The sequence below is a fragment of the Actinoplanes sp. TBRC 11911 genome (assembly GCF_012933445.1).
Lineage (GTDB): Bacteria > Actinomycetota > Actinomycetes > Mycobacteriales > Micromonosporaceae > Actinoplanes.
The window spans coordinates 1-56,140 of sequence record NZ_JABBNC010000049.1 but is presented as its reverse complement, the minus strand read 5'-3'; the positions used below and the strand labels follow the sequence as shown (position 1 = coordinate 56,140).

Here is a 56,140-nt window from a genome sequence, read left to right as displayed (position 1 = left end):
AGTTGTGGTCGCCCACGAGCTGGAAGGCCACCAGGGGCAGCTGCTCCTCCTTCTCCGAGCCGATGAGCTGGAAGTCGCCGATCGCCGCGATCCGCTGCGCCAGCTGGCGTGCGTTGGCCTGCATGGTCTCCATGATGTAGCGGTAACCGTCGTGGCCGAAGCGGACGAAGTTGTAGTACTGGGCCAGCACCATCGAGGCGCCGGTGGAGAAGTTCAGGGTGAAGGTGGCGTCCCGCTTGCCCAGATAGTTCTCGTAGAACACCAGGTCCTCGGCCAGGTCGCCGCGCTCGCGGAACACCAGCCAGCCGATCCCGGGGTACACCAGGCCGAACTTGTGGCCGGACACGTTGATCGACCGCACCTGCTCGAGGCGGAAGTCCCACTCCGAGTCGGGATACAGGAACGGCCAGACGAACCCGCCGCTGGCCGCGTCCACGTGGATGGGCACGTCCAGGCCACGTTGCTCCTTCAGGCGTACGAGCAAGCTGTTGATCCCGGCGATGTCGTCGGCGTGGCCGGTGAAGGTGGTGCCCAGGACCGCGGCGACGCCGATGGTGTTCTCGTCGACGTGCGGCTCCACGTCCTCGGGGCCGATCACGTACTTGTCGGGCTGCAACGGGATGATGCGTGGCTCGACGTCGAAGTAGCGGCAGAACTTCTCCCAGACCACGTGCACGTCGCCGCCGAACACCAGGTTCGGGCGGGTGGTGTCCTTGCCGGCCGCCTCTCGCCGGGCACGCCATTTCCACTTCAGCGACAGCGCACCGAGCATGATCGCCTCGGACGAGCCCTGGGTACGCGTCCCGGTCGTCTCGCCCGGGGCGTGGTAGAGGCTGGCGAGCATCCGGATGCAGCGCTGCTCGATCTCCGCGGTCTGCGGATACTCGGCGTGGTCGATGTAGTTGCGGTGCAGGTTCTCGGCGATGATGCGTTGCGCCTCCGGCTCCATCCAGGTGGTCACGAAGGTGGCCAGGTTCCGCATCGGGATGCCGTCGAGCACGAGCTCCTCACCGACCAGGCGCATCGCGTCGACGGCCCGCATGCCGTGGGCGGGCAGCCGATGGTCGGGGGCCGGCTCGAGGAGGAACCGGTTGCCGTACTCGCGGGCCAGGGCATCGAGATCGCTCAGTACCGGACTTCCGTGCTCTGCGGTTGACATGGGTCGGACCTCCCTGGAAGTGACCTTGCCGAGTTCACTTCGCCGACCGCCCCGGCACATCACCTCAACGGGATGAAATCACGACGCGGCCCTGATGAGCGGCGCGTCGCGGGAGAGCTCGCGGAACCCCAGGCTGTAGTACAGGCCGCGCGCCCTCGGATGCCCCGGCGCGCCCAGGCAGACGACCGTCGCGTGCGTGGCGCCGGCCGCGCGGGCCAGGTGCATCGCGTGCAGCATCATCGCGCTGGCCAGGCCGAGCCGGCGGTAGTCCGGGTGGGTGCCGACCGGCTCGAACTCGACGGTCTTGTTCGCCTCGTCCAGCCACATGATCGCCGAGCACGCCATCGTCCCGTCCGGCGCCTCGACCAGGACGTGCAGGTCGCCGCGATAGGCCGCGGTCTGCCGGACGCCCGCGTAGCTGTCGGCCGAGTACGTCGACGGGGCCCAGGCGGCCACGTGGGCCTGCACCGCGGCTTCCGGGCCGGCCTCGTCGGCGGTGCGGAACCGGAACCCGGGCGGCAGCCGCGGTTGCGCCACCTCGGTGAGGTCCCGCTGGTTGAGCTGGGTCCAGTCGCCGGTGTCGGCGAGCGCCCGCGGGTCGGACTCGTACCCGTGCGCCGCCCACCGGGAAAGGGCGAACTCCTCGGCCGTCGTCGGCAGCGCGGTGCGCTCGAGGCCGGCCGCCACCCCGTCGTACCACTCGATCACCTCGTCGACCAGGCCGAGGTGGCCGGGATCGATCTGATAGCTCAGCGCGGCCGGGGTGGCCGCCCGCGGCAGGAAGACCCAGCCCCACGCCACCAGGTCGCCGCCGGAGAACCACAGCCGGCGCCGCCATGTCGCGCCGTCGCGGGCGAACCCCTTTCCGAAGATCCAGGCCAATTCCCCGTACGAGGCTCCGGCGCTGATCAGATCCGGACGGATCGCGGTGACGCGCTGGGCGAGCCCCTGCATGAGCGGGATGTCCGCGGCGGTAACCATCATCGGGAACCTTCCTTGCGGTAGACCGACACGTGGGAGCGGGAATCCGCGGTGAACTCGGCGCCGGACCAGTCGGCGTGCCGCGACTCCAGCGCGAAACCGGCGAGCCGGCCCATCAGGTCGAGCTCGGCGGGCCAGATGTAGCGGTGCGGGCTGCGGGTGTGCCGGGCCTGCCGGCTGTCGTCGAAGGTGAAGTGGTGCGAGACGACCTGCTGATGCAGCGTGTCGTAGGTGTCCAGGCCGATGTATCCCGGCTCCGCGCTGAACACCGTCGCGGTCTGGCCGGGCGGGAGTTTGCGCAGCTCGGGCACCCACAGCTCGATGACGAAACGGCCGCCCGGGACGAGGTGACGGGCCGCGTTGCGGAAGCATTCCACCTGCTCGTCCTGGGTCAGCAGGTTCGAGATCGTGTTGAACACCAGATAGACGACGGAGAATTCGCCGTCCACCCGCGTGGTCGCCATGTCACCGAGCTCGACCGGTATCTGCGATTCGGTGGCCTTGGTGCGCAGGACGTCGACCATCGGGCGGGACAACTCGATCCCGGTCACCGGCACGCCCATTTCGCGAAGCGGGACGGCGACCCGCCCGGTGCCGATCGCGAATTCCAGCGCGGGTCCGCCCCCGGCCAGCGACGCCAGTGTCGTGACGGTCGGTTCCAGCACTTCCGGCGCGAACATCCCGGTGCCCGGCGAGTCGTAACGCGCGGCCGCGTCGGCGTCCCAGATCTCCTCCTGAAGCATCCCGCCAGGATTGCGGGGCGCACCGGTGCTGTCCATCGATTTCCGGGCGGCGCGGTAGCGTACCGGGAATGCGCCTTCATGTCGGATGCGCCCAGTGGACCCACAAAGCGTGGCCCTGGGATCGCCTGCAGACGTACGCGACGTGGTGCAACGCGGTCGAGGGAAACACGACGTTCTATGCCACGCCGAAGCGCGAGACCGTGGCGAACTGGGCGGCGCAGACCGGCGACGATTTCCGGTTCGTGCTCAAACTACCGCGCACGATCACGCATGAGCACCGGCTGCGGGACACCGCCGTTGCGCTGCGCGAATTCCTGCGGGCCGTCGAGCCGCTCGGCGCCCGTACCGAAACGCTCTGGATTCAATTGCCCGGCAGCTTCGGCCCCGCCGACCTGCCGGTCCTCGCGCGCTTCCTGCATGGCCTGCCCACCGATTTCCGGTACGCCGTGGAGGTGCGCGACGCCGCTTTCTTCACCGCCCCGCGCGAGTTGTCGGCGGTCCTGGAATCGGCGGGCGCCGAATGGATTCCGTTCGACACCACGGAATTCTTCGCGTCGCCGCCGACCAGTGCCGCCGAACGCGACGCGTGGACGAAGAAGCCGCGCATGCCGTTGCGGATGACCGCGCTGACCGACCACCCGATCGTGCGTTACCTGGGCCGCGACGACGATTCCCGGACCGTTGCGGGCTGGCAGCGGTGGGTGACTCAGGTGGCGGAATGGTTGCGGGAGGGCCGCTCCCCCACGGTCTTCATCCACACCCCGGACAACGTCGCGGCCCCGGAACTGGCCCGCCGCTTCCACGCCGCGGTCCGCGCTCTCGTGCCGTCGCTGCCCGCCCTGGGCGAGCCCGAGCAGTCCGGCCCGGCGACTCTCTTCTGAGACATCAATCGAATTATTTCCCTGGAGCAGTGGCGGCAGCCGGTCGTTTCATCGATGACCACCCGCACTTAAAGATCAGACGTTTGTTTCCTTCGCGTTAGCCCGCTCCTCATCGGAGAGTGCGGCTCCCGTTTGCGTGCCGCGCGAAGCGTTCCGGAAGTCCAGGAAAGAAAGGACTTCCGATGTCCGGATTGACCCGCCGTCGCCTCCTCGGCACGGCCGCGGCCGGCAGCGCGATCGGCGCCGCCGCCAGCATTCTTCCGAGCAACGTCCAGGCCGCGCTGGCGAACCCGCCCAAGCGCCGCGGCAGCATGCGCGACATCAAGCACGTCGTCATGCTGATGCAGGAGAACCGCAGCTTCGACCACTACTTCGGCACGCTCAGCGGGGTGCGCGGCTTCGGTGACCCGCACGCCGCCAAGCTGCCGAACGGCAAGAGCGTGTTCCACCAGCCCGACCCGGCCGGCGCCGGCGAGCTGCTGCCGTTCCACCTCGACACCCGCACCACGAACGCGCAGGCGCTGCCGTCCACCGACCACGGCTGGGTGCCGCAGCACAGCTCGTGGAACAACGGCAAGATGGACAACTGGCTGCCCGCGCACCGGCTCGCCGACGGCGACGACGTCGGGCCGTACGTGATGGGCTATCTGACCCGCGAGGACATCCCGTTCCAGTACGCCTTGGCGGACGCGTTCACGATCCTCGACGCGTACCACTGCTCGGTCCTCGGGCCCACCGGGCCGAACCGGCACATGTGGATGGCCGGCACGATCGACCCGAACGGCGTGGCCGGCGGTCCGTCGCTGACCACGAGCGCGCCGAACGGGCAGTACAGCTTCAAGACGTACCCGGAGCGCCTCACCGAGGCCGGCGTGAGCTGGCAGATCTACCACGAGGAGGGCGGCACCACCGGGCTGGCCGCGATCCAGCACATCAAGCAGTACAACGACGCCAAGCCGGGCGACGACCTGTACGAGAAGGCGATGAAGCCGCGTCCGGCCGGTCAGTTCGAGTACGACGTGATGACCGGCAACCTGCCCACGGTGAGCTGGATCCTGCCGCCGTCCAACATGGACGAGCACCCGGCGAACACGCCCGCGTCCGGCGCGGCGTACGTGGCCGGCAAGCTCGACGCGCTGGCGGCGAACCCGGAGATCTGGAACAGCACGGTCTTCATCCTGTCCTACGACGAGAACGACGGCCTGTTCGACCACGTCGTGCCGCCGACGCCGCCGCGCGGCACCAAGGACGAGTTCGTCACCAAGACCTCGGTGACCGGTGAGGTGGGCGGTGGCCTGCCGACCGGGCTGGGCTTCCGGGTGCCGTGCATCGTCGTGTCGCCGTGGACCGCGGGTGGCTGGGTGAGCTCGGAGATCTCCGACCACACCTCGCAGCTGCGCTTCCTGGAGCGTCTGACCGGCGTCAAGGAGCCGAACATCACCGACTGGCGCCGCCGCACGGTGGGCGACCTGACGTCGGCGTTCCGGTTCGACGACGGGATCGACGAGCCGCCGGTGCTGCCCGACACGCAGGGTCAGCTCAACCTGGCCAAGTACGAGGTGGCGCACCTGCCGGCACCCGCGGTGCCGACGACGAACCAGCATGTGCCGTCGCAGGAGAAGGGCCACCGCCCGCACGTCGACTGACACCCGGCCGGAGAGACCTGGCGGTTCTCCGACCCGTTTCACGAGGCCGTGGTCACCGTACGTCCGGTGGCCGCGGCCTCCTCGATGGCCAGCCCGACGGCGTGGTCGTGCGCGCCCTCCGCGAGTGGGTACGGCGGCGGCCCGGCACCGCGGACCCAGGCCGCCATGGCGTCCAGCATGCTCGCGGTGGCGATCTCGTCGTCGTTCAGACGCTTTCCCCGGTACGCGTTGCGGTAGACCACTTTTTCGCCGAATGCGACATCTCCCGCCGTCGTGCGGACCAGTGGCGTGGTCGCGATCGTGCGGGGCCCGGTGAGGCGTACGACCTCGTCGTCGCGCAGCTCGCCGTGGCTGCCGCGCACCAGGATCCGCCGGAACCGCAGCTGGTTGCGGGTCTGGTTGTCGGTGAAGTCGTACAGGCCGGACCGGCCGTTCCCGAAGTCGAGCATGGCGAGGGTGGTGGTGGCCGGCTTGGCGTCCGGGTCGTCGGTCCAGCCACCGCGCTTCAGCGGCTGCATCAGGGGCGCGACATGGGTGGTGGCCCGAACGGTGACCGGGCCGGGCGGCGCCTGCAGATATGCCCGCATCAGCGCGACCGCGTGGTGGAACTGCGTCGACGAGACCTGCGCCTGACCGGGCGTGCCGATCACCCCGCCGCGCACCGCCGCGAGCCGCGAGGCGTGTGTCGGCATCAGCGGGTACTGCTCGGCGACCTGGATGCGTTCGGCGTACGGCCACAAGGGATCCACGTCCTGGGCGGGCGGCGTCTCCGACAGCACCGGCAGGCCGCGCTCGACGGCCTCGATGACGACCGCCGCGTTCGCCGTCCGGGGCACCGCCGTGATGACGAAATCGGGTCGGTGCTCGGCGAGGCATGCGGCGAGCGAGCCGTAGGCGGGGACCGGCAGCGGACGGGCGCTGCGGACGACGGCGCCGACACATTCCATGTCGTCGAGCTCCTCGGCGAGACGCCAATACGCGGACGCCCGCCAGCCGCCGCCGACCAGCGCGAATGTCGTCATCGGGGAGCCTCCGGAGGCTGCGGGCGGCCGGTTCGTTCGATGTCGGCGGCCCATTGACGTACGAGGGAGTCGGCCGCCTTTTTGCCTTTGACCATGCGAAACATGCCGGGAATCTCGTTGCCGTCCTTGAGGTATGCGTAGACGGGCCATTTACCGGCGACCATCCGCCACGGCCAGACCACCGCGGTCAGCATCAGCGAACTGACCAGCCACACCAGCAGCGGTCCGAGCGCCAGCACCAGGATGACCATCCCGAGAGTGCCGTCCACGCTGTCGAACAGATTGAACCCCGATCCGATCATCCCGCCGGGAAGCCACACCAACCGCTGGCGACCTACCCGCCAATAAACCCATTTTCCGGATTCGAGCTGGGCCGGTATCTGCACAAGGCCATGATGATCGACCCGGTCAACGGTGCGCTGCCTCCGAAAAGCTTGTGGGGCGCGTCACGAGTGGCGCGGGTCATGCGTTTTCGCAGGTCACGCCGATAGGCTCGGGGTAAGCGACGCCGGCGACGAGGTGCGGACATGACCGAGCCCAGGCCCGAGGTAATTCAGAAGCTCACGCCCGTTCTTACCAGGCGCTGGCTGACAGCGGACGCGTACCGGATCGACGTCTATGAAAGGCTCGACGGCTACCGCGCCCTGCGCAAGGCCCTCGATGTGCACCCGGACGACCTGATCCAGCTGATCAAGGACTCGGGTCTGCGCGGCCGCGGCGGTGCGGGCTTTCCCACCGGTCTCAAATGGGGCTTCATCCCGCAGGGCGACGGGAAGCCGCACTACCTGGTGATCAACGCCGACGAGGGCGAGCCGGGCACCTGCAAGGACCTGCCGCTGATGACCTACGACCCGCACTCGCTCGTCGAAGGGGCGATCATCGCCGCCTACGCGGTGCGGGCGAGCCAGGCGTTCATCTACCTTCGCGGCGAGGCGGTGCACGCCGGCCGCCGCCTCCGTAACGCCGTCGACGAGGCGTACCGCAAGGGTTATCTGGGTCGAAATATTCTGGGGTCGGGCTTTGACCTGGACATGGTGGTGCACAGCGGCGCCGGCGCATACATCTGCGGCGAGGAGACGGCACTGCTGGACTCGCTGGAGGGCCTTCGTGGGCAGCCCCGGCTGCGGCCGCCGTTCCCCGCGGTCGCCGGCCTGTACGCGAGCCCGACCGTGGTCAACAACGTGGGCACCATCGCGAGCGTGCCGCCCATCGTGCTCGGCGGTTCGGACTGGTGGCGCAGCATGGGCACCGAGAAGTCGCCGGGCCCGATCATCTACTCGCTGTCCGGGCGCATCGCCAACCCCGGCCAGTACGAGTGCGGCCTCGGCACCACGCTGCGCGAGCTGCTCGAACTGGCCGGCGGCATGAAGCCCGGCCACACGCTGAAGTTCTGGACGCCGGGCGGGTCGTCGACCCCGCTGTTCACGCCGGAGCACCTGGACGTCCCGCTGGACTTCGAGGGCGTCGCCGCGGCCGGGTCGCTGCTCGGCACCACGGCGATGCAGATCTTCAGCGACCAGGACGACCCCGTGTACGCGACGTGGCGGTGGCTGGAGTTCTACCACCACGAGTCGTGCGGCAAGTGCACGCCGTGCCGCGAGGGCACCTACTGGATGGTCAACACCTACCGGCGGATCCTGTCGGGTGGCGGCACCCTGGAGGATCTCGACACGCTGCTGGACACCTCCGACAACATCAACGGCCGCTCGTTCTGCGCGCTCGGCGACAGCGCGGCCACCCCGGTCATCTCGACCATCAAATACTTCCGCCAGGAGTACCTCGACTACATCGAGGGACGGACCGCCCCGCGGCTGTCCGCCAAGGTCCTGACCGGATCGCACTGACCGGGGCTATTCGGCCGGCAGGTAGACCTCGAAGCGGCAGCCCTCGCCGACGTTGTGCACGCTGACCCGGCCGCGGTGCGCGCCGACCAGCCCGCGCACGATGGCCAGGCCCAGCCCGCCCCCGCCGCCGGTGCCACTGAAGTGCGGGGTGCGGGCCCGCTCGCCGCGGAACGCGATGTCGAAGACCCGGGGCAGGTCGCCGGTCGGGATGCCGCCGCACGAGTCGGTGACCGCGAACCAGACCTCGGTCGCCGACCGGCCGCCCTCGATCCGCACGGTCCCGCCCGGCGTCGTGTAGTTGACGGCGTTGACCAGCAGGTTCGTCACCACCCGGGACAGTTCGCGCTCGCCCGCCAGCACCGTCGGCCAGCCGCTCTCGCCCGCCTCCAGGTTGATGCCGCGGGAGAACGCCAGCGGCGCCACCACGGCGAGCGCGTCGGACACCAGCTCGCCGAGCGGGACCCGGGTCGCGGTGAGCGGCAGCGCGCCCGCGTTGATCCGGGACAGCTCGAACAGGTCGTCGACCAGCCGCGTCATCCGGTCGGTCTCCTCCCGGATCCGGCCGTGATACTCCTTCACCGCGGCCGGGTCGACGACGACACCGTCCTCCAGCGCCTCGGCCATCGCCCGCAAGCCCGCCAGCGGCGTACGCAAATCGTGCGAAACCCAGGCGACCAGCTCGCGCCGATCCGCCTCGATCTTGCGTTCGTGGGCGCGGGCGGTCTCCGCCCAGACCGCGGCGGTCGCCAGCCGGCGGCCGAAACCCGCACCCACCGCGAGGCTGACCACGGCGGACGCGGCGACGGTGACGAGCACCACGCGCAGGTCGTGTTCGGACAGGAACATGACGTGCGCCACCGTCACGATGCCGGCGACCACCGACAGCACGGTGACCACCAGCAGGATGACGACGTGCACCAGGATCGAGCTGGGCCGCAGCAGGCGCAGCACACCGGCGCCGACCGCGCCGACCGCGCCGCCGGCCACGAGCGAGAGGAGGATGAGCGACATCGGCGGCTCACACGTCCGGTTCGTAGCGGTAGCCGGCGCCCCACGCGGTGACGATGCGCTTCGGCTCGGCCGGGTTGTCCTCGATCTTCTCGCGTAAACGGCGGACGTGCACCGTGACGGTCGACTGATCGCCCAGCCGCCAGCCCCACACGCGTTCCAGCAGCTCGGCGCGTGACCACACCCGTCCGGGGTGACGGAGCAGAAACACCAGAAGATCGAATTCCCGTACGGTCAGGGCCAGCGCGACGCCGTCGATCTCGGCGACCCGGCGGGCGACGTCGACGCTGAGGTGGCCGTCGGCGAGCATCTCGGGTTCCGGCTCGGTCGTGCCGCTGCGGCGCAGGATCGAGCGCACCCGCAGCACCAGCTCCCGCGGCGAGAACGGCTTGGTCACGTAGTCGTCGGCGCCGACCTCCAGCCCGAGGACGCGGTCGGCCTCCTCGCCCAGCGCGGTGAGCATGATGATCGGCAGGTCGGGCAGTTCGAGGCGGACGCGACGGCACACCTCGAGGCCGTCGATGCCCGGCATCATCAGGTCGAGCACGACCAGGCCGGGCCGTTCCGCGGCGATCGCGGCGAGAGCTGTCGCGCCGTCCTCGGCCAGGCGGACGCGGTGGCCGGCCTGCTCCAGGTAGCGACGGACCACGTCACTGACCGTACGGTCGTCGTCTACTACCAGCACCGAGGAGTCCATCGCATCGCCCGCTTCCCTGATCGCTCTCCCCAGGAATGGTGCCACTGCGGCAGAAGTACTACCCGTGTCGATCTTTCCGCGTGCGCGAGGTTACGGTCGGTGCCGCTTTAACAAATCCGATTTTTCGGATTTGAGGGGGATGCATAACGTCCCGATTGTGCAACGCTGTGCGGGTGCGTCTCATCGACCACCACTGTCACGGCGCGGTGAACGGCGACCTGGACCGGGCCGGCTTCGAGGCGCTCGCGACGGAGTCGGACCGGCCGCCGCCGCCCGGGTGTTCGATGTTCGACTCGCAGCTGGGGTTCGCGATCCGGCGGTGGTGCGCGCCGGTGCTCGAGCTGAGCGCCGACGCGTCGCCCGAGGACTATCTGGCCCGCCGCCGGGAACTGGGATCGACCGAGGTGAACGCGCGGCTGTTACGGGCCGCGGACGTGGACGTGTTTCTCGTCGATTCCGGGTTCGGGCCGCGTCTGGCGGCGCCGGCCGATTCCCCGGTACGCGAGATCGTGCGCCTCGAATCGGTGGCGGACTCGTTGTCGGGGGTCACGGCGGCCGGGTTCGCCGAGGCGTACGGGAAAGCTCTGGAACTCGCCACGGTCGATGCGGCCGGGGTCAAGTCGATCGTCGCCTACCGATACGGTCTGGATTTCGAGGCCGCGCCGCCGTCCCGGCGTTCGGTGACGATGGCGGCCGGGCGGTGGCTGCGCGGCGGGCAGGGCCGGCTGGACGATCCGGTGCTGCTGCGCCATCTGATCTGGGCCGGGGTGGACCGCGGGCTGCCGCTGCAGTTCCACACCGGTTTCGGCGACCCGGACCTCGATCTGGCGCGCTGCGATCCGCTGCTGCTGACCGATTTCCTGCGCGCGACCCGGGACCGCGACATCAGTGTCATGCTGCTGCACTGTTATCCGTTCCACCGGCACGCGGGATACTTGGCACAGGCGTTCCCGCACGTCTATGTCGATGTCGGGCTGGCCGTCAATCACGTGGGTGCGCGCGCTGCCGCGGTGCTCGCCGAGTCGCTCGAACTGACGCCGTTCCACAAATTGCTGTACTCCTCCGACGCGTACGGGCTGGCCGAACTGCACCACCTCGGCGCCGTTCTGTTCCGCCGGGCCTTTACCGAGGTGACCGGGGAGTGGTGGTCCGCCGGCGACGTCACGCGGGTGGCCGAGATGGTGGGATCGGGGAACGCGCGGCGCGTCTACCGGCTATGAAAGGACGGTGGCCATGCAATTGCGGGAGCGCGGGGTCCGCGGCGTCATTCTTTCGTACGTGGACACGGCCGGGATAAACCGCGTCAAGGCGGTTCCGCTGTCCCGTCTCGACGACGCCGTGCGCTGGGGTGTCGGCATGTCACCGGTGTTCGACACGTTCCTGGCGAACGATTCCATCGCCACCACCGACCGGCTCGGCAGCCCGGACGGTGATCTGCGGCTGCGTCCCGACATGGACCGTGTCGTGGTGCTGGCCGCTCAGCCGGGCTGGGCGTGGACGCCGGCCGACCGGTTCACCGAGGACGGGTCGCCGTGGGTGGCCGACCAGCGCGGTTTCGCCCGGCGGATGGTGGCGCTGGCCGCGCCGCTCGAATTCCGGATGGCGATCGAGGTGGAGTGGGCCGTCGGTGCCGATTCCGCCGAGTTCGTGGCCGCCTGCCGCGGGCCCGCGTACGGGATGACCCGGCTGGTCGAGCTCAGCGACTACGTCCGCGACGTGCTGGCCGCCTGCGAGGATCAGGGGCTGCGGGTGGAGCAGATCCATCCCGAGTACGCCGACGGGCAGTTCGAGGTGTCGGTCGCGGCGGCCGATCCGGTCCGTGCGGCCGACGACAGTGTGCTGGTGCGGCAGACGATCCGGGCGGTCTCGCACCGCTACGGGTTGCGGCCCTCGTTCGCCCCGGCGGTGGTCGCCGGCCGGGTCGGCAACGGCGGCCATGTCCATCTGTCGGCGTGGCGGGACGGCGACAACCTGTTCGGCGAGTTCCCGGCCGGGGTGCCCGGGTCGGCGGCGGCCGGGATCCTCGCGCACCTACCGGCTCTGCTGGCGGTCGGGGCACCCACGCCGGCCAGCTATCTGCGGCTGGTGCCGTCGCGCTGGGCCGGGGCGTACGCGTGCTGGGGTGTGCAGACTCGCGAGACGGCGTTGCGGTTCGTGCCCGGGACGGCCGGTCTTCCCGGGGCGTCGAACCTCGAGGTCAAATGTGTGGACCTGGCCGCCAACCCGTACCTGCTGGTGGGTGCCCTGATCGCGGCCGCGCTGGACGGCGTCGAGCGCGGGCTGTCGCTGCCGGAGCCGGTCACCGGGGACCCGGCGCTGCTGCCCGGGGCGCCGCGCCTGCCGACGTCGCTGGACGAGGCGACCGACGCGTTCGCGGCCGACGGTGTGTTGCGGGCGGCGTTCGGGCAGGTGCTGTTCGACGCGATCGTGGCGGTGCGCCGGGCCGAGGCCGAGCGCTTCCGCGACACCAAGCCCGAGGACGTGGCGGCGGCGTTGCGCTGGGTCTATTAGTCGTCGAGCAGGGCGACCCGGCGCGGGCCGGCCGTACGGCGGTAGCTGGCGTCGAGGAGCTCGCCGATCTCGGCCCAGTCGGTGTCGTCGGTCAGGTCCATGCCGATCCAGCCGGACGGCCCCAGATAGGCCGGGATGAAGCATCTGTCCAGCAATGCCTCGCGTTCGCCGGGATCGACCAGCACCAGTACCGCATGGCCGTGCTGTTCGTGGTCGCCGTCAACCTTCACCGAGCCGCCGTAGTACGCGAAGACTTTCGTCGTGAAGAACGCGGGACGGCCATGGGAGACCTTTTCGCGAGCGTCGGGAAAGGACAGCGCGAGTTCCCGCACCCGCGCCAGCACCGGATCGGCCTCGTCGAACATTCGCGGATGAGCCACGCGGACCCCCATTCAGTGGTGTTCGGCCGTCCCCGTCCGGCCGGCACGGCGACATGTTAGAAGTGGTTCATGGCATATCCCCGTCGGCTGACCAGCATGTTACTGGCCGGCGTCGCGCTTTCGCCGTTTCCGGCCGCTACCGCGCCCGCCGTCGCGTCACCGACCCGATTCGGGGTCATCGCCGCGACCCAGGGTCCCGCCGAGCCCGACACGTGGCAGAATTTCGTTCGCCTGTACGAGGTGCAGCGCGCCCGATACGGCGCCCCGATCGGCATTCGGTTGTTCAGCCCCGGGAAACTGTCGCTGCCCGGCGAACCCGGCATGGTGGGCCGGCTGCTGGCGTGGGCCATCCGCGAGCATCCCGAAGAACTGATCACCATTTCGCACCGGGAACGCGACGACGCCCGGTTACGCCAGTTCCTCGACGTCGTCGACGCGAAAGGGCTGCGGGCATCGGTCATCTACTTCCATGAGGCGCAGCCCGAGTGGCACAACCCGCGAGCCGCACCGCCCGTCTATCGCGAGACCTACCGCGCGTACCGGCACATCATCGACCGGCATCCGGCGCATTCGCGGGTGACGCTGGAGAAGAATTTGATGTGGTATTGGCAGCGGTACAACAGCAGGCGAGCCGACTGGCACGAATACGTCGAACAGGACGACCCGGCCGACTTCCTGTCCTGGGACACGTATACGTTCCCGGGGGTCGCGCCGACCCAGACGCATTACTCCACGCCGGACGATTTCTTCAAGTACGCCCGGGACGCGTGGAACGAGTTCGGTCTGCCCTGGGCGATCGGCGAGATCGGCAGCGCGGTCCAGTCGCACTCCTGGGATCGCGACGGCAGGCACTTCGTCGCGTGGGTCCGCCAGGTGACGGCGGCCGCGGCGAACCCGGCTTCGATCGACGCCTCGTACGCCGGGATGCCGGCGGCCCGCTTCGTCAAATGGTGGTGCGCGCTGGACGGTGACGACCACGACCTGGGCCTGGATCAGAAGCCCGGCGCCGTCGACGCCTACCGCCCCCTGGTCAAGGCGTCGCCCCTGTGACCTTTCCGCGCCGCAACCGCCGCCTCGGGCGGGCGAGATCAACGGCAGTCGACCTCGGGGTTGTCGGTGGCGAGCTCGCCGCTGGGGTTGGTCTGGTAGAGCCACACGTGCAGGTCGTAGTGGATCGGCATGGGTGGCTGGCCGGGCGGCAGCGGGTGGCCGGCCATCGGCCCGTTGAAGGGCTGGCCGAACAGCGTGGGCCGGTCCTCGTCGGTCTTGAGGTTCTGGTCGGCGTCGGCTCGGAAGTATTCCAAGGCGGCCAGGCGCACCGTGCCGTATGCGGCCGGGGTGTAGACCAGCACCTCGGGCAGGGTCGGGTCGATGTTCGTGTCACCGGCCAGCACGGGTTTCGTGTAGTGGAAGCCCATGCCCGGCACGCAGTCCTTGGTGGGCAGGTAGCCGGCGTCGATCGCCTGCTTGACGTCGCGGAAGCGGCGGGTCGCGTCCAGGAGCACGTTGCGCTGCGGGCGGGTGAGGCGAGCGGAGTCCGGGGTTCGGGCGCGGGCGGCGTCGGGTGCGGCGCCGGCGGTTGCCAGGGCGCAGGCGACCGCCAGTGCCGCGCGGAGGTTCCGGGACCGGCGTACGCGCGCGATGACCATACGGGAGATCTTGCTGCGGGTGTCGAGGCCCCGGGCCGTAATCCGCCCTGCTCACCCGCTCGGGTGACGGGACCTCGACCGCCCGCCCCGTCAGCGCTTGGGCACCGGGATGGCCACCTGGAACGTCTCGATCCACCGGTGCTGGAACGTGTCCCGGCCGCGGATCAGCACCGCGTCGTCAAGGACGTCGACCACCAGCCCCTGCTTCCAGTCGGCCTGGAAGACCGTCGTCACAGTGCCGTTGGCGTTGCGCACCTTCTGATTGATGTACGTGGTCGCGGGCACCTGCGCACGCCAATACCCTTCCGCGTTGCCCAGCAGGGTCTGGTCCGGACCATCGTGGAACCAGTTCAGATCCTGGTGCAGGTGCCCGTAGAAGAAGACCACGTTGGGCGCGCCCGCCAGGATCCGTACGAGGCGGTCGTGCTGCGTGGAGATCTCCGGTGGCTGGTGCAGGAAGACCAACGTGGGCCGGTCGTGGCGGGCCACCGCGGCGAGCTCACGCTCGAACCAGTCCATCTGCGTGTCGCTGAGCAACGCCGTCACCGTGCCACCGCTGGTCTCCCCCGCCGGCACGCCCTCGGAGCCCAGGAAGATGAACGGGATGCCTGCCAGGCTGGTCGCGAAGTACACGCTGTCGCGCTTCACGTAGTCCAGGAAGCGCTGCCGCATCGTGTCGACCGGCTCGTTCGCGTGGTATTCATGGTTGCCGATCGCCAGGTAGTGCCGGGGCGGGTGCACGCTGGTCTTGAGCGTCAGGTCGAACAGCGGGTAGTCCTGCTGCTGCCCGAGCTCGGTCAGGTCACCGACGATGACGAGCGCGTCCGCGTCCGGGGCCGCGTCGTCGAGGTCGGCCAGCGAGTCCCGCATGTCCGACATGGTGACCGGATAGACGTCGCTGATGTGGACGTCGGAGAGCACGTGCAGGCGTAGCTTCCGGCGCGAGCGGGACGCGAGCGCCGGAGCGGACGGTCCGAACGCGGTGGCCGCGAGCGCGGCACCGCCGCCCGCGATGAGGGTGCGCCGACTGACTGGGGTCATGGGATGCGGGTCCTTCCGGGAACTCAAGCGCGGGTGATGCGGCTCAGGGCGGGCACGGCAAGCGGATTGCGCGTCGACAGATAGGCGGCCAGGTTGTCGAACAGCGGCCCCGGGTGCGCACCGCCGACCCCGGTGACGCCCTTGGTGATGAGCGGGGCGGCCGCGATGACCGGGTTGCCGCCCTTGTGCCCCGCCCGCAGCCCGTCACTAACCGCGATCACATAGCCGGCCGCCGGGTCGACCACCTTGCCGCCGATCGTGATGCTTGCCGGGTCGACGGTCTTGCCCGACCACGCGTAGGCCAGCTGGCTCGACACCTGCATCACGGTCCCGTGCTTCGCGAACTGCGCCTCCAGCGCCTGGTGCAGCTGATCCCCGGTAAGCCGGACGACGCTCGACCCCACCGCGAGCGGCAGCGCCTTCAACGCCTCCCCGACCGTCAGCTTCACCAGCGTCGCGCCGTGCTTGCCGTCCAGGTCGGCGCGCAGGTCGCTCGGGTCGACGAGCGCCGCCACGTTCAGGTCGAACGGCTTGGCCCCCGTCTGCAGCGCGTCAGCGACCACGTCCCCGAGCACCGACTCCCCGGCCCGGTTCGGCCGCCGCGTCAACGGCCCCGCCAGCACCCCGACAACCGTCTCCGTCACGGTCCGATCCAGATGAGCTACCGCCACGATGCCCCCTCTCAGGGCCAGACGCCGGGCTTCCCCCGACGCTCGCCCCCACCCCAGCAGCCCCCAGGAAATCCCCAAGATCACAAAGGAGAGCGCCCGATGAACACGCCGTGCCATACACATACGCGGCTAAACCCCATCAATCCCTCCGCCGTACGCCACCACCCCGCCCCCTGCCGCCCACGAGCGCAACGATCCCGCCCCGCACCACGCCCGGCACCCGCGCGGGAGCAACCAGGGCCCGGAACCGGCGCGGCGTCACAGACGTTCCGGAGTTTGCCGCAGCGGACCCCGACGCCGCGCCGGCCGGAGTTCGGCAGCCCGGGGCGAGCCCACGACCGGACCCCGACGCCGCACCGTCCGGAGCTCGGCAGCCCGGGGTGAGCCCACAACCGGATCCCGACGCCGCACCGTCCGGAGCTCGGCAGCCCGGGGCGAGCCCACAACCGGATCCCGACGCCGCACCGATCTAGCTCCGGCAGCCCGGTCGCGCATGGCCACAAGGTGGCGCCGACCTACCGGGGCCTCGCCGCCGAACACCAACACACCCATCACCGTCTGACGCGGCGGCAACCAGTCCCCGTTGGCCGTAGCGTCATCACGGATCCCACTATGTGGCGATCCCAACCACATCCTGGACTTTCCCGAGACCTTGGAGACCTACGCCCATATACGAGCCATAACTCTCCAAGGTCCACGAAATGCCGAGAAAAGCCAGTGGACAAAAGCCGCAAGCAACAACGAATGGAACTCTACAGTGGACATCAATCCCACATCGCGGACCTGCAGCCACGATGTGGACGCCAATCCCGCACAGCGGACCCACGTCCCACATTATGAGCAACGGACGGTGGCGGGCACCCGTTGATCAGGCCGGTATGGTGGCTGCTGGGAGCATGGCGCCTCCCCCACCCACTGCGATCGCGGCCGCCGCGCTGCGAACTCGAAGCCCACGCTACAAACCCGGCCCCCCGCCGCGATACCGGCCGACCCACTGCAAACTCGAAGCCCACGCTACAAACCCGGCCCCCCGCCGCGATCCCGGCCGACCCACTGCAAACTCGAAGCCCACGCTACAAACCCGGCCCCCCGCCGCGATCCCGGCGAGCACGCCGCGAACCCGAAACCACGCAACGAAACTGCAAGCCACGCCGCAATCTCGGCACGCAACGAACCCACAAGCCGCGCAGCGAGCCCAAGCCCGCGCAGCGAACGCGGCCCGGCGGATGCCCACTAACGACCGAGCCGTCACCTCGCGCCTGTGGACAACCAGGAAGAGTTGTCGTACCCGGCTGCTTAACTCGACCCCACCCAGTGACACGGGCGGGGGCTGGCGGCGGACCCCCATCGACAGAACAGCTGGCCTTGGGTCGAGCTCCGAACTGAGCGGCTGCCCGGCGATTCGGCCGCGCCCGGACGGCGCACGCGGCAACGCCGATCAGTCCCGGCTGCTGGAGGCGGCGCTGGTGGCCGGGGTCGACCACGGCCCGCACGCGCCGTCCATCGCGATCGCCCGGATGACGGCCACCTGCGGGGTCGGCCTCAACAACGCGATGGCCAGCGGGGTGAACTCGCACGGCGGCGCCGGGCAGCAGTGCGTCGAGCTGCTGGACGAGGTGGTGGCGGAGGGCAGCGCCGCGGAGGTGATCGCCTGGTGGCGGGCGCGCGGTGTCCGCTACCTGCCCGGCTTCGGGCATCGGTTCCACACGCTGGACCCGCGGCGCGACCCGTTGCTGGCGCTGGTGGACGAGGCGGTCGCGGCGGGCGTGGTGGCGGGCTGGCACGTGCGCGCGGCCCGCGAGGTCGAGGCCGCGCTGAACCGGGGCCGGTCCGTGCCGGTGCCGATGAACATCGACGGGGCGACGGCGGTCATCTACGCCGAGCTGGGGTTCGCGGCGCCGCTCGCCCGCGGGTTGTTCGTGCTCAGCCGCAGCGTCGGGATCCTCGCGCACGCCTGGGAGGAGATGGGCCAGGGCCGTCGCAACAAGTGCCCGATCCGCCCCACCTACCTCAGCCACGACGGCGGCTGATCACGGGTCTTGCCCTTCGCGGCGCCGGCGAGGCTGACCAGACCCGTCAGCAGGAACAACGCGCCGAGCGACAGGACGGCCGTCTCGCCGATCTGTTTGTCGTGCTCGGACTTAACCGCCGCGCCGACCACGGCGAGAATCAGGTATGCCGCGAAGGTGGCGCCGGCGACGGCGAACAGGACTCGCCGGTGCCGGCCCAGGACCGACCGGCTCGAAACGCCGAGCCGGTCGAATCGCGCGCGAGCCACCGGGCAGGCCAACGACAAGCCGATCATGACGGGCACCGAGATACCGACGATGCCGGCCGGCGGCACCGGCAACGTGGGCACCATCAGCCAGACCAGCGTGAGGTAGTCGGCGCCGAGCGCACCGATCACCAGAGCGGCAAGGAGATCGAACCCGCGCGACGGGATCGCGTGGCGGACCGAGATCATCGGCGGGTGCCGCACGTCAGGTCCAGAAATCGCGGTGTACGTCGGTGGCGCTGGCGAGGTCGGCCGGGCCGTCGAGGGTGACCGGGCGGCCGCCCCTGGCGAAGACCTCGCCGGAGGTCAGGCGCAGCGGGGGAATGCCGGACTCGTCGGGGACCATCGCGGCCAGGGCCTCGCCGGAGAGGGCGAAGACGACGCGGCCGATGCCGGACCAGTAGATGGCGCCGGCGCACATGGCGCACGGCTCGGTGCTGGTATAGAGGCTGCTGCCGGTCAGGGTCGCCAGGTCCAGGCGGCCCGCCAGCCGGACCAGATTGGTCTCCGCGTGGCCGGTCGGGTCGGCCTCGGTGAGCACGCTGTTGCGCGCCTCCAGGACCATGCCGTCCGCGGTGACGAGCAGCGCGCCGAACGGGTGGTCGCCGCGTTCGCGGGCCTCCCAGGCCAGGACGACGGCACGTTCCAGGTATCCCTCGTCGGCGGCATCGATCGGGCTCATGCGGTTGATCTTACGGCCGCGGTGTCAGGAGGTCAGCGTGGTGAGGTGGACCGTCGCGACGGCGACCAGGCCCGCGCCGAAGACGGTGACGCCGGCGGCGGCCAGGACCGGGGTCACGCGGGTGGCCAGACGGAGCGCGTTGCCGGTGCGGGTGCTGCGGGTGACCAGCGAGCTGCCGGCGACGGCGAGAAGGCCGACGGTGAACAGCACGGCGGCCATGCCCAGGCCGAACGTGATGACCAGCAGCAGCGCGAACGCGCCGCGGCCGAGGAACAGCCCGGTGGCGAGCACGAGGAACGCGGCCGGCGACGGCGTGAGACCGCCGGAGATGCCGAGCAGGAGCAGACCGGGCCGCCTCGACCGATCGTGCGAATGGTCGTGGCCGGACGCATGACCGCCGGTGTGGCCGTGGCTGTGCTCGTCCTCCTGCTCGTGCTCGTGGGAGTGGGAATGGGAATGGGAATGGGAATGGCTGTGTCCGTCCCCGCCGCGCAGGTGGCGGCGCAGCATCCAGGCGCCGGTCGCCACGACCAGCACGCCCGCGGCGATCTGCAGCCACGTGGTGAGCTGCTCCATCCGGACGAAATGGGAGAGCGAGAAGAACGTCCACGCGACACCGATCACCAGCACCGAGACGGTGTGCATCGCCGCGACCGAGCCGCCCAGCCACGCGGCGTCGCGCACCCGCCCTCGCGAGCCGGCCAGATACGCGGCGGCCAGCGTCTTTCCGTGGCCGGGGGCGACGGCGTGACCGGCGCCGGCCAGGAACGCGAACACGAAGGCCAGAGGCGGCACCCCGGGCGTGTGGATGAGGTCCTGCATCCGGTCCGCCATCGACGAAGCGGTGAGGGACAGCGCGTCAATCATTTCAGACCACCAGATGCCGGTACGACGAACGGCCCAGTCTCGCGGCCACAGGTGATCATCAAGGGTCGTGCATGTGAACGAGGCCGGAAGCGTATCGCGCTACGCCGGGAGCCATCCCTTGCCCAGGGCCGTCACCACGGCGGCCGTGCGGTTGGAGGCTCCCGTCTTCCGCATGATCGCGCCGACGTGCTTCTCCACCGTCTTGGTCGACAGCCCCATTTGTGACGCTATTTCCCGATAAGTCAGGCCCTGCCGTAACAACTCCAGCACCTCGGCCTCGCGCGGCGTGAACGGCGCCTCCTCGTACGGCAGGTCGGCACGCACGAGCATGCCCCACCCGCGTACGTGCTCGACGGAAAGCTCCCCACCCGCCAAGCGCGACAATTCCTCCCAGCTCTCCGCCCCCATGCCGAGCGGGTCCACACCTTCGAGCGGCCGCGAATTCTCGTCCTGCACCAGCAGCCGCAGACCCTCCCGCCGGTAGACGATCGCGACCCGCAACCCCGGGCGCGCGACCAGCCCCGCCGCCACCCGCGCGACCTGCGGCGACACCGGACGCGCCACGCCCGCCTCGGTGACCCGCGCTCCGGCGAACCGGAGCCGGCCGGCCAGCGACGGGCGGCTCGACCGGATGATGGCGGCCGCCGCCGACTGGCTCAGCGCCTCCAGGTCGTCGACGTCACGCGCGGCGAAACCGCCCGCGAACGCCACGTTGACCGCGATCACGTCGCCCCGCCACCAGATCGGGATCGCCGCCGCGGGACCCCGGCGGGCCGGATCGGTGGCCGCGAGATGACCGCCCGGCAGCCGCCCGTAGTCCGGGATGACGACCGGGCGCCGGCGGTCGAACGCGCGGCCGGTGGCACCCTCATCCAGCGGGAACGTCTGCCCGAGCCGGCAGGACGCGCCGAACTCCGCGGCCTTCATGTAGATGCCCTGCGACGCGTCGACGAGCGACACGCTGCCGGCGCTCGACCCGGTCAGCCGGCCGGTGTGCCGCAGCAGCCGCCGCAGGACGGGCGCGAGTCGCAGGTCGCCGTACACGTCGGCGACCGCTTCATCGAGCCGGAACTGGGGCGGCACCCCTCGAACCTAGGCCCCGGTCAACGCGTTCGTCCAGGTGAATGGGCTTACCGTTGATGGATGACGCCACCCGCCTGGCCCGTCGACGAGCTGGACCTGCCCGCGTACCTGGCCCGCATCGGATACGAGGGGCCGCTCGCGCCCGATCTCACCACCCTGACCGCGCTGTCCGCCGCACACCTCGCCGCGATCCCCTTCGAGAATCTCGACATTCTGCTCGGCCGTGGCATCTCGGTGGCGCTGTCCGACGTCCAGGACAAACTGGTCACCCAGCGGCGCGGCGGCTACTGCTACGAGCACAACACCCTGTTCGGCGCCGTGCTGCAAAAGATCGGCTTTTCCGTCGTACGCCTGCTCGCCCGCACCGGCGATCCGCTGGAGTCCCCGCGCCCCCGCTCGCACATGGTGCTGATCGTGAACGGCGAATTCCTGGCCGACGTCGGCTTCGGCAACGGCCTGCTGGCTCCGCTGCGGCTGCGTGCCGACGGCCCGCATCGGCAGGGCGCCTACCGGTACGAGCTGGTGACCGGCCCGGACGGCGCGTGGCGGCTGCGCGACCTCGACGCCGGCGTGATCCAGACGTTCACCGAGGAGCCGCAGTACCCGGTGGACATCGAGGTCGCCAACTTCCACACCGCGAAGTCCCCCAGGTCCCCGTTCACCCGCCGCATCATCGTGATGCACAAGGACGCCGAGCGGGTGCGCAGCCTGATCGGCCGGGTGTTCTCGGTCGAGCGGCCGGGCGAGCCCACCTCCCGCCGGCAGATCTCCGACGACGAGGTGGGCACCACGTTGCGCGACGAGTTCCGGTTGCGCCTGTCCGACCTGGAGCTGAAAACCTTGCTCCAGTACGCCCCGACGCCGCCGCGCGATGAGTCCTGAGCGTCAGTCGCGCCGCACCGGGTCGTAGTCGTCCGGCAGCTCGCCACCCAGCGCCCTGACCGGCTCGGCCTCCTGCAGGCGCCGCCGGATCTCGTCCGCGCCGGCCGGATGCGGGTCGGCCGCCCAGAAGTCCGGCCGGCCGCCGCCGAACGGGATGCCGTACGCGGGTGTGGCCGGCCGGAAGCGCCAGTCCTCGGCCAGCGGCCCGGCGTCCACCACGTCGTAGCCGATCCGGTGCAGGAAGTCGGTGACCTGCGCCTTCGCCTCGGCGTCGTCGCCGGCGATCGGCAGGGCGCTGCGACCCGGCGCGCCGGCCGGGCGACCCAGGCTCGCCAGGTGTGAGAACAGGATGCCGTTGAACGCCTTCACCACGTGCGACGCCGGTAAGTGCCCGGCCAGCAGCTTGCTCGCGCTGGTGGAGCCGTCCTCGATCGCCGGGAAGACCCCGTCGCGGGCCGGGTAGTAGTTGTTCGTGTCGATGACGGTCTTGCCGGCCAGCGGCTCGACCGGCACCGATTCGTACGCGACGAACGGGATCGACACGACGACCAGGTCGCCGGACTCGGCCGCGGACGCCGCGGAGGCCGCCGACGCGTGCGGGCCGAGCGCTTCGACGGTTTCGGTCAGCGTCTCCGGCCCGCGCGAGTTGCTCAGCACGACGTTGTATCCGGCGGTGACGGCCAGTTCGGCGAGCACCCCGCCGATATGCCCGGCGCCGATCAACCCGATTGTCTTGATGTCACTACTCACAGCACGCGGTCCTTTTTTCGCTAAAGCTCCCTATAACCCAACCCTTGCGCGCGCAATCAAAATCGGCCATGCCGGACGGGGGTGATTTGGCACGCCCAGGAATCGCACAGCCGGCGGCGTATGGGGAACTTCCCCCATACCGCCGGAGTGACCGGCACGACTTCACTGGGCCTACACCCGATGGAGGGAGGCCCCCGGTGCCTGTCGTGCCGATGAAGGACATCCTCGATCGCGCCCTGGCCGAGCGCTACGGAGTCGGCGCCTTCAACATCATCAACGACCTCACCATCGAGGCGGTGCTGGCGGCCGCGGTCGAGGAGAACGCGCCGGTCATCCTGCAGACGTCGGTGAAGACGGTGAAGCAGTACGGGCGGCGGCAGCTCTACGACATCTTCCGCACCCTGGTGGCGGACGTCCCGGTGCCGGTCACGCTGCATCTGGACCACTGCCCGGACCGTACGGTGATCTCGGACTGCCTGGCCGGCGGCTGGAATTCGGTGCTGTTCGACGCGCACGAGCTGGACGTGGCCGAGAACCTGCGGCAGACCGCCGAGGTCGTGGCCGAGGCGCGGATGACCGGCGCGCACGTCGAAGGCGAGATCGAGGGCATCCAGGGCGTCGAGGACGACATCGGCTCCGACGAAGCCTCCAAGATCCAGAGCCTGGAGATATCCATAGATTTCGTGAAAAATTCGGGCGTTGACTGCTTCGCGCCGGCGATCGGCAACGCTCACGGACAGTACAAGCAAGCCCCCGTCCTGGACGCGCAGCGCGTCTCCGACCTCGTCGAGGCGACCGGCATCCCGATGGCCCTGCACGGCGGCACCGGCCTGTCCGACGACCAGTTCCGCGACCTCATCGCCCGCGGCTGCGCCAAAGTCAACATCTCCACGGCGCTCAAAGAGGCGTACCTGAAACCCAGCCTCGAGTTCCTGCGGGAAACCGAACAGAAGAACAAATGGGACCCGCCGTCGCTGTTCCGGCATCAGCGAACCGCCATCATGGAAATGGCGCGGCAACACATTCGACTGTTCGGCGCATCGGGGCGAGCATGGTGACGAACCTGATTTTCGACTGCGACGGCGTGCTGGCCGACACCGAGCGCCACGGCCATCTGCCGGCCTTCAACGCCACCTTCGAGCAATTCGGACTCCCGGTACGCTGGAGCGAGTCCGAATACGCCGAAAAGCTCAAGATCGGCGGCGGCAAGGAGCGGATGGCGAGCCTGTTCGCCGACCCGGCGTTCGTGGCCGAGGCGAAGATACCGGCGAGCGACGAGGCCCGGATGGAGCTGCTGCTCACCTGGCACCGCGCCAAGACCGCCACCTTCAAACGGCTGGTCGCCGAGGGCCGGGTCCCGCCGCGGCCGGGCATCCGGCGGGTGATCACCGGCGCGCTCGACCGGGGCTGGAGCGTGGCGGTCGCCTCCACGTCGGCGGAGGAGTCGGTGCGCGCCGTGCTGGAGACCGCTGTGGGCACCGAAGCCGCGAAGAACGTGCCGGTCTTCGCCGGCGACGTGGTCCCGGCCAAGAAACCAGACCCGGCGATCTACCAGCTCACCGTCGACCGGCTGGGCCTGAGCAAGCCGGACACCCTGGTGGTCGAGGACTCCCGCAACGGCCTGCTGGCCGCCGCCGGGGCCGGTCTCGCCTGCCTGGTGACGGTCAACGGCTACACCGCGAACGAGGACTTCAGCGAGGCGATGCTCGTCGTCGACGAGCTGGGCGACCCGGACCGGCCGCCGATCCGCGTGCTCGCCAACCGCAGCGCGGCCCACCCCGTGAACAACGTCGAGCTCGACGACATGAGTGCCGCAAGGAAGCCAGAGACCCCGGAGGGCGAGCGATGAACGCGGTGGCACAGACGGAATTCGTGGTGCGGTCGATCGCGGACACGGCGATCGAGAACGAGAAATACTTCGGCGACCTGGACTCGGTCGTCGGGGACGGCGACTTCGGCTACTCGCTCGCCCGGGGTTTCGAGAAGCTGCTGGAGGGCTGGGACGGCATCGATCGCAGCGACGCCGGCACCTTCCTCAAGCGGTGCGGGATGGTGATCAGCTCCCGGATCGGCGGCACCTCGGGGCCGATCTGGGGGACGGCTTTCCTGCGGGCCGGGACCGCCTGCGGGGACGCCGCCGAGTTGTCCGGGGAACAGGTCGTCGCGATGTTGCGCGCGGCGATCGACGGGATCAAGGCGCGCGGGCAGTCCGACGTCGGCGACAAGACGCTGCTGGACGCGCTCGTGCCGATGACCGACCGGCTGGAGCAGGAGGTGAAGGCCGGCGCCGGTGCCGAGGACGCGATCAGGGCGATGGCGGGTGCGGCCCGGGAGGCGGCCGACGCGACCAGCTCGATGGTGGCCAAGCGCGGCCGCGCGGCGTACACGGGCGAACGCAGCCGTGGATCGGTCGACGCGGGCGCGATGGCGGTCGCGGTCATCACGGAACGGATCAGCGAGACCTGGCAGAAACAAGGAGCGGCGTCGTGAAGAAATTCGTGAACGATCCCAAGCAGTACGTACCGGAGATGCTCGAGGGAATCGCGCTGGCGAACCCGGACACCCTGAAGTACGTGCCCGCCTACAACCTCATCATGCGTGCCGACGCACCGAACCAGAACAAGGTGTCGATCGTGCAGGGCTCCGGCTCCGGGCACGAACCGGCGCACGTCATGGTGGTCGGCAAGGGCATGCTCGACGCGGCCTGCCCGGGCGACGTGTTCGCGGCGCCCCCGATGGACTACGTCTACGAGACCGCGAAGCTGCTGAAGTCCGACAAGGGCGTGCTGCTGCTGGTGAACAACTACACCGGCGACCGGATGGCGTTCGACATGGGCAAGGAGATGGCCGAGGCGGAGGGCATCCGGGCCGAGATCCTGACCGTGAACGACGACGTGGCCGTGCAGGACTCCACGTATACGGTGGGCCGCCGCGGGGTGGCCGGCAACTTCTTCGTCATCAAGGCCGTGGGCGCCGCCTCCGAGCAGGGCGCGGACATGGACGAGCTGCTGCGCATCGGCAACAAGGTCAACGACGTCACCCGGACGATGGGCGTGGCGCTGACCGCGTGCACGCCGCCGGCCAAGGGCTCGACGCTGTTCGAGCTGGGCGCCGACGAGATGGAGTTCGGCGTGGGCATCCACGGCGAGCCGGGCCGGGAGCGCCGCCAGTTGAAGGCGGCCGACGACATCGCCGACGACATGCTCGACGCCGTGGTGACCGACCTGCCGTACAACAGCGGCGACCGGGTCGCCTTGATGATCAACGGGCTGGGCGGCACGCCGGTCAGCGAGCTCTACATCCTCTACCGGCGCGCGCACCAGCGGCTGGCCGACCGCGGCATCACGGTGGGCCGCAGCTACGTCAACGAGTACTGCACGTCGCTCGACATGGCCGGCGCCTCGCTGACGCTGGTCCGGCTCGACGACGAGATCGAAGGCCTGCTGACCGCTCCCGCCGAGGCGGCGATCCGCGTCTTCTGAGGGCCGGCCCGGCCGGTAGCATCGCCCCTGCTTGGCGGAGTAGGGAGGGACGAGGTGCTACCGGTCGGGCTTCTTCGTGCCCTGCTGCCGGCGCCGGTCGCGGTGGCCGAGGCGTTCGGCGACGATCCGGACGAGCCGGTCTTCGCGGGCGAGGAGGACCTGGTGGCGACGGCGACCGTCGGGCGGCGGCGCGAGTTCGTCACGGCCCGGCGCTGTGCCCGCGAGGCCCTGGCCACGCTCGGGTTCGCGCCGGTCGCGATCCGCACCGGCCCGCGCCGGGAGCCGCTGTGGCCGGCGGGTGTGGTGGGCGCCATCACGCATTGCGAGGGCTATCGGGCGGCCGCGGTGGCGCGCGCGGACGCGATCCACGGTCTGGGCATCGACGCGGAACCCCATAAAACCCTTCCCCCGGGCGTACGGGACATGGTGGTTGCCGAGGGTGACGACGAACTGCTGGGTGAGCTCGCCGCACGGCGCCCGGAGGTGCACTGGGATCGCGTGCTGTTCAGCGCCAAGGAGTCGATCTACAAGGCGTGGTTCCCGCTGACCGGGCGGTGGCTGGGCTTCGAGGAGGCGAGCCTGTCCATCGATCCGGACGCCGGCACGTTCGGGGCGCATCTGCACGTGGAGTCCGAACTCGAAATCCACGGCAGGTTCGCGATAAAAGACGGCCTCATCGCAACCGTGGTCATCACATCGCGATAGGTAGCAACTGAACTTAGACGCTCATCTATTCAAGCCGCTACCGTACTTCGACAGATGTCAATCTGGAAGGAGTACGGAGTGCGTATCCGCCTCGTCGTCGCCTCCCTGGCGGCCGGCCTCGCAAGTGTCCTCGCGATCCCGGCCGCGGCCAACGCGGCATCCGGTCCCGACCCCATCATCGGCGGCAGCACGGTGTCGTCCGCGCCGTGGGCCGCCGCCGTGTTCAGCAACGGCAGCTTCACCTGTTCCGGCACCATCATCTCGGCCAGCTTCGTGCTCACCGCACGGCACTGCATCAGCGGCACGATGTCGGTGCGCGTCGGCAGCGTGAACCGCGCGTCCGGCGGCGTCACCCGCACGGTCACCAGCACCTCGGTGCGCAGCGACCTGGCGCTGATGCGGCTGAACAGCCCGGTCACCACGTCCTACATGCCGCTGTCCAGCGCGTATCCGCCGGTCAACTCGACGAACTCCATCTACGGCTGGGGCATGACCTGCTACAGCGGCTGCGGCGCGTCCACCACGCTCAAGACCGCCACGGTCCGGGTCACGTCCACCAACCAGACCGACGCGTACGGGGGCCGGGCGATCGGCAGCACCGCGGTCAACGGCAACGCCTGGCGGGGCGACTCGGGCGGCCCGCAGGTCTACAACGGCGCCCAGGTGGGTGTCGCCTCGACCGCGGACGGCACCAGCCGCCAGTACTACGGAAGCGTCGCCTACAACCGGGCCTGGATCACCTCGGTCGCGGGCGTCTGACGAGCGTGGGGCGCGGTGGTGCGACCGCCGCGCCCCGTGCCGTCAGTTGTTGCCGCAGGTCTTGTCGACGCTCGTGGCGAGCTTCTGGAAGTCGCCGGACAGGAACGACCCCGGCTTGCTGGACTTGGCGCCGGCCGCGATCTTCTTGGCCGCCGCGGTCATCTCGGCCTTGAGCTTCGGGTCGGTGGCCTTGGCCGCCTCCGCGGAGACCTTCTTCGCCATCGTGTCGAACCGCTTACGCATGTTCTTGTTCTGTGTGGACAGTCCCCAGCCCTCTTCGATGGCCTTGTTCGAGTCGTCGGTGATGCCCTTGCTGCCGTCGATGAAGGCCTTCGTGTACGCCGCGCAGGACTCCTCGAAGGTCGGCCCCGCGGGCGTCGTGGGTGCCGGCGAGGTCGGCGCGGCCGTGGTCGGGGCCGCCGAAGCGGTCGTCGGGGCCGGTGCGGCGAGACCCTTTTCCGTGATTGCCGGGTCGCAGGCGGCGAGCGCCGTCACGGCGAGCACGGCGAGCGCCGCCGTCGTTCGCAAGCGGTACTTCATCTGATATTCCTCCCCGTTGATCATTGCGGCGCCGAGCATAGGGGACCCACCGGGAGCTTTGTGCACCCTTACGATCGGATCGGTATACCGCTGACCTGGGCAAACGCGGTTTCCTTGAGTCATGCCACTTGACCATTTCGTAACACTCGGCCGCTCCGGACTTCGTGTCAGCCCGTTCGCGCTCGGCGCGATGACCTTCGGCGAGGACCCGCCCGGCGCCGGCAGCCCGGTCGCCGAGTCGCAGGAGATCCTGCGCACCTATCTGGAGCTCGGCGGCAACTTCATCGACACCGCGAACTTCTACACCAACGGGCATTCCGAGAAGATCCTCGGCGACTGGTTCGCGGCGCACCCGCACCGGCGCGAGCGTGTCGTGCTGTCGTCCAAGTTCTTCTTCAACATGTATCCGGGCGACCCCAACGGCGGCGGCGCCGGGCGGGGTGCCATCACCGCGCAACTGCACGAGACACTGCGCCGGATGCGCACCGACTACCTGGACGTCTACTGGCTGCACAACTGGGACCGGAACACGCCGCTGGACGAGACCATGCGGACGCTGGACGATCTCGTACGGGCCGGGAAGATCCGTTATTTAGGGTTTTCGAACACGCCGGCCTGGGTGATCGCGCGGGCGCAGACCATGGCCGAGCTGCGCGGCTGGACCCCGCTGATCGCCGTGCAGGTCGAGTATTCGCTGCTGGCCCGCACGGTGGAGGCCGAGGTCACCCCGCTGGCACGCGCGTTGGGGCTGGCGATCACGCCGTGGAGCCCGCTGCGCAACGGTTTCCTGTCCGGCAAGTACCGTCGCGGCACCACCACGGCCGACACGGTCCGCGGCGCGATCGTGGGTGAGCCGACCGAACGCGAATGGCGGGTGATCGAGGCGGTCGCCACCGTCGCCGACGAGATCGGCACGTCCTCCGCGGCCGTGGCCCTGGCCTGGCTGCGCGCCCGCGACGGCCAGGTCGTGCCGTTGGTCGGCGCCCGGCGGGTTGAGCACCTCAAGGACAACCTGGCCGCCCTCGAGGTGACCCTGTCCCCCGAGCAGCTCGCCACGCTCGACGCGGTGTCGGTGCCGGCGCTCGGCTACCCGTCGGACATGAACGGCCCGCTGCGGGCGACGCTGCAGTTCGCCGGCACCACCGTGGACGGTGAGTCGTCCACGGTCTACCCGCCGCTGCTGGCGAGCGCGGTCCGCTACTGAGAACGGGCAGGTGGCCCGGACGGTGGGCCACCTGCCCAGCTCATCTCAGGAGTTGTACGCCTCCGCGGTCACCGTCAGACCCTTGGGGTTACCCAGGCGTTCCGGCCACGACACGTGCACCTTGCGGCTCTCCCCGGGCAGCAGCCAGAAGTAGTTGTCGCTGTACTCGGCGGGCAGCACCCGGTTACCGTGGCCGTCCCTTACGGCCACCCGGACCAACGCGGCCACGGTCTTGCCCCGGTTGGTCACCGTGCCGTCGTCGACCGTCAGCCTGGTCTTCGGCAGCTCGGACAGAATACGCATATCGGAAGGCTGGGCGTACCGCCAGTAGGTGTTCTCGGAGATCAGCTTGCCCTGCTTGTCGCGCCACTCCAGGCGTACGAGATGGAAGTCGTTGATCGAAGGCAACGTGAACGCCGGCGTGGTCGACGAGGAAGCGACCGACACCGTCTGCGTCTGCGTCGTGCCGATCTGACGGCCGGACAGGTCGTACGCCTTCGCGGTCAGCACGCCGGTCACCGGGTCCGGCGTGTGGTTGACCGCCCGGACCGTCCAGGAGCCCGGATCGGCCTGCACGTGCCGCGGCTCGCAGCTCTTGCGCGCGCCGTAGTACGCTCCGTTGACGTCGAGGTCGTAGTCGTAGGTCTGCCACACCGTGCTGTACCAGGCCGGATGCGACATCCACAGGAGCAGCCCGGACGCGTTCTGGAACAGCGACGCGTTCCACGCCTCGAACATCGCCCGGTGGTTCTCGTAGTTGACGAACTGGGCCCGGCTGGTGAACTGGTCCAGGTTGTCCGCGACGCCGAGCCGGTCCTCGATCGCCTTCTGGTAGTAGTCGACGTGCTGGTTCCCGTTGGTCGCCCAGTCGTGGTAGCCCCAGACCTGGCTGATCGGCCACTCCGGCTCGTCGCCGACCAGGTTGCGCATCGTCTCGGCGTGCGGGATCACCGGCATGCCGATCTCGGTGTGGAAGCCCAGCACGCCGGCCTTGTACTGGTTCGGGTCGGCGTACGTGTCCGGGTCGATCCAGTTCCACGGCCCGGAGCCGCTGACGATGCCGGCGTTCGACGAAGGGACGTAGATGATCTCCGGGTCCAGGTCGGCGACCGCCTTGCGCAGGCCCGCGTCGATGCCGCCGGGCGGGAACTGCTCGTTGGCGCCGCACCAGACCGCGATGCTCGGGTGATGCCGGTACCGGCTGATCGTGTCGGCGACGATCGCGTCGTAGGTCGGCGAGCTGTCGATGAACGCGCCCGCCTCCCAGAAGTCGTTCCACACCAGAATGCCGTACTCGTCGCAGGCCGCGTACAGCTCCTCGCGGTTGCTGCTGCCGATCCAGTTGCGGATCATCGTGAAGTTCATGTCGCGGTGCATCTTCACGGTTTCCCGCGTGCGGTAGGGCTCGGTGCGGCGCAGCAGCTCGTCCCAGCCCCAGTTGCCGCCGCGCGCGAACACCGGCACGCCGTTGACGCTGATCTTGAGCTCGATCGCGGCGTTGTCGACGGCCTTCACGTCGGTCCACGCCCGGCCGTCCTGCGAAACCTGGATCACGAACGTGCGGGCGTACGCGCTCTCCCAGTCGATCTCCACCTGGCTGAAGGTTTGCGGTGCGCCAAGATCGACCTGGATCCACTGGTCATCTTGAGCTTGAGAGGCCCATCTCGTACGCGGGTTGCCGTCCACGGCGTTCGACGGCGGGTTGGAGTCCTCGGCGCTCGATGCCGTGGCGGTCTTGCCCTTGGCCAGGTCCGCGCCGTTGTTCAGCACGGCCAGGGTCCACATCGAGAAGCCCCAGTCGGTGGCTCGCTTGTGACCTTGGATCCGGACAAATTGGGCAGTCTGCGCGGGGAAGTCGACGACCTGCTTACCGGTGTTGCCGATCGGGGTCTCGTTGCTGACCGTCTTGAGGTCGGTGAACGCGCCGCCGTCGTCGGAGACCTGCACGCGGAACGTCATCGCGTACGCCGACTCCCACAGGATGGTCACCCGGTCGAAGTCGGCCGCCGCGCCCAGGTCCACCTGGATCCACTGGTCGTCGGCGTACTCGGAGGTCCATCGGGTGTTCGGGTCACCGTCGGTCACGGCGGCGGCGGTGGTGCCGTCGGCCTCGGTCTTCGCCGTGGCGGTGTGGTGGAGCGCCTGGTCGGGGCCGGTGCCGCCGTCGTGCACTTCGAGGGACCACATCGAGACGCCCCAGCCGGTGGCGCGCTGGTCGGCCTGGATGCGAACGTAGCGTTTGTGCTGGCGGTCGAAGGTCACCGTCTGGGTGGCCTTACCGTTGTCGAAAGTGAGCGGCGGGACCGCGGGGGGTGAGATGACGACGGGCTGGTCCCAGTCGTACGAGAATTCGCGGATGCCGAACTTGGTGGTGCGGGTGTCGCTGGTTTCCTTGCCGATCGTGGCGGTTACCTTGAGGTCGTTCAGAATCGGGTCGCCGTAGCCGTTGGGCCACCACAGTTTCGGGTTCTTGACGCTGAGCGGCGCCAGCACCACTTCGAACATTTCGGATTTATCTAGGGTGACCGTTTTTTCCAGATTTTTGCCGAGAAGGCTGGCGCGCACCGTGACGGTGACCGCTTCCGCGGCGACATTTCGCACCGGCACGGTCACGGTCAATGTCGCCGTACGCCGATCTGCCAGTTTCGTGGTCACGTGGGCGTCGCCGATGACGACGTCGCCCGTGCCGCGCAGCCGGACGTGGTTCCAGATGCCCGAGACGCGGTCGCGTACCGCCGGCATCCAGTCCCAGCCGGACACCGCGAGGTAGGTCGGCGAGTCCAGATAGAGCGATCCACCGCCCAGGAACGTCCAGCTCGTCAGCGACTTGTCCCCGGGCGTACCGGGATGCGGCATGGGGGTGATCTTGACGGCGATGGTGTGCTCGTCGTGCCCCTTCAGCGCCTCGGTGACGTCCAGGACGCCGCGCGCGAACGGATGCGTGACGGTGCCGACGCTGACCCCGTTCACCCAGGTGGTGGCCTCGTGGTTGATGCCGTCGTACTCGAGCCAGACCCGCTTGCCGCGCAGTGCTCGCGGGAGTTTGAACTCGCGCCGGTACCACCAGGCGTGCCGGGACAGCGCCTCCGGGATCCGCAGGTTCTCGAAGCCGCCGACCGGGTCGGGCAGATGGCCCTGCTCGACGAGCGTGGCCAGCACGGTGCCCGGGACGGTCGCCGGGAGCCAGTCCTTGACGTCCTGGTGGCCCGTCGAGAGGGCGACGCCGTCGTTCGTGGTCAGATCGTCCATGGTGAGCGACCAGCCGCTCTCCAGCGCGACGGTGCCGTCCCTACCGACGGTGAGCGTGGGCGCGGGCTTGGTGTTACGGCCCGCCCAGTCGGTCCAGCCGCTTGCCTCCGTACGCCTCGGCGCCGTCCCGTACACCTGGAAGCCGTTGAGGCCCAGCGGGTTGGTGTTGTGGCGCTTCGTGGCGGTCATCCGCACGTGGCGCGCCTGCACCGGCGTACTCAGGGTGATCGCGTTGACGCCGCCCTGGCCGCTGTCGGTCTCGTACACCGAGGTCCAGGCCTTGCCGTCGATGGAGGTCTCGATCCGGTACGCGACGGCGGCGCTGGACAGGATCTCGTCACCGTCCGCGTTGTTGTAGTTGCCGTCGAACGGTGGATCGGTGAGCTTGGCCTCGAAGGTGAGGGTGATCGCGTCCACCCGGCAGACGGCCTGGAGGTCCACCGAGATCCACTGGGGGTCACCCTGGGTGGCGCGCCAGCCGGAGCCCTTCACGCCCAGTTGCGGGAGGCCGTCCACGGCGAAGTTCGCCTGGGTGGGGGCGTAGTCCGTTGAGGAGGCTTGGACCGGGCGGTAGAGGGCTAGGTCGGTGGCGCTCTGGCCCGCTGTGGCGCCTTGTCCGGCTGCTGCGTTTAGCCCTGCCGGCTGCCCGTTTTGTGCCGCTTGGGCGGCTTCGGGCAGTAAGGCGCCCACGCCGATGGAGGCCAGCAGGCCACCACCGGCGGTGAGGAAGGCGCGACGAGAGACGGGTGGTACGTCGACCATGACGACTCCAGGAGGGACGGCGGCTTTGACAACGTTGTCATTTACCGCGCTCTCCGTCCTGTGTGTCAAGACCAACTTTGCGTTTTTGTTAAGCCCAGTTTCGCCAAGCTGAGTTTGCTGCCCGCGTTCCCTGCCCACGCGTGATCAGGTCGCGGACCGAGCCCGGCCGTTCCCCTGCGCGCGTGATCAGGTCGCGGACCGGGCCCGGCCGTTCCCCTGCGCGCGTGATCAGGTCGCGGACCGGGCCCGGCCGTTCCCCAGCGCGCGTGATCAGGTCGCGGACCGAGCCCGGCCGTTCCCCAGCGCGCGTGATCAGGTCGCGGACCGAGCCCGGCCGTTCCCCTGCGCGCGTGATCAGGTCGCGGACCAGATTCGGCTCAGGTGCCTGCGCGGGCCCTGATCAGGTCGTGGACCGGCCTCGGCCCAGTTTTCCGCGCACGCCTGATCAGGCCGTGGGGCTTCGGCTCAGTTTCCCTGCGCGCGCGTGATCAGGTCGTGGACCGGCTTCGTGCCGCTACCCACGATCAGGCCGGTGATCAGGGCGTCCGCCCACACCGGAATGCCGTTCCAATTCGCGCCCGCGATGCTGTGCAGCAGGTAGAACCCGGAGACCGCCGACGCCACCGTAGCGACCGCCGTGGCGAGCCCCCAGATCAGGACGGTCCGGTTCGCGACGTGGTCCTTGGCTCGGCCGACCCAGCGCGTGAACGGTTCGATGAGACGCTCGACACCCGCCGCCAGCACCACCGTCACGGCGAACACGGTGGTGGTGTCCTCCGGGTGGATCACCGACGTGGTGGCCTTGTTACGCCACAGCAGGTAGTCGATACCCAGCCCGATCCCGACGAACACGAACGCACCGATGATAGCCGGAATGCTGGCCGGCTCCTTGCCCGCCGGGTCCTCCTCCGGCTGATTCTCCTGCTGCGGTCCCTGTCCTTGTCCCTGCTGCACGGTCGCGGTTCCGACGGTCACGGGTGCCCCCTTTGGCGTTCACTGCCGGTTTCCTTCCCTTGTCAACGTTCAGGGCACCGGGTTGTTCATGAGATCTCTACAGTGGAGCCCATGCTGGGCGTCTTCTCGGTGGCGTACTGGGTGTTCATCGTGCTCACCTGCCCCGTCTTCTTTGCTGGGGCGGTCTTGGTCCGCTTGGTCACACTCCCCTTCGACCGACGGCGCGTGGCCTTGCACCTTTACTCATCGGCGTGGGGTGTCTTCTATGTCTACGTCAACCCACTGTGGCGCCTGCGCATCACCGGCCGTGACATCCTGCCGTCCCACGGCCCCGCGGTCCTGGTCGCCAACCACGCGTCACTGATCGACATCCTGGTCCTGTTCGGCCTGTTCAAACCATTCAAGTGGGTGTCCAAGCAGGAGATGTTCCGGGTCCCGGTGATCGGCTGGAACATGCGCCTCAACGACTACGTACCGTTGGTCCGCGGCAACGCCGAATCGATCCGCCGCATGATGGCACACTGCGACCGCCTGCTGTCCACCGGCTCCCCCGTCATGATCTTCCCCGAGGGCCACCGCACCTCCGACGGCCACCTGAAGCCGTTCAAGATGGGCGCCTTCGACCTGGCCGCACGCCACGGCGTCCCGGTGATCCCCGTCGCGGTCCAGGGCACCGGCAGGGCTCTCCCCCGCCACGGCCTGATCCTGCGCGACCATGTACGCGCAAGCGTGCAGGTGCTGCCGCCACTGGACCCGGCCACGTTCGACTCCCCAGAGGCCCTGCGAGACGCGGCCCACACCGCAATAGCGCAGGCACTGGCATGACCACAGCACCGCCGACTCAACCCCGACGGCTCCGCCCGCCCGCGACGACCGGACGCGACAGAGACGCCTGGGGCACAACGACGGCACCTCGGGCACGATTACGGCGGCCGCGACATGAACGCGATTGCTGGACCACGACGCGGAACACGGACGCACAAGGACCGCGGCTCAAGCACGACGACGGCCGCCGCGACATGAACGCGGTGGTTGCGGCATGAACGCGGTGGTTGCGGCATGAACGCAGTGGTTGCGGCACGACCGTGGCGGCTAGACCGCGACCGTGATCGCTGCGGCATGAGGATCGCGGTTCCGGCATGAGGATCGCCCACTTCTGCGACAGCCACGAGGGCCGCCCCGACGGCGTCTCCCGCTCGGCGGCCTTGACGGTGGCGCTCCTGCGAGACGCCGGCCACGAGGTGATCTACATACGCCCAGGCCCGCTGTTCTCCTGGCCATTCTGGCCGTTCACCCCAAGCGCCCTGCAGCCCGACCCTCAGCTATGCCCAACCGCATCTCCGACAGCACCCCGGCCACCGTCAGCCGTCTCGTCGTCGCGACAAGGCGCGCCTCGCTCCCCGTCACCGTCACCGTCACCGTCACTGTCGTCGCTTCTTGTTCCGCTGCCTCAGCCCCCGCGTGACGGTCGGTTGCGATCGGTGCCGGTGCCGTTTCGCGACGTGCGAATCGGCCTCCCACATCGCACGACACTTCCGTTCAAGCCCGACCTCATCCACGTCCACACCACGGGTCCCATCGGCATGGCAGGATTCCGCCTGGCCGCCGAGCTGGACGTTCCGCTGGTGATGACCTGGCACACCGATCTCCTCGCATACGCCGACGTGTTCCCCGAGATCCCGATAGGCGCAGCATGGTGCGCCATAGCGCTGGGCCTGAGTTGGTCCCCACGCGACTTCCTAGAGCTGACCCGCCCGGGCTCCGTCCGTCATAACCGCCTGCTGATCCTGGGCCGCGCCATGTTCGCGCGCATGTCCGCCGCGATAGCCCCATCTCCTAAGACAGCCACTAGCTTCGCCGGTTTCAGCCCACTACCCGAGGTCCACGTCCTCCCCACACCGGTATTCCCTCCTGCGCCTGCACACTCGAGACTGACGCGATCGCACTCGCCCGGCTGGCGACGAGGCGGCCCGGTATTGCTGTCGGTCGGCCGCGTGTCGGCCGAGAAGGACCCCTCTCTGTTGTTGCACGCGTTCGCCGCCGTGGTGGCCGCGAAGCCCAACGCCGAACTGGTCCTGGTAGGCGTACGGCTCCACCGGCACAGGCTGCACCGATTAGTGACCAGCCTCGGCCTCACCGCCCGGGTCACCGTCATCCCGCCGGTGCCTCACGAGGAGCTGGTCGCCTACTACCTCGCCGCAGACGTCCTCGCGTTCTCCTCCACGACGGACACCCAAAGCCTGGTGTTGTCCGAGGCGGAGGCCGCCGGCTTACCCGTTGTCGTGGCCGACCCTCATCTGTCCGTCCGCCCCGACGGCTCGCACCGGATAACGTCGTCCCCGACACCGTCTTCTTTCGCGAACGCATTGTTGCGATTACTCGACGATCGCGCCTTACACGCCCAAACCGCAGAGGCAGGCTTATTCGCAACCTCCACCTACCAACCGTCGACCTATCTGGCGCGATTAACCGGGCTGTACGAGCGATGCCTCCTTTCGAAGAAGCCATAGTATCGCCGCATCAATACTGCCGCCAAATCTCAGCCGCGACCGATTTTCACTTGGCGCCACACGTTGTCGACTTTGGCCACGAACACACTTGACAAGACGCGGTTCGACATCTTGGCAGAGGGCGGTTCGGGCCATCAGAAACCAACATCGAGGACCGCCGCAAGAGCGGAGACCTGCAGGAGGGCCGATGTTTGCCACTCCATGGCTTCAGTGCCGTGCGCTCCGACGGCGTCGAGCAGCCAGCACTGGCTGACGCATCGCACGTCGCGAGGCCGAACAGCCGTTCCCTCTGCTCGGCGATCGTCGACCCGCTCGACGCGACGAATCTCTCATATCACGAATCGCGGACCGACACGCGGATGGAAACCATGAGATTCGGCTTTCTATTGCCACACCCGTTGTCCATTATCAACTCGGCTCGAATATCGTTTTGTTTGGCATGATCAATAGCGGGCCGGATAAGGCGATCAAGCTGCGGTCGTGAGAGAATCAATTCATGCGGCAGCTACAGTTATTCACCACAGTAGAGTTGGCCGCGATGCGTGACCGAACAAGATCGCGTAATTACTCTCCCGAGAGCGAGCAATTCCGCCGCGACCACGAACGTCACCGCGCGTGGGGCTTGGCCCAACGCCACGCGCGAAAGTTACGCCGCATTCACGGCACCCCGCCCAATCCCCCGCCGTCTACGAACGCAGCCGTGCAGGCGACGCCTCCAGCACCGTCCACCAACGCAACCGCGCAGGCGACGCCTCCAGCACCATCAACCAACGCAACCGCGCAGGCGACGCCTCCAGCACCATCAACCAACGCAACCGCGCAGGCGACGCCTCCAGCACCATCAACCAACGCAACTGTGCACGCCAAGCCCTCCGCACCATCCACCAACGCAACCGTGCAGCAGCCGCACTCTGCGAACGGAGGGGCGCAGCAGTCACCCTCGGCGCCTTCCACGAGCGCAAGGGTCCAGCAGCAGCCGCCGCGGCCGCCATCGTCTCAGCCCCGCGGTTACCCTCAGGATCGTTCTCATTCCCGGCGACAGCGGCCGCCCGAGCGCCTCCACGCCGCAAAGCCGACGTCGACCTCGACGTCAGCCAACCGTCAGCCGCAGCCCGACAGCCGACGCGCCGCCGATCAAGCCGACTCCATCGGGCCGGCGTCGACCAGCCGTCACGCACCGCCGACTTCCGCTGGGCGCGTGGCATGCGGGACGCCACCTGGGTACCACGTCCAGGCCTCATCGTCGCCGCCCTTGCCCTCGCTGGATGCCAGGAACGCTGCTGGCTACTCCGATCGCGGCTTCTCGCCGAAGAAGAGAACAGGGAAAGGCAGCAGGGCAACCAAGACCGCTGCCCTGGCGAATGACGATCCGATCGACCGTCCGGTCCTTGCACGCAAGCACGGCGTCGCCCGTGTCGCCAGCCATCCGACCACGCCCGCTGTCAGCAAAGGCGGCGCCGCGACAAGTGCGCATCTCGGCACCGACGTTGGCCCGCTACCAGGTTACGCAGCCTCCGACCGGGACAGCACCGCCGCCAAGGCCCACCGGGACCCGGCTAGAGCCGCCGCGAAAGGCCACACCAGCAAAACCGGCCCACCGCGAAAAGCCACCCGAACCCGACCGGCCCCACCGCGAAAAGCCACACCGACCGGACCAACGCCGCCACGAAAGGCCACCCGGACTCGACCGGCGCCGCGAAACGCCATGCCGGACGGACCGGCGCCACCACGAACGCCACGCCGAGCAGACCAGCGCCACCACGAACGCCACGCCGAGCAGACCAGCGCCGCCGTGACAGGCCATGTCGACTCCGACGTAATCCCTCGGCGGAGCAAGTGACGCCAACCATCAAGCCGGCGACGGCGCGCAGCGTCGGTGCCTGGCCAATTGCGGCAGTCACCGGGCCGGGCGCAGCAGAGGCCGTGGCTCGGGCCTTGGACTGGTTGACCGACGTGAGCACTCGCGTCAGCCGCGTTCTGGCCGGAAATCAGCGGCGGACTCGGGGCCGGAATGAACGAGCACGGACCAGAGCCACCCGGTCTGGTTCCGCGCCGCCTCATACGTTCTCATCCGAGCCGTGCTGCCTCGCCTCTCCATGAACGTGGCAGGGTGCGGTGCGGGAGATGCCGAGCGCGGAGCCTCAGCCAGCACGAGGCCCGCCTGAACGCCTCGGCACAAACGCGCTGACCTCGGCCCGCCGCCAACCGCCAACCGCCACGGCGCTGACTGCCGCAGGTCACCCCGGTTCCAGCGGTGGCCAGTGCTGGGCGACTCAAAGGGATGCTTCCGGGCCGCCACAACCTGCGCACAATGCCACCAATGCCAGACGTGTACATGAAATCGCGGCTCGATCACCCACCGCCGGCAGGTGATCGAGCCGCTCGACCTCGGAAAACTAGAGGTACGGGTCGAAGGGGATCCCGGCCGGCTTCGCGGCGTTCAGCAGATACTCGAACGAGCCGTCCTTAATCTTGATGGTCGCGGCGCCGAAGTCCGCGGCCATCAGTTTGTCGCGCAGTGCCACCGTCGGCCAGCCGTTCCAGTCCACCAGCGGCGGGTAGCGCCAGTCGTGATAGTAGTTCTCCGGCGGCTCGTCGTTCGAGTTCGCCAGCCGGAAGAAGTGCGTCGACAACCCGTCCTTGTGGTAGACGACCTTCGGGTGGGACCCGTCGAAGCGTACCTGGGAACGGTTGTAGGTCACCTGTCCACTGTGCTGAGTCGTAGTAACGTAGGCGACCTGGTTCGCCGCCTGGTCGACCCACGAGATGACGTGCTCCCAGTCGTGCCGGTGGCCGCCGAGCCCACTCCCGGCCACCGCCTGGTCCTTCTCGAAGTAGCTGGCGTACACGATCGCGCACCAGCCGTTGTTGCACTTGGAACGGGCGTACGTCTGGGAATTGTCCAGATCGGACCGGTCGTGGCAGCTGCCGTTGACCGCTCCGGTGGTGTTCAGCCCTCCGTTGAGGGTGCCGTCGGGGCCGATGGCGGAGACCGCGTAGCAGCCGTCGCCGTCGTAGTCGTAGGCGGGCGAGAAGCTCTGCTCGTAGCCGCCCGCGTTCTGCGGCAGGTTGTGCGGCGGGTCGGCGAGGGCGGGTGTGGCGGGTAAGACGATCAGGAGGGCGGCGACGCCGGCGATGAACGCGGCGGCACGGGGACGGACACGGCGCATGGGTGGGGGCCCTTCGTCGTTTCGTTGGGTGCTGGAATCGTCACCGCCGTAATAGAACTGCGTCAATGAGGGTGAGCGAACAAACCAGAAAGTCGCGGTGAAAACACGTACGGTCAAGCCGATTGACTATCCGAACGTGAACAGATAAATCTTTTGCGCCCCCGGAACAGCTTGGGCCGGGCCCACCGCGTGAAGGAGTCGACGCATGCCGGCAAAAGACCAGGTCGGACAAGACCTGGCCAGGAAGGCCCGCCGCAAGAGGAAGGTCCCGCTGTGGGCCAAGCTCGTCACCTCGTTCGGCGCGGTGCTCGCGCTGCTCGGCGGAACCGGCATCGTCGGCGTGAAGTATTTCTTCGGAAAGCTGACCGGCAACATCCAGACGACGTCGTCGGTGCTGGACGACACCTCGGTCGGCAGCACCGAGACCCAGCAGGGCAAGCTACCCAAGGGCGCGATGAACCTGCTGATGCTCGGCCTGGACACGCGGGCCGGGTGGGAGGCGAAGGGTCAGCTGTCCCGATCGGACACGATCCTGATCCTGCACATCACCGCGGCGCACGATCAGGCGTTCCTGATGTCGATCCCGCGCGACACGATCGCGCACATCCCGGCCGACTCGTCGATGAACTTCAAGGGCAGCACCGAGAAGATCAACGGAGCGTACGCCTGGGGATCTAACGGCGGGCGGGGCTGGCAGGGCGGCGCGAAGCTCGCCACCAAGACGGTCACCGAGCTGACCGGCATCAAGTTCGACGGCGTCATGGTCATCAACTTCGACGGCTTCAAGGGCATCCTGGAAGCCATGGGCGGCGTGCACATGTGCGTCGACAAGCGGATGTGGTCGAGCCACTACATCGTGGTGAACGGCAAGGTGAAGTACGCGGAGGGTGCCGACCCGCAATCGCCGCCGAAGAACGCGCTGTGGTTCGAACCTGGCTGCCGCAACATGCAGCCGTGGGAGGCGCTGGAGTTCTCCCGGCTGCGGCACTCCAGCAACGGCGACTACGACCGGCAGCGCCACCAGCAGCAGTTGCTGCGCGCGATGGCCAAGAAGGCGTCCAGCGCCGGCATCATCACGAACCCGTCGAAGGTCGCGAAAATCCTCTCGGCGGCCGGCTCGTCGCTGAAGATGGACACGCACGGCGTACAGGTCGACGACTTCCTGTTCGGCCTCAAGGGCCTGGCCGCCGCCGACCTCATCCCGATCAAGACGAACAGCGGCACGTTCAACGAGAACGCGGAGCAGACCGGCGAGCAGGTCTCGCCGACCACGAAGCAGTTGTTCGCGGCGACCGCCAACGACAAGCTGGCGTCGTTCCTGGCATTCCACCCGGAGAACCTGATTTCGGACGGTGACACTCCGGCGTCCTGACGGCTGCGCAGCGCGACCGGTTAGCATCGGGAGCTTACGGTGGGGTGATCATGCCCACGCCAGAGGCCGTTTCCGGTTGCGTAGGATTTTCGCCACGCAAGGCCGCAACGATGGGAACCGAGGAGCAAGATGCCGCTCACGCCAGCTGATATCCACAACGTGGCATTCAAGAAGCCGCCGATCGGCAAGCGTGGCTACGACGAGGAAGAGGTGGACGCCTTCCTCGACGAGGTGGAGCAGGAGCTGATCCGCCTCGTCGAGGAGAACGTCGCGCTGCGTGACCAGATGGAGCGCGGTGGCGGCGGTGGCGGCGGCCCGGCCTCGACGATGGTCCTGAGCAACGAGTTCGCCGACCTGACCCGCCAGCTCGAGCGGCTGCAGGAGGCCCGCGCCCGCGCCGAGCAGAACGCCCGCAGTGTGCAGGCCCAGCTCGAGCGGGCGCGCAGCCAGATGCCGTCCGGCGCGCTGCCCTCGATCGGCGACGACGACCGCAACTCGCGGGTGCTGCAGATGGCCCAGCGTACGGCCGACGACCACATGCGCGACGCGCAGCGCGAGTCGGACTCGCTGCTGTCGACCGCCCAGTCGAAGGCCGACCAGATCTCCGCGGACGCGGAGATCAAGGCGGGCACCATCGAGTCGGACGCCCGGCGCAACCACGCGGAGGCGCTGGACAGCATCGGGGCGAAGCGGTCCGCGCTGCTCGACGAGATCGACCGGCTCGGGCAGCTCGCGCAGAGCTACCACGCCGCCCTGCAGAACCACGTCACGCAGCAGCTGCAGGAACTGAACAGCGCGCCGGACGCGCCGCCGGTCCGCGAGCTCGGCTGAGCGTCACCCGATGGTCACCACCCGTGCCCACGAGGGCGGCGGCGAGTAATCCCGGCGGACCGGCCGCGGGAACAGGCCGACCACCGTGCGGCACGGCGAAGCATCCGGCCAGGGCGTCTGACCATCGGTCAGCACCACGATCACGTCCGGGCGGGGGTGGGCGGACGATGCCCGCGCGAACCCCGCCCGCAGGTCGGTTCCGCCGCCGCCGATCAGCGGGATCCCCTCGGCCCGGCACAACGGATGAGCGATCCCCGCGGCCGCGTCGCAGGAGATCACACTGACCTGCCCCCGGCCGCCGCCCACGGCCCGGCCGATCGCGGTCACCTCCAGCAGCGCGGTGCCCAGTTCGGCGTCGCTCACCGATCCCGACGTGTCGATGACGACGCTGACCCGTGGCGGGTTGCGCCGCAGCGCGGGCAGCACCACCTCGGGCAGCGCGGCCGAACGACGAGCCGGCCGCCCGTACGTGTAATCCCCGCCCCCACCCGCACCGGACGCCGCCCGCACCGCCGCACCCAGCAGCTCGCGCCACGGCTGCGGCGGATGGAACGCCTTGTCGGCCCAGCGCTGCCACCCCTCCGGCACGTCGCCGGGACTGCCGGTGATGCCCTGCGCCACCCAGAACCGCACCGCGTCGCGCTCCTGCGGACTCAGCCCGTGCGCGCCGTCCGCCCCCAGGTCCCATTCGCGGTCGAGGCCGTCGGCGCCGCTGCCACAGTCCAGCCACGCCGCGTCCATACCAAGCCCGGCCAGGGAGAACCGCTCCAGATAGTCCTCCATCAACATGTTTGCCGGTAGACCGAACATCCCCGGGTGAATTCCGACAGCCGTCAACCCTTCCCCGTACGCGTCGTCGTTGATCTCGAAATCACCGGCGATGTTCATCCGGAGCCGTTCCGCGCGACCGCTCAGCCCGTGCTTGTCCGCGTACCGGCCGGATCGCCCGTGATGGTCGCGCAGCAGGTGGGACACCTCGTGCACCCAGACCCCGGCGAGCTCGTCCATCGCCGTCCTCGCGACGAATCCCGGCGAGACGTAGCAGCGCCAATGGCGGTCGACGCCCATCGTCGGCACCCGCTCGGACGGCACGATCCGGAGGGCGAACAGGGCCGACGCGAGATACGGCCGGGCCCGGACGGCGTGCAGCCGCGCGGCGTACAGCTTCTCCTCGTCCAGGATCATCGGCCGGCCACCAGCAGATCGGCGCGGCGCGACACGGCGACCGCCCCGGACAGCCGCTCGATCTCGGCCGGCAGCGGCCAGTCGTCGCGGCGCAACGCGGCCAGCGTGGCGGCCGGAACCACCACGATGTCCGGCGCGCCCGTTTCCAAGGCCCGCACCAGGAGGCGCCAGGCCGCGTCCCAGCGCGACCGGTCCGGCCGGTTGCGGACCGCCGCCACCACCGCGTCCAGCACCGCCTGCCGCTGATCGCCACGTTCGGGCAGCGCCGCGCCGGCCGGGTCGGCGAGCAACTCCTCCGGATCGGGCAGGTCCATGCGGTCCAGCCAGGCCAGCAGTTCCAGCCCCGGTCCGTCGCCGACCACGCCGCGTACCAGCGCCGACAGCACGTCACGAGAGGTCCCGGCCGCGGTCCCGAACGCGATGAGCCGCACCGCCATGTCCCAGGTCCGCGGCGACGGCCAGGCCGACCCGCGCCGGGTCTCGGACTTCGGCAGCTGATGGATCAGCGCGGGACGAGCGGTGAGCAGGCCGGTGACGGCCTGGCGTGCGTACGCGACGGCAGCGCGCAACGACCTGGGATCCAATGTGGGCAGTTGCGCCCGCGGCCACGTTCCGCCCAGACCGCGCACCACCACGTCCTGGTCGTATGTCCACTGCAGATGGACGAACCGGTTCGCGAGCGGGGCGCTCAGATCCCAGCCGTCGGCGGCGGACGCCCGCGGATTGGCGGCGGCCACGATGCGTACGCCCGCGGGCAGCACCAGGGTCCCGACCCGGCGCTCCAGCACGAGCCGCAGCAGCGCGGCCTGCACGGCGGGCGGCGCGGTCGAGAGCTCGTCGAGGAACAGCAGGCCGCGGCCTTCGCGAACGAGCCGCACCGCCCAGTCCGGCGGCGCCATCGGCACGCCCTCGGTGGCCGGGTCGGCCCCGATCACCGGCAGCCCGGAGAAGTCGGTCGGTTCGTGCACGCTCGCGATCACCGTGGTCAGCGGCAGCCCCAGCGTTCGCGCGAGCTGGTGCAACGCCGCGGTCTTGCCGATTCCGGGTTCGCCCCACAGCAGCACCGGCAGGTCCGCCGCGACCGCGAGGGTGAGGGCGGCGAGCTGGTCGTCGTCACGGGTTTCGGTGGCGGTGTCGGCGAGCAGGCCGAGCAGATCGGCGGCGACGTCGAGTGTTTCCGGCATTATTGGCATCACCTTGGGTTCTCTTGAGGGGGCCGCGGCCGGCGAGTCCGGCGCGGTACAGCCCGTACGTGACGCGGCGCGCGGCCGCGGATTCCAGTTCGTCGCGGAGGGGACCCTCGCGAAGTACGGCGTCGGCGCCGAGCAGCCGTTCAACGGCCGCGACGGCGCCGGCGGTGTCGCCGTGGTCGAGCAGTCCGCGGATGTCCGCGAGGCCGGCCGGATTGCGGTGAGCTTCGTCGATGGCCCGCAGGCACGGGAGCGGTGGGCCGCCCAAGGCGACCAGTAGCTCTTCGCGCCGCAGCTCGCCGGGATCGTGGTCGAGCGCGCTGAGCAAGCCGTCCACGAGCGCGATCCGGTGCTCGGCGCCGCGGCACTGGACCAGCCGCGCCCCGTCACGGCCGCGCACCGGCTGCGCACGCGGTTCCACTCCCGCCTGGCCGGGCCCGAGCGCGGCGGCGACCAGCGGATGCAGGTCGCACAGGTTGATGAGGCCGGCGCGCAACAATTCCAAGTCCGGGAGCACCCAGGTCGCCGTGTCCGGGAGGATGGGCCACCGGGGATCCGGCCGGGCCACCTCCCGGGGGTGGGTGCCGCCGGGGTCCAGCGCGAAGCGCTGTCGCGCGCCGACGCGTACGGCAACCGGGTCGAAAGCCCGGCCATCCGCCCGGCGCAGGATGTCGGCCTCGGCCTGCCATCGGGAAACCGCGAGGCCGTCCGGCCCCGGCGCGACGCGCTCCCGCAGCTCGGCCGTGCGGCGCGCGTCCCACAGGTGGCGGTGCAGGTCGAGGCGGAAACGACGGTCCGGATGCCGGCCGTCGCGGATCCCGGACCACAGCACGAGACTGATCCGCTGCCCGGCCTCCGCCCAGGCCGGCGCGGTGCGGGCGACCAGGTGCAGACCACGCCGATACCGGGCCAGCGAGAGGGTCACGCCGGGCCGCAGCAGGAAATCCGGGGCAGCCCGCGGCATGTGCCAGCGCAGCAGGTCCGGCGCGAGATGGCGAAGGTCGAGACGGATCCGGCGGGCGACCTCGTGCCCGTGGGCACCGGCGATCGCCCGCAGATCCAGGTCGACGTCGACGCGGGCGGCGGCACACGCGCCACCCCAGTCCCCCACGAGCCGGCGGGCCGCGGCGGTTTCGATCATGGTGGGCGGCACGGCGAACTCACGCGCGCGCCGCCAGGCGAGAAGACGGGGGTCACCGTCCACGATGGAGTGCATCAGCACTCACTTCGGGTGGACGGGGCCTCCCCTCTGGCTGAGAAGGTCATCGCCGCGAACGGTACCCCGTCGGCAGCTCTTGGTAAAGCGGATAAGTTTTTGCTGCTCAGGGTGCATGTGACGGCGCCGTGGGCGATACTCGACGAGTATGAGGGACATCCTGCTCAGCCGCCGCAAGCTCCTCGTCGCCGCCGGGTCCGGAGTGCTCGGCGTGGCCGTCCTGAACACGTTGACCGCATGCTCCTCCGACGAGGGCGCGGGAGGAAACGCCCCGACAGCCCCGCCATCGGCCGATCTCGGCGGGTGGGACCGTGTCGAGATGTCGAACGTCGCGGCCTATCTGCTGGTCCGCGGCAAGGAGGCGGCCGTCGTCGACCTCGGCCTGGCGAACTCCAGCAAGGCGATCGAGGAGGGCCTCAAGGCGGCCGACAGCGGCTGGGATCAGGTGCGGCACATCATCCTCACGCACCACCACCCCGACCACGCGGGCGGTCTGACCGGCCTGTCCGCCGACGCGAAGGGGACGTTCTACGCGGGCGAGGGCGACGTCGCGAGCATCGTCACCGACCGCACGCTGAAGCCGGTCAAGGACGGCGACGAGGTGTTCGGCCTGCGGATCGTCGGGACCCCGGGGCACACCCCCGGGCACATCGCGGTCTTCGATCCGGCCCTCGGCGTGCTGGTGGCCGGCGACGCCTTGAACACGCAGAACGGGCTCGCCGGCTCCAATCCGCAGTTCACCGCGGACGCGAAGCAGGCCGCCGAGTCGGTCCGCAAGATGGCGGCCCTTCAGGTGAAGGCCATCCTGCCGGGCCACGGCGACCCGCTGATCACGAACGCCGCCGAGGAGTTGCGCAAGCTGGCCGCCACCGTCTGACGAGGGTCTCGAATCGGCAAGGTTTTCGCCGTGATGGGAGCGTGCCCACGTATCGGCGGTGATAATTGCGCACCATGAGGGACTACTTGCTCACACGCCGCAAGCTCCTCGTCGCGGCCGGGTCCGGAGTGCTCGGCGTGGCTCTCGTCAACACGGTGACAGCGTGTTCGTCCGACTCCCCCGAGACGCCGTCCGCGGCGCCGGCCAGCCAGCCCGAGGCCGATCTCGGCGGCTGGACCCGCGTCAACATGTCGTTCGTCTCCGCCTACCTGCTGATCCGGGGCGACGAGGCCGCCGTGGTCGACCTCGGCGTGGCCAACTCCAGCGACCAGATCGCCGAGGGCCTCAAGGCCGCCGGCAGCGGCTGGAACAAGGTGAAGCACGTCGTCATCACCCATCTGCACCCCGACCACGCGGGCGGTCTTGAGGGCCTGACCGCCGACGCGAAGCCCACCTTCTACGCTGGGGAGGGGGACGCGGCAAGCATCATCAGCGACCGCGAGATCACGCCGGTCAAGGACGGCACCGACATCTTCGGCCTGCGGGTGGTGAACACCCCGGGGCACACGCTCGGGCACATCTCGATTTTCGACTCGTCGCTCGGCGTGCTGGTCGCGGGGGACGCGCTGCGCACGACGGGCGGCGGCCTCAACGGTTCCGACCCGGCGAACACGGCGGATCTGGCGCAGGCGGCGGAATCGGTGCGCAAGCTGGCCACTCTGGACGTGAAGGCGATCCTGCCCGGCCACGGCGCGCCGCTCACCTCCGGCGCCGCCGACGCCCTGCACAAGCTGGCGTCGACCATCAGCTGACCGTCGCCTCAGTCGTCCGCCGGGCGGAAACTGCCGAAAACCAGCCGCAGATCCTTCTCGGCGCTCTGCCATCCGGCGTCCGGGCATTGCCAATAGATCCCGTACGCCTGTGTGGGTGACGTGATGAAGCCACGGTTGTTGACGTGCTGGCGGACGCCGGACCGGGTGAAGGTGAACTCCCAGTCGGCGGCCTTGCGGAAGTACTTCACCGCGCGGATGTGGACCTCGTGGTAGGCGGGGAAATCGCCGCGCGCGACGCGATAGCCGGCCTTGCCGCGCCAGTCCGCGACCGGGTCCGGCTGTGGCTTGTCGGTCTGGTCGATGCCGAGGACGCGGCCGGCGCCGCGGAAGTACACGATGGACCCTTCCTTGCTGCGGGTCCAGCCGCGGGGCACGTAGAGCGAGAAGCCGGTCGGGTCCCGATATCGCGTCCAACCCGCGGGGAGCACGGGCGCGGCGGAGGCTTGACCGGATGGCCTCACCGGCGCGGAGGAGGGCGCCGACGACGAACGGGCCGGCGAGGCGGATGCGCTGGTGGTGGGCCGCGGCGCCGCGGTTACGTCCGGCTTGTCGGCGGGTCGTGACGCCAGCCAGCCGCCTACACCGCCGGCGACCACCACCACCGCGGTGACCGCCGCGGCGATGAACGCCGAACGCCGCCTCCTGCCGACGACCGGCGCCGAACCCCGCCGACTGATGGCCGGCACGGGCGCCCGCGCTGGCTGCGTTGCCACCGCCGCCCGCAACAGTCGCTCGGTCTCGGCGGCGCCGATCCGCTCCGCCGGATCCTTGCGCAGCAACCCGTCCAGGGCCTGGTCCAGAGCACCGGCCCTCGTCGGCCGCTCCGGCTCCTCGCTGGCCACCGCGGTCACCGTCTCCATGACCGAGCGCCGGGCGTACGGCGAATGCCCTTCCACGGAGGCGAACAGCGTCGCGCCGAGCGACCACAGGTCGGCCGCCGGGGTCGCCGCCCCGGAGCGGACTCGTTCCGGGGCCATGTACTGCGGCGAGCCGAGGATCAGCCCGGAACTCGTGGCCAGGCTGTCCCCGTCGACGGCGGCCACCCCGAAGTCGGTGAGCACCACCCGGCCGTCGTCGGCGAGCAGCACGTTGGCCGGTTTGACGTCGCGGTGGCGTACGCCGGAAGCATGCGCGGCCGCAAGCGCCGCAAGCACCGCGAGTCCGATCTCGGCCGCGCGTTCCGGCGGCAGCGGGCCGTCGGTGTCCAGAACCGCCTGCAGCGAGCGCGACGGCACGTACTCCATGACAATCCAGGACCGCCCGTCGTCGGAGAACGTGTCGTAGACCTGTGCCACCCCGGGATGGCTGATGCGGGCGGCCGCCCGCGCCTCCCGCAGCGGCGCCTCCTCGTTGACCGGCAGCATGATTTCCTTGAGCGCCACGTCGCGTCGCAGCATCTCGTCGCGGGCCAGCCAGACCCGGCCCATGCCGCCGGCGCCGAGGACCCGGCGCAGGCGGTAGCGCTCGTGTACGGCAGTCACGTCCGACGATGTACCCGCCCGCGTGCGGGCTCAATCGGCGCTCAGGCCGTCGAGCCGCGCCAGCACCTGCAGCATGACCTCGTCGGCGCCGGCCCCGATCGAGGTCAGGCGGGTGTCGCGCAGCATCCGCGAAGTCCAGGAATCCTCGAGATATCCCATGCCGCCGTGGAACTGCAGGCACCAGTCGGCAACCTCGCGGATCAGGCGGCCCGCCTTCAGTTTCGCCACCGTGGCCATCCGCGTGATGTCCTCGCCGGCCGCCAGCGCCTCGCAGGTCACCAGGTTGTGGCTGCGCAGCAGGTCCACCTCGGACTGCAGCTCGGCGAGGCGGAACGCCACGTACTGCCGGTCGGCGAGCGGACGGCCGAACACTGTGCGGTCGTGCGCGAACGCCCGGGTGCGCTCCAGCGCGTACTGGCAGGAACCGACGGTGGAGTACGCCGCGAACATGCGCTCGGTGACGAACTGCTGCATCTGCTGCTGGAAGCCGCGGCCGACGGTGCCGATCGTGTTGGCCACCGGCACGCGGACCTCGTCGAGGGACAGTTCCGCGGTGTCCGAGCAGCGGTTGCCCAGCTTTTCGAAGGTGCGCACCACCTCGAAACCGGGAAGGTCGGTGGGCACCACGATCTGCGACATGCCGCGGTAGCCGCCCTCGTCGGAGGTGCGCGCCAGCAGGCAGATCCAGTCGGCCTGGGCGCCGTTGGTGATGAAGACCTTCCGCCCGGTGATCACCCAGTCGTCGCCGTCGCGGACCGCGCGGGTGCGCAGCCGGGCCACGTCGGAGCCGGTGTCCGGCTCGGTGACCGCGATCGAGGTGACCGCGGTGCCGGCGATGGCGGGCTTGAGGTAGCGCTCCTTGAGCTCGTCCGTCCCGTACTGGTGCAGCGAGGGCGTGGCCATCATGGCCTGGACGCCGATCGCCATGCCGATCCCGCCGGCGTGCATCCGGCCGTATTCTTCCGCGGCGACGAGCTGGAAGCTCGGGTCGGCCTCTTCACCACCCCACCGCGACGCATATTCCAAGCCGAGCAGGCCCAGCGCCGCGGCCTTGGGGAACAGGTCGTGCAGCGGCGCGCGGCCGGCCCGCTCCCACTCGTCGACGTACGGGTTGACCTCCGTGTCGACGAACCGGCGGACGCTGTCCCGGAAGGCTGCGTGGTCCTCGTTGAGCCGCATCCGCCGACCGTATCGAGACCTCCCCCGCGGAAACAAGCACGCTTGCTTGTTTTTCGCCGCTGTGCCAATCTCACGGAATGCTCCGCATCGGCAACTGCTCGGGCTTCTACGGGGATCGGCTCGCGGCCATGCGGGAGATGCTCGAGGGCGGCCGGCTGGACGTGCTGACCGGCGACTACCTGGCCGAGCTCACCATGCTGATCCTGGCGCGCGACGCCGACGGGTACGCGAAGACGTTCCTCGCCCAGCTCAACGACTGCCTGCGGCTTGCGCTGGACCGCCGGGTGCGGATCGTCGCGAACGCCGGCGGCGTCAACCCGTCCGGCCTGGCCGACGCGATCCGCGCGCTCGCCGCCGCACAGGGGCTCGCCCCCCGGATCGCCGTGGTCCGCGGCGACACGCACGCCTATCTCGGGGCGTTCGGGATCGCGCGGGCTCTGACCGCCGGCGCCGACATCGTGGTCACCGGCCGGGTCACCGACGCGTCGCTGGTCATCGGCCCGGCGATCGCCCGCTACGGATGGTGGCGCACCGACTTCGACGCGCTGGCCGGCGCGACGGTGGCCGGCCACGTCCTGGAGTGCGGCACCCAGGCGACCGGCGGCAACTACGCGTTCTTCGACGAGATCGAGGACCTCACGCGCCCCGGTTTCCCGATCGCCGAGATCGAGCCCGACGGATCCAGCGTGATCACCAAGCATCCCGGCACCGGCGGCGCGGTCACGGTCGGCACGGTGACCGCCCAACTGGTCTACGAGATCCAGGACTGCCGGTACGCCGGCCCGGACGTGACCACCCGCCTGGACTCGATCCGGTTGCGCCAGATCGGCCAAGATCAAGTGCAAATTTCCGGCGTACGCGGTGAAGCACCGCCCCCCACGATCAAGGTGGGCCGCAGCCGGATCGCGGGTTTCCGCAACGCGATGACGGTGGTCCTGACCGGCCTGGACATCGAGGCGAAGGCGGCATTGTTCCGGCGCCAGTTCGAGGCTTCCGTGAGCACCCGGCCCGCGGAGGTGACCTGGACGCTGGCCCGCCTGGACCGTCCGGACGCGCCCACCGAGCAGCAGGCCTCCGCGCTGCTGACGGTGGTCGCCCGCGACCCCGACGAGCAGACGGCGGGGCGGGCGTTCAGCAACGCGGCGGTGGAGCTGGCGCTCGCGTCCTACCCGGGCTTCTTCGGCACAGCACCCCCGGGCCGGGCCCAGCCGTACGGCGTTTTCACCGCCGAGTTCGTGCCCCAGGAGGCGGTGGCGCACGAGGTGGTACTGGACGACGGCGCGGTGGAGAAGGTCGCCCCGCCGGAGGAGACGCGCCCACTCGAGCGGCTGGCCGGCGCACCTACCCCTGCGCCCGCACCCGCCGCTTTTATAGCGCTAAATGCTGAAATTTCCGGAGGGTCGGACACCGAGCAACCCGCTCACGGAACCGGGCACGACGGGCCGACGCGGCGGCTTCCGCTGGGGACGCTTGCCGGCGCGCGCTCCGGGGACAAGGGCGGCGACGCCAACATCGGCCTGTGGGTGCGCGATCCGGAGGCGTACCCCTGGCTCTGTGATGTCGTCTCGGAAAGCGCCCTCCGCACCCTCCTGCCCGAGCTCGCCGACCTGCCGATCCGGATCGCCTATCTGCCGGACATCCGCGCCGTCAACGTCGTGATCGACGGGCTGCTCGGGCAGGGCGTGGCCTACAACGCCCGCTTCGACCCGCAGGCGAAAGGCCTCGCCGAGTGGCTGCGCTCGCGGCACGTGGACATTCCGGTACGCCTGCTGGAGGAGCGGTGACGATTCTCAAGTCCACACTGGACGCGCCGACGGCCAACCGGGAAGCCATGCTCCGCGCCCTCGACGAGATCGCGGCCGAGACCGCGAAGGCGGTGGCCGGTGGCGGCGCCGACCGGCATCACGCGCGCGGCAAGCTGACCGCCCGGGAGCGGATCGAGCTGCTGCTCGACCGGGACGCCCCCTTCCTCGAACTGGCCGCACTCGCCGGCTACGGCTCGGACTTCCTGGTCGGCGGCAGCGTCATCGCCGGGATCGGCACGGTCAGCGGCGTCGAGTGCCTGCTCATCGCGAACGACCCGACGGTCAAGGGCGGTGCGAGCAACCCGTGGTCGCTGCGCAAGACGCTGCGGATGCACGAGATCGCCCTGCAGAACCGGCTTCCGGTCGTCTCCCTTGTGGAGTCCGGCGGCGCGGACCTGACGACGCAGAAGGAGGTCTTCATCCCGGGCGGCGCGGTGTTCCGCAATCTCACCCGCTTGTCCGCCGACGGCATCCCGACGATCGCGCTGGTGTTCGGCAACTCCACGGCGGGCGGGGCGTACCTGCCGGGCATGAGCGACCACGTCGTGATGATCGAGAAAAGGTCGAAGGTGTTTCTCGCCGGGCCGCCGCTGGTCAAGGCCGCGACCGGCGAGGAGTCCGACGACGAGTCGCTGGGCGGGGCCGAGATGCACGCGCGCGTCTCCGGTCTGGCCGACCATTACGCGCTCGACGAACCCGACGCGATCCGGATCGGGCGGCGCATCGTCGCGCGGCTCAACTGGCGCAAGGCTTCCGGCCCGTCCGCGGCACCGATCAGCCCGCGCTTCCCCGCCGAGGACCTGCTCGACATCGTGCCGCCCGACCTCAAGGCGCCGTTCGATCCGCGGGACATCATCGCCCGGATCGTCGACGACAGCGACTTCGACGAGGTCAAACCGTTGTACGGGACGTCGCTGGTCACCGGATGGGCGCGGCTGCACGGGTTTCCGGTCGGCATCCTGGCGAACAGCCGCGGGGTCCTGTTCAGCGAGGAGGCGCAGAAGGCGGCCCAGTTCATCCAGCTCGCCAACCGCTCCGACACGCCACTTCTGTTCCTGCACAACACGACCGGCTACATGGTCGGCCGCGAGTACGAACAGGGTGGCATCATCAAGCACGGCGCCCTGATGATCAACGCGGTGTCGAACTCCACGGTCCCGCACATCTCGCTGCTCATCGGCAATTCGTACGGCGCGGGCCACTACGGGATGTGCGGACGGGCGTACGACCCGAGGTTCGTCTTCGCCTGGCCCAGCGCGCGATCCGCAGTGATGGGCGCGCAGCAGCTCGCCGACGTGACGTACATGGTGTCGAAGGCCTCGGCGCTCTCCCGTGGCCGGCCGTTCGATGAGGACGGTGCGCAGGTCGTGCGGCACATGATCGAGCAGCAGATCAGCGCCGAGGCGATGCCGATGGTCCTGTCCGGCATGGTCTACGACGACGGCATCATCGACCCGCGCGACACCCGCGACGTGCTCGGCATCGCCCTGTCCGCGATCCACACCGCGCCGGTCCGGGGCACCGGCACCTTCGGCGTCTTCCGGATGTGAGGCCGTGATGTCCATCAGCACCGTGCTGGTAGCCAACCGGGGCGAGATAGCCCGCCGCGTCTTCACCACCTGCCGCCGCCTGGGCCTGTCCACAGTGGCCATATTTTCCGACGCGGACGCCGGGAGCCCCCACGTCAAAGAGGCAGATTCCGCCGTACGCCTCCCCGGCGCCACACCCGCCGAAACGTACCTGCGCGCCGACCTCATCGTGGCCGCCGCACTACGGTCGGGCGCCGACGCGGTCCACCCCGGCTACGGCTTCCTCTCCGAGAACGCCGGCTTCGCCCAGGCCGTACGCGACGCCGGCCTGACGTGGATCGGCCCGCCCCCGCCCGCGATGGCGTCGATGGCGTCGAAAATCGAGGCGAAGCGCTTGATGGCGGCCGCCGGCGTCCCCGTGCTGGACCGCCTGGACCCGGCCACCCTGACCGACACGGACCTGCCGGTGCTCGTGAAAGCCTCGGCGGGCGGCGGCGGCCGCGGCATGCGCATCGTCGAAACCCTCGACAACTTGCCCGGCGCGGTAGAAGCCGCGGCCCGCGAGGCACAGGCGGCGTTCGGCGATCCGACGGTCTTCTGCGAGCGCTACCTGCCGGCCGCCCACCACGTCGAGGTCCAGATCCTGGCCGACACCCACGGCACCATCTGGGCGCTGGGCGAGCGCGAGTGCTCCCTGCAGCGCCGCCACCAGAAGGTCATCGAGGAGGCCCCCTCCCCCCTCGTCGAACGCGTGGGCGGCGACCTGCGCAAGCGCTTGCTCGTGGCGGGCCGGGACGCGGCCGCCGCGGTCGGCTACGTGGGCGCCGGCACCGTCGAGTTCCTGGCCGACGACACCGGCGAGTTCTGGTTCCTCGAGATGAACACCCGCCTGCAGGTCGAACATCCGGTCACCGAGGCGGTCACCGGCACCGACCTGGTCGCCCTGCAGATCGAGGTCGCCGACGGCCACGCGCTGACCGGCCCGGAACCCACGATGACCGGGCACGCCATCGAGGCCCGCCTGTACGCGGAAAGCCCCGCCGACGACTGGCGCCCGGAAACCGGGACGCTCGCCACGTTCACGTTCCCCGACGACGTCCGGGTCGACGCCGGTTTCGAGGCCGGCAGCGTGGTCGGAACGCACTACGACGCGTTGCTGGCCAAGGTGATCGCGGCCGCGCCAACTCGCTCGGCGGCGACCCGGAGGCTGGCGTCGGCGCTGCGCCGCGCGCGGATCCACGGCGTACGGACCAATCGGGATCTGCTGGTAGGCAGCCTGCTGCACCCGGACTTCCTGGCCGGCGCGACAACCACCGCCTTCTACGAGACGCATCCCCCGGCCTCCCTGATCACCGAAGCCGATCCCGGCCTGGCCGCGGTCATCGCCGCGATATCCGACGCCGCGCACGAGCGCGGACCCCTGCTTCCCGCCGTCACCAGCGGTTTCCGCAACATCCCGGTCGGTTTCCGCAGCCGCACGTACGCCCTCGGCCCACGCGAGTTCGAAGTGCGGTACCGCTTCACCCGCGACCGCCTCGAAGTCGACAACCACCCCGGCATCACGCTCGTCGAGGGCGACGCGAACCACGTGGTCCTGGACGTCGACGGCCTGCGGCGGCGGTGGACCATCGGCCGTTTCGCCGACCGCGTGGTCGTCGACGGCACCCAGGGCTCGGTCGAACTGCGCCAGGTCCCCCGCTTCACCGACCCGTCCGCACGCGTCCCGCCGGGCGCCCTCGCAGCCCCGATGCCCGGAACGGTGGTCCGCGTCGGGGTAACGGTGGGCGAAACGGTGACGGCCGGTCAGCCGTTGGTCTGGCTGGAGGCGATGAAAATGGAACACGCCGTACACGCACCCGCGGCCGGCCTGGTAACGGCGCTGCCGGTCGAGGTCGGCCAACAGGTCACCCAGGACGCACCGCTGGCAGTGGTAGACAGTGACTGAGGCAAAACAGGACCGCAGCCGCGCAACCCGGCAGCGCCTGCTGGAGGCGGCCATCCGATGCCTGGCAACGCAGGGCTTCCAGACCTCCACGGTCGGTGTCATCGCCGCCGAGGCGGGCATCAGCCGAGGCGCGGTCCAGCACCATTTCCGAACACGCGAGGACCTCATCCTGGGCGCGTTGGAGCACATGTTCGCCGAGCGGGTGGCGTTGCTGGACGCGCTGCCAGATCGCGACGGCCCGGACCGCATCCACGCCGTGGTGGCCGACATGGTCGAGGCAATCGGCGGCGAGCTGTTCCGAGCGGCTCTTCAGGTCTGGAACGCGGCAGCTGCTGACCCCGACCTGCGTGCGGCCGTGCTGCCGTTGGAACGCCACTTCGCCCGCGAGGTCCACGCCCGAGCGGTCCGGTTGTTGGGTGTAGACGACTCTGACCCGGATACGCGCGCCCTGGTGCAGGCAACCCTTGACATGGCGCGTGGTTTGGCCTTGGCCGACGTCCTGACCGACGATTCCCGGCGTCGCGCCCGGGTCGTGCGTGCCTGGTCTTCCCAGCTGGCCGTTGCCTGGTCTGGGTAGTGGCTTTCCTACG

The 56,140-nt window shown here is 69.7% G+C and carries 51 protein-coding genes (1 of these 51 cut by a window edge); 25 read left to right on the top strand and 26 right to left on the bottom strand.

The features are described from left to right. From HH310_RS40080 to HH310_RS40070, 3 genes are all read right to left on the bottom strand, one after another. Positions 1-1,159 carry the 5' portion of a glutamate decarboxylase gene (locus HH310_RS40080; protein ID WP_169180992.1) on the bottom strand. Its footprint begins 242 nt before the window's first position, so 1,159 of the gene's 1,401 nt are visible here — the first part of the coding sequence; it begins with the start codon at positions 1,157-1,159; the stop codon falls past the left edge of the window. A gap of 78 nt (positions 1,160-1,237) precedes the next feature. After that, positions 1,238-2,143 (bottom strand): GNAT family N-acetyltransferase, encoded by a 906-nt coding sequence (locus tag HH310_RS40075; protein ID WP_169180991.1) that lies wholly within the window; start codon positions 2,141-2,143, stop codon positions 1,238-1,240. Continuing rightward, on the bottom strand, positions 2,140-2,883 hold the full coding sequence (locus HH310_RS40070; RefSeq protein ID WP_169180990.1) for a class I SAM-dependent methyltransferase: 744 nt from the start codon (positions 2,881-2,883) through the stop codon (positions 2,140-2,142). The genes HH310_RS40075 and HH310_RS40070 overlap by 4 nt, the downstream gene beginning before the upstream one ends. A gap of 68 nt (positions 2,884-2,951) precedes the next feature. On the opposite strand from HH310_RS40070, the gene HH310_RS40065 reads away from it, so the two are divergent. After that, positions 2,952-3,764 carry a DUF72 domain-containing protein gene (locus tag HH310_RS40065; RefSeq protein ID WP_169180989.1) on the top strand — a complete coding sequence of 271 codons (813 nt, stop codon included), beginning with the start codon at positions 2,952-2,954 and terminating at the stop codon, positions 3,762-3,764. 182 nt (positions 3,765-3,946) lie between these two features. Next, complete coding sequence (locus HH310_RS40060) at positions 3,947-5,410, top strand: alkaline phosphatase family protein (RefSeq protein ID WP_169180988.1); 1,464 nt, start codon at positions 3,947-3,949, stop codon at positions 5,408-5,410. Positions 5,411-5,448: 38 nt separating this feature from the next. Here HH310_RS40060 and HH310_RS40055 read toward each other — a convergent pair whose 3' ends face one another. Together HH310_RS40055 and HH310_RS40050 are read right to left on the bottom strand one after the other, a co-directional pair. After that, positions 5,449-6,432, bottom strand: coding sequence for a Gfo/Idh/MocA family protein (locus HH310_RS40055; RefSeq protein ID WP_169180987.1), 984 nt, complete (start codon positions 6,430-6,432; stop codon positions 5,449-5,451). Beyond that, positions 6,429-6,818 (bottom strand): hypothetical protein, encoded by a 390-nt coding sequence (locus HH310_RS40050; RefSeq protein ID WP_169180986.1) that lies wholly within the window; start codon positions 6,816-6,818, stop codon positions 6,429-6,431. The genes HH310_RS40055 and HH310_RS40050 overlap by 4 nt, the downstream gene beginning before the upstream one ends. Before the next feature lie 141 nt (positions 6,819-6,959). Here HH310_RS40050 and nuoF point away from each other — a divergent pair, with 141 nt between their 5' ends. Beyond that, positions 6,960-8,276, top strand: coding sequence for an NADH-quinone oxidoreductase subunit NuoF (gene nuoF / locus HH310_RS40045; protein WP_169180985.1), 1,317 nt, complete (start codon positions 6,960-6,962; stop codon positions 8,274-8,276). A gap of 6 nt (positions 8,277-8,282) precedes the next feature. Here the strand turns inward: nuoF and HH310_RS40040 are convergent, their stop codons facing one another. Both HH310_RS40040 and HH310_RS40035 read right to left on the bottom strand, forming a co-directional pair. Continuing rightward, positions 8,283-9,287: a cell wall metabolism sensor histidine kinase WalK gene (locus HH310_RS40040; protein ID WP_169180984.1), complete on the bottom strand. Its 1,005-nt coding sequence runs from the start codon at positions 9,285-9,287 to the stop codon at positions 8,283-8,285. A gap of 7 nt (positions 9,288-9,294) precedes the next feature. Further along, positions 9,295-9,981, bottom strand: a complete 687-nt coding sequence (locus HH310_RS40035) for a response regulator transcription factor (RefSeq protein WP_169180983.1) — start codon at positions 9,979-9,981, stop codon at positions 9,295-9,297. Between the two features lie 173 nt (positions 9,982-10,154). Here HH310_RS40035 and HH310_RS40030 point away from each other — a divergent pair, with 173 nt between their 5' ends. Both HH310_RS40030 and HH310_RS40025 read left to right on the top strand, forming a co-directional pair. Next, positions 10,155-11,201: an amidohydrolase family protein gene (locus tag HH310_RS40030; protein ID WP_169180982.1), complete on the top strand. Its 1,047-nt coding sequence runs from the start codon at positions 10,155-10,157 to the stop codon at positions 11,199-11,201. 13 nt (positions 11,202-11,214) lie between these two features. After that, positions 11,215-12,492 (top strand): glutamine synthetase family protein, encoded by a 1,278-nt coding sequence (locus HH310_RS40025; RefSeq protein WP_169180981.1) that lies wholly within the window; start codon positions 11,215-11,217, stop codon positions 12,490-12,492. Here the strand turns inward: HH310_RS40025 and HH310_RS40020 are convergent. Then, positions 12,489-12,872 carry an MmcQ/YjbR family DNA-binding protein gene (locus HH310_RS40020; protein ID WP_312034639.1) on the bottom strand — a complete coding sequence of 128 codons (384 nt, stop codon included), beginning with the start codon at positions 12,870-12,872 and terminating at the stop codon, positions 12,489-12,491. The two genes, HH310_RS40025 and HH310_RS40020, sit on opposite strands and share 4 nt — an antisense overlap. Before the next feature lie 69 nt (positions 12,873-12,941). Here HH310_RS40020 and HH310_RS40015 point away from each other — a divergent pair, with 69 nt between their 5' ends. After that, on the top strand, positions 12,942-13,922 hold the full coding sequence (locus HH310_RS40015; protein WP_169180980.1) for a hypothetical protein: 981 nt from the start codon (positions 12,942-12,944) through the stop codon (positions 13,920-13,922). 38 nt (positions 13,923-13,960) lie between these two features. Here the strand turns inward: HH310_RS40015 and HH310_RS40010 are convergent, their stop codons facing one another. From HH310_RS40010 to HH310_RS40000, 3 genes are all read right to left on the bottom strand, one after another. Further along, complete coding sequence (locus HH310_RS40010; protein WP_211193236.1) at positions 13,961-14,521, bottom strand: hypothetical protein; 561 nt, start codon at positions 14,519-14,521, stop codon at positions 13,961-13,963. A gap of 90 nt (positions 14,522-14,611) precedes the next feature. Continuing rightward, positions 14,612-15,562, bottom strand: a complete 951-nt coding sequence (locus HH310_RS40005) for a metallophosphoesterase (RefSeq protein WP_169180979.1) — start codon at positions 15,560-15,562, stop codon at positions 14,612-14,614. Between the two features lie 23 nt (positions 15,563-15,585). Then, positions 15,586-16,206, bottom strand: coding sequence for a 5'-nucleotidase C-terminal domain-containing protein (locus tag HH310_RS40000; protein ID WP_169180978.1), 621 nt, complete (start codon positions 16,204-16,206; stop codon positions 15,586-15,588). A 728-nt stretch (positions 16,207-16,934) separates the two neighbouring features. Between HH310_RS40000 and HH310_RS45660 the strand changes: the two genes are divergently transcribed. Continuing rightward, complete coding sequence (locus HH310_RS45660) at positions 16,935-18,263, top strand: citryl-CoA lyase (RefSeq protein WP_312034636.1); 1,329 nt, start codon at positions 16,935-16,937, stop codon at positions 18,261-18,263. Here HH310_RS45660 and HH310_RS39990 read toward each other — a convergent pair. The 4 genes from HH310_RS39990 to HH310_RS45105 form a co-directional block, all read right to left on the bottom strand. Then, complete coding sequence (locus HH310_RS39990) at positions 18,239-18,697, bottom strand: hypothetical protein (protein ID WP_169180977.1); 459 nt, start codon at positions 18,695-18,697, stop codon at positions 18,239-18,241. The genes HH310_RS45660 and HH310_RS39990 overlap by 25 nt on opposite strands. Positions 18,698-18,713: 16 nt before the next feature. After that, positions 18,714-19,190: a nucleoside deaminase gene (locus HH310_RS39985; protein WP_169180976.1), complete on the bottom strand. Its 477-nt coding sequence runs from the start codon at positions 19,188-19,190 to the stop codon at positions 18,714-18,716. A gap of 24 nt (positions 19,191-19,214) precedes the next feature. Further along, complete coding sequence (locus HH310_RS39980) at positions 19,215-20,057, bottom strand: nickel/cobalt transporter (protein WP_169180975.1); 843 nt, start codon at positions 20,055-20,057, stop codon at positions 19,215-19,217. Positions 20,058-20,156: 99 nt separating this feature from the next. After that, entirely contained in the window at positions 20,157-21,140 is a 984-nt protein-coding gene (locus HH310_RS45105) for a LuxR C-terminal-related transcriptional regulator (protein WP_169180974.1), read from the bottom strand. Between the two features lie 60 nt (positions 21,141-21,200). Between HH310_RS45105 and HH310_RS39970 the strand changes: the two genes are divergently transcribed. Next, positions 21,201-22,022 (top strand): arylamine N-acetyltransferase, encoded by an 822-nt coding sequence (locus HH310_RS39970; RefSeq protein WP_169180973.1) that lies wholly within the window; start codon positions 21,201-21,203, stop codon positions 22,020-22,022. Positions 22,023-22,025: 3 nt separating this feature from the next. Here the strand turns inward: HH310_RS39970 and HH310_RS39965 are convergent, their stop codons facing one another. Next, complete coding sequence (locus tag HH310_RS39965; RefSeq protein WP_312034635.1) at positions 22,026-22,772, bottom strand: NAD(P)-binding domain-containing protein; 747 nt, start codon at positions 22,770-22,772, stop codon at positions 22,026-22,028. Between the two features lie 197 nt (positions 22,773-22,969). Here HH310_RS39965 and HH310_RS39960 point away from each other — a divergent pair, with 197 nt between their 5' ends. The 6 genes from HH310_RS39960 to HH310_RS39935 all read left to right on the top strand — a co-directional run bounded on the left by HH310_RS39960 (position 22,970) and on the right by HH310_RS39935 (position 27,718). Then, a complete protein-coding gene (locus HH310_RS39960) occupies positions 22,970-23,830 on the top strand; it encodes a class II fructose-bisphosphate aldolase (RefSeq protein WP_169180972.1) in 861 nt (286 codons plus the stop codon). Further along, a complete protein-coding gene (locus HH310_RS39955; RefSeq protein ID WP_211193235.1) occupies positions 23,824-24,621 on the top strand; it encodes an HAD-IA family hydrolase in 798 nt (265 codons plus the stop codon). Before HH310_RS39960 ends, HH310_RS39955 begins: the two co-directional genes overlap by 7 nt. A gap of 5 nt (positions 24,622-24,626) precedes the next feature. Beyond that, entirely contained in the window at positions 24,627-25,262 is a 636-nt protein-coding gene (gene dhaL, locus HH310_RS39950) for a dihydroxyacetone kinase subunit DhaL (RefSeq protein WP_211193234.1), read from the top strand. Then, positions 25,259-26,254, top strand: a complete 996-nt coding sequence (gene dhaK / locus HH310_RS39945) for a dihydroxyacetone kinase subunit DhaK (RefSeq protein WP_169180970.1) — start codon at positions 25,259-25,261, stop codon at positions 26,252-26,254. Before dhaL ends, dhaK begins: the two co-directional genes overlap by 4 nt. A gap of 54 nt (positions 26,255-26,308) precedes the next feature. Further along, positions 26,309-26,959 carry a 4'-phosphopantetheinyl transferase superfamily protein gene (locus HH310_RS39940; RefSeq protein ID WP_312034634.1) on the top strand — a complete coding sequence of 217 codons (651 nt, stop codon included), beginning with the start codon at positions 26,309-26,311 and terminating at the stop codon, positions 26,957-26,959. A gap of 78 nt (positions 26,960-27,037) precedes the next feature. Continuing rightward, positions 27,038-27,718, top strand: coding sequence for a trypsin-like serine protease (locus HH310_RS39935; protein WP_169180969.1), 681 nt, complete (start codon positions 27,038-27,040; stop codon positions 27,716-27,718). A gap of 42 nt (positions 27,719-27,760) precedes the next feature. Here the strand turns inward: HH310_RS39935 and HH310_RS39930 are convergent, their stop codons facing one another. Further along, positions 27,761-28,282, bottom strand: a complete 522-nt coding sequence (locus tag HH310_RS39930; RefSeq protein WP_169180968.1) for a hypothetical protein — start codon at positions 28,280-28,282, stop codon at positions 27,761-27,763. Between the two features lie 97 nt (positions 28,283-28,379). Here HH310_RS39930 and HH310_RS39925 point away from each other — a divergent pair, with 97 nt between their 5' ends. Beyond that, positions 28,380-29,462: an aldo/keto reductase gene (locus HH310_RS39925; protein ID WP_169180967.1), complete on the top strand. Its 1,083-nt coding sequence runs from the start codon at positions 28,380-28,382 to the stop codon at positions 29,460-29,462. Between the two features lie 45 nt (positions 29,463-29,507). Here the strand turns inward: HH310_RS39925 and HH310_RS39920 are convergent, their stop codons facing one another. Both HH310_RS39920 and HH310_RS39915 read right to left on the bottom strand, forming a co-directional pair. Further along, the gene (locus tag HH310_RS39920; RefSeq protein ID WP_169180966.1) at positions 29,508-33,473 is read right to left on the bottom strand and encodes a discoidin domain-containing protein; all 3,966 of its coding nucleotides are present in this window, start codon (positions 33,471-33,473) and stop codon (positions 29,508-29,510) included. A 465-nt stretch (positions 33,474-33,938) separates the two neighbouring features. Then, complete coding sequence (locus tag HH310_RS39915; RefSeq protein ID WP_169180965.1) at positions 33,939-34,448, bottom strand: hypothetical protein; 510 nt, start codon at positions 34,446-34,448, stop codon at positions 33,939-33,941. Between the two features lie 90 nt (positions 34,449-34,538). Between HH310_RS39915 and HH310_RS39910 the strand changes: the two genes are divergently transcribed. Both HH310_RS39910 and HH310_RS39905 read left to right on the top strand, forming a co-directional pair. Continuing rightward, positions 34,539-35,252 (top strand): 1-acyl-sn-glycerol-3-phosphate acyltransferase, encoded by a 714-nt coding sequence (locus tag HH310_RS39910; RefSeq protein WP_169180964.1) that lies wholly within the window; start codon positions 34,539-34,541, stop codon positions 35,250-35,252. A gap of 314 nt (positions 35,253-35,566) precedes the next feature. Further along, on the top strand, positions 35,567-36,937 hold the full coding sequence (locus HH310_RS39905; RefSeq protein WP_169180963.1) for a glycosyltransferase: 1,371 nt from the start codon (positions 35,567-35,569) through the stop codon (positions 36,935-36,937). 686 nt (positions 36,938-37,623) lie between these two features. On the opposite strand, the gene HH310_RS39900 is transcribed toward HH310_RS39905, so the two are convergent. Both HH310_RS39900 and HH310_RS39895 read right to left on the bottom strand, forming a co-directional pair. Beyond that, complete coding sequence (locus HH310_RS39900) at positions 37,624-37,779, bottom strand: hypothetical protein (RefSeq protein WP_169180962.1); 156 nt, start codon at positions 37,777-37,779, stop codon at positions 37,624-37,626. A gap of 1,554 nt (positions 37,780-39,333) precedes the next feature. Beyond that, on the bottom strand, positions 39,334-40,107 hold the full coding sequence (locus tag HH310_RS39895; protein ID WP_169180961.1) for an NPP1 family protein: 774 nt from the start codon (positions 40,105-40,107) through the stop codon (positions 39,334-39,336). Positions 40,108-40,312: 205 nt separating this feature from the next. Here HH310_RS39895 and HH310_RS39890 point away from each other — a divergent pair, with 205 nt between their 5' ends. Both HH310_RS39890 and HH310_RS39885 read left to right on the top strand, forming a co-directional pair. Continuing rightward, positions 40,313-41,479, top strand: a complete 1,167-nt coding sequence (locus HH310_RS39890) for an LCP family protein (protein ID WP_169180960.1) — start codon at positions 40,313-40,315, stop codon at positions 41,477-41,479. A 129-nt stretch (positions 41,480-41,608) separates the two neighbouring features. Beyond that, the gene (locus HH310_RS39885; protein WP_169180959.1) at positions 41,609-42,310 is read left to right on the top strand and encodes a DivIVA domain-containing protein; all 702 of its coding nucleotides are present in this window, start codon (positions 41,609-41,611) and stop codon (positions 42,308-42,310) included. A 3-nt stretch (positions 42,311-42,313) separates the two neighbouring features. On the opposite strand, the gene HH310_RS39880 is transcribed toward HH310_RS39885, so the two are convergent. Genes HH310_RS39880 through HH310_RS39870 form a run of 3 tightly spaced genes read right to left on the bottom strand, consistent with a single transcriptional unit; the run spans position 42,314 to position 45,901 of the window. Next, positions 42,314-43,495 (bottom strand): DUF2201 family putative metallopeptidase, encoded by a 1,182-nt coding sequence (locus tag HH310_RS39880; RefSeq protein WP_169180958.1) that lies wholly within the window; start codon positions 43,493-43,495, stop codon positions 42,314-42,316. Continuing rightward, on the bottom strand, positions 43,492-44,679 hold the full coding sequence (locus HH310_RS39875; protein WP_248294882.1) for an AAA family ATPase: 1,188 nt from the start codon (positions 44,677-44,679) through the stop codon (positions 43,492-43,494). Before HH310_RS39875 ends, HH310_RS39880 begins: the two co-directional genes overlap by 4 nt. Then, positions 44,609-45,901, bottom strand: coding sequence for a hypothetical protein (locus HH310_RS39870; protein WP_169180956.1), 1,293 nt, complete (start codon positions 45,899-45,901; stop codon positions 44,609-44,611). Before HH310_RS39870 ends, HH310_RS39875 begins: the two co-directional genes overlap by 71 nt. A gap of 148 nt (positions 45,902-46,049) precedes the next feature. Between HH310_RS39870 and HH310_RS39865 the strand changes: the two genes are divergently transcribed. Together HH310_RS39865 and HH310_RS39860 are read left to right on the top strand one after the other, a co-directional pair. Further along, positions 46,050-46,778: an MBL fold metallo-hydrolase gene (locus tag HH310_RS39865; RefSeq protein WP_169180955.1), complete on the top strand. Its 729-nt coding sequence runs from the start codon at positions 46,050-46,052 to the stop codon at positions 46,776-46,778. Positions 46,779-46,852: 74 nt separating this feature from the next. After that, positions 46,853-47,590: an MBL fold metallo-hydrolase gene (locus HH310_RS39860; protein WP_169180954.1), complete on the top strand. Its 738-nt coding sequence runs from the start codon at positions 46,853-46,855 to the stop codon at positions 47,588-47,590. 8 nt (positions 47,591-47,598) lie between these two features. Here the strand turns inward: HH310_RS39860 and HH310_RS39855 are convergent, their stop codons facing one another. Both HH310_RS39855 and HH310_RS39850 read right to left on the bottom strand, forming a co-directional pair. Next, on the bottom strand, positions 47,599-49,092 hold the full coding sequence (locus tag HH310_RS39855; RefSeq protein WP_312034632.1) for a serine/threonine-protein kinase: 1,494 nt from the start codon (positions 49,090-49,092) through the stop codon (positions 47,599-47,601). Between the two features lie 30 nt (positions 49,093-49,122). Further along, a complete protein-coding gene (locus HH310_RS39850) occupies positions 49,123-50,271 on the bottom strand; it encodes an acyl-CoA dehydrogenase family protein (protein ID WP_169180953.1) in 1,149 nt (382 codons plus the stop codon). A gap of 77 nt (positions 50,272-50,348) precedes the next feature. Between HH310_RS39850 and HH310_RS39845 the strand changes: the two genes are divergently transcribed. From HH310_RS39845 to HH310_RS39830, 4 genes are read left to right on the top strand one after another with little or no spacing between them, the layout of a single operon-like run. Further along, positions 50,349-52,055: an acyclic terpene utilization AtuA family protein gene (locus tag HH310_RS39845; RefSeq protein WP_169180952.1), complete on the top strand. Its 1,707-nt coding sequence runs from the start codon at positions 50,349-50,351 to the stop codon at positions 52,053-52,055. After that, positions 52,052-53,626, top strand: a complete 1,575-nt coding sequence (locus tag HH310_RS39840; protein ID WP_396027575.1) for an acyl-CoA carboxylase subunit beta — start codon at positions 52,052-52,054, stop codon at positions 53,624-53,626. Before HH310_RS39845 ends, HH310_RS39840 begins: the two co-directional genes overlap by 4 nt. Positions 53,627-53,633: 7 nt before the next feature. Further along, the gene (locus tag HH310_RS39835) at positions 53,634-55,550 is read left to right on the top strand and encodes a biotin carboxylase N-terminal domain-containing protein (protein WP_169180951.1); all 1,917 of its coding nucleotides are present in this window, start codon (positions 53,634-53,636) and stop codon (positions 55,548-55,550) included. Next, positions 55,543-56,127: a TetR/AcrR family transcriptional regulator gene (locus HH310_RS39830; protein ID WP_169180950.1), complete on the top strand. Its 585-nt coding sequence runs from the start codon at positions 55,543-55,545 to the stop codon at positions 56,125-56,127. Before HH310_RS39835 ends, HH310_RS39830 begins: the two co-directional genes overlap by 8 nt. Positions 56,128-56,140: the final 13 nt, after the last annotated feature.

What these genes read in the sequence shown, in the direction of transcription:
- HH310_RS40075 (WP_169180991.1), bottom strand. Translation starts at nt 2,143, where the DNA reads ATGATGGTTACCGCCGCGGACATCCCGCTCATGCAGGGGCTCGCCCAG.
- HH310_RS40070 (WP_169180990.1), bottom strand. Translation starts at nt 2,883, where the DNA reads ATGCTTCAGGAGGAGATCTGGGACGCCGACGCGGCCGCGCGTTACGAC.
- HH310_RS40065 (WP_169180989.1), top strand. Translation starts at nt 2,952, where the DNA reads ATGCGCCTTCATGTCGGATGCGCCCAGTGGACCCACAAAGCGTGGCCC.
- HH310_RS40060 (WP_169180988.1), top strand. Translation starts at nt 3,947, where the DNA reads ATGTCCGGATTGACCCGCCGTCGCCTCCTCGGCACGGCCGCGGCCGGC.
- HH310_RS40055 (WP_169180987.1), bottom strand. Translation starts at nt 6,432, where the DNA reads ATGACGACATTCGCGCTGGTCGGCGGCGGCTGGCGGGCGTCCGCGTAT.
- nuoF (WP_169180985.1), top strand. Translation starts at nt 6,960, where the DNA reads ATGACCGAGCCCAGGCCCGAGGTAATTCAGAAGCTCACGCCCGTTCTT.
- HH310_RS40040 (WP_169180984.1), bottom strand. Translation starts at nt 9,287, where the DNA reads ATGTCGCTCATCCTCCTCTCGCTCGTGGCCGGCGGCGCGGTCGGCGCG.
- HH310_RS40035 (WP_169180983.1), bottom strand. Translation starts at nt 9,981, where the DNA reads ATGGACTCCTCGGTGCTGGTAGTAGACGACGACCGTACGGTCAGTGAC.
- HH310_RS40025 (WP_169180981.1), top strand. Translation starts at nt 11,215, where the DNA reads ATGCAATTGCGGGAGCGCGGGGTCCGCGGCGTCATTCTTTCGTACGTG.
- HH310_RS40015 (WP_169180980.1), top strand. Translation starts at nt 12,942, where the DNA reads ATGGCATATCCCCGTCGGCTGACCAGCATGTTACTGGCCGGCGTCGCG.
- HH310_RS40010 (WP_211193236.1), bottom strand. Translation starts at nt 14,521, where the DNA reads ATGGTCATCGCGCGCGTACGCCGGTCCCGGAACCTCCGCGCGGCACTG.
- HH310_RS40005 (WP_169180979.1), bottom strand. Translation starts at nt 15,562, where the DNA reads ATGACCCCAGTCAGTCGGCGCACCCTCATCGCGGGCGGCGGTGCCGCG.
- HH310_RS45660 (WP_312034636.1), top strand. Translation starts at nt 16,935, where the DNA reads ATGCCGAGAAAAGCCAGTGGACAAAAGCCGCAAGCAACAACGAATGGA.
- HH310_RS39990 (WP_169180977.1), bottom strand. Translation starts at nt 18,697, where the DNA reads ATGATCTCGGTCCGCCACGCGATCCCGTCGCGCGGGTTCGATCTCCTT.
- HH310_RS39985 (WP_169180976.1), bottom strand. Translation starts at nt 19,190, where the DNA reads ATGAGCCCGATCGATGCCGCCGACGAGGGATACCTGGAACGTGCCGTC.
- HH310_RS39980 (WP_169180975.1), bottom strand. Translation starts at nt 20,057, where the DNA reads ATGATTGACGCGCTGTCCCTCACCGCTTCGTCGATGGCGGACCGGATG.
- HH310_RS39970 (WP_169180973.1), top strand. Translation starts at nt 21,201, where the DNA reads ATGACGCCACCCGCCTGGCCCGTCGACGAGCTGGACCTGCCCGCGTAC.
- HH310_RS39955 (WP_211193235.1), top strand. Translation starts at nt 23,824, where the DNA reads ATGGTGACGAACCTGATTTTCGACTGCGACGGCGTGCTGGCCGACACC.
- HH310_RS39930 (WP_169180968.1), bottom strand. Translation starts at nt 28,282, where the DNA reads ATGATCAACGGGGAGGAATATCAGATGAAGTACCGCTTGCGAACGACG.
- HH310_RS39925 (WP_169180967.1), top strand. Translation starts at nt 28,380, where the DNA reads ATGCCACTTGACCATTTCGTAACACTCGGCCGCTCCGGACTTCGTGTC.
- HH310_RS39920 (WP_169180966.1), bottom strand. Translation starts at nt 33,473, where the DNA reads ATGGTCGACGTACCACCCGTCTCTCGTCGCGCCTTCCTCACCGCCGGT.
- HH310_RS39910 (WP_169180964.1), top strand. Translation starts at nt 34,539, where the DNA reads ATGCTGGGCGTCTTCTCGGTGGCGTACTGGGTGTTCATCGTGCTCACC.
- HH310_RS39905 (WP_169180963.1), top strand. Translation starts at nt 35,567, where the DNA reads ATGAGGATCGCCCACTTCTGCGACAGCCACGAGGGCCGCCCCGACGGC.
- HH310_RS39900 (WP_169180962.1), bottom strand. Translation starts at nt 37,779, where the DNA reads ATGGTGCTGGAGGCGTCGCCTGCGCGGTTGCGTTGGTTGATGGTGCTG.
- HH310_RS39895 (WP_169180961.1), bottom strand. Translation starts at nt 40,107, where the DNA reads ATGCGCCGTGTCCGTCCCCGTGCCGCCGCGTTCATCGCCGGCGTCGCC.
- HH310_RS39890 (WP_169180960.1), top strand. Translation starts at nt 40,313, where the DNA reads ATGCCGGCAAAAGACCAGGTCGGACAAGACCTGGCCAGGAAGGCCCGC.
- HH310_RS39885 (WP_169180959.1), top strand. Translation starts at nt 41,609, where the DNA reads ATGCCGCTCACGCCAGCTGATATCCACAACGTGGCATTCAAGAAGCCG.
- HH310_RS39880 (WP_169180958.1), bottom strand. Translation starts at nt 43,495, where the DNA reads ATGATCCTGGACGAGGAGAAGCTGTACGCCGCGCGGCTGCACGCCGTC.
- HH310_RS39875 (WP_248294882.1), bottom strand. Translation starts at nt 44,679, where the DNA reads ATGCCGGAAACACTCGACGTCGCCGCCGATCTGCTCGGCCTGCTCGCC.
- HH310_RS39870 (WP_169180956.1), bottom strand. Translation starts at nt 45,901, where the DNA reads ATGCACTCCATCGTGGACGGTGACCCCCGTCTTCTCGCCTGGCGGCGC.
- HH310_RS39865 (WP_169180955.1), top strand. Translation starts at nt 46,050, where the DNA reads ATGAGGGACATCCTGCTCAGCCGCCGCAAGCTCCTCGTCGCCGCCGGG.
- HH310_RS39860 (WP_169180954.1), top strand. Translation starts at nt 46,853, where the DNA reads ATGAGGGACTACTTGCTCACACGCCGCAAGCTCCTCGTCGCGGCCGGG.
- HH310_RS39850 (WP_169180953.1), bottom strand. Translation starts at nt 50,271, where the DNA reads ATGCGGCTCAACGAGGACCACGCAGCCTTCCGGGACAGCGTCCGCCGG.
- HH310_RS39845 (WP_169180952.1), top strand. Translation starts at nt 50,349, where the DNA reads ATGCTCCGCATCGGCAACTGCTCGGGCTTCTACGGGGATCGGCTCGCG.
- HH310_RS39835 (WP_169180951.1), top strand. Translation starts at nt 53,634, where the DNA reads ATGTCCATCAGCACCGTGCTGGTAGCCAACCGGGGCGAGATAGCCCGC.